The 57671-nt window shown below is 71.9% G+C and carries 51 protein-coding genes (1 of these 51 running past the window's edge); 31 read left to right on the top strand and 20 right to left on the bottom strand.

Annotated elements, in window-relative coordinates; translation table 11 throughout:
- The 3 genes from AB0P41_RS29515 to AB0P41_RS29505 all read left to right on the top strand — a co-directional run.
- Window positions 1-1025 carry the 3' portion of a trypsin-like peptidase domain-containing protein gene (locus tag AB0P41_RS29515; RefSeq protein WP_365935108.1) on the top strand. 802 nt of this gene lie to the left of the window's left edge, so only the last 1025 of its 1827 coding nucleotides appear in the window; the start codon falls outside the window, past its left edge; its stop codon occupies window positions 1023-1025.
- A 118-nt stretch (window positions 1026-1143) separates the two neighbouring features.
- The gene (locus AB0P41_RS29510) at window positions 1144-1602 is read left to right on the top strand and encodes a sec-independent translocase (RefSeq protein ID WP_365935106.1); all 459 of its coding nucleotides are present in this window, start codon (window positions 1144-1146) and stop codon (window positions 1600-1602) included.
- Window positions 1603-1727: 125 nt separating this feature from the next.
- Window positions 1728-2390 (top strand): hypothetical protein, encoded by a 663-nt coding sequence (locus AB0P41_RS29505; protein ID WP_356716114.1) that lies wholly within the window; start codon window positions 1728-1730, stop codon window positions 2388-2390.
- A gap of 52 nt (window positions 2391-2442) precedes the next feature.
- On the opposite strand, the gene AB0P41_RS29500 is transcribed toward AB0P41_RS29505, so the two are convergent.
- The 3 genes from AB0P41_RS29500 to AB0P41_RS29490 are packed head-to-tail and all read right to left on the bottom strand — an operon-like array spanning window position 2443 to window position 5444.
- The gene (locus AB0P41_RS29500) at window positions 2443-3576 is read right to left on the bottom strand and encodes an Mrp/NBP35 family ATP-binding protein (RefSeq protein ID WP_356716116.1); all 1134 of its coding nucleotides are present in this window, start codon (window positions 3574-3576) and stop codon (window positions 2443-2445) included.
- A gap of 25 nt (window positions 3577-3601) precedes the next feature.
- Complete coding sequence (locus tag AB0P41_RS29495; protein ID WP_356716117.1) at window positions 3602-4180, bottom strand: DUF1003 domain-containing protein; 579 nt, start codon at window positions 4178-4180, stop codon at window positions 3602-3604.
- Window positions 4170-5444, bottom strand: coding sequence for a CBS domain-containing protein (locus AB0P41_RS29490; protein WP_356716119.1), 1275 nt, complete (start codon window positions 5442-5444; stop codon window positions 4170-4172). The genes AB0P41_RS29495 and AB0P41_RS29490 overlap by 11 nt, the downstream gene beginning before the upstream one ends.
- Window positions 5445-5617: 173 nt before the next feature.
- Between AB0P41_RS29490 and AB0P41_RS29485 the strand changes: the two genes are divergently transcribed.
- A complete protein-coding gene (locus AB0P41_RS29485; RefSeq protein WP_356716121.1) occupies window positions 5618-6370 on the top strand; it encodes a hypothetical protein in 753 nt (250 codons plus the stop codon).
- Between the two features lie 9 nt (window positions 6371-6379).
- Here the strand turns inward: AB0P41_RS29485 and AB0P41_RS29480 are convergent, their stop codons facing one another.
- Together AB0P41_RS29480 and AB0P41_RS29475 are read right to left on the bottom strand one after the other, a co-directional pair.
- The gene (locus tag AB0P41_RS29480; RefSeq protein WP_365935103.1) at window positions 6380-6898 is read right to left on the bottom strand and encodes a hypothetical protein; all 519 of its coding nucleotides are present in this window, start codon (window positions 6896-6898) and stop codon (window positions 6380-6382) included.
- Window positions 6899-6922: 24 nt separating this feature from the next.
- Window positions 6923-8038 (bottom strand): magnesium and cobalt transport protein CorA, encoded by a 1116-nt coding sequence (locus tag AB0P41_RS29475; RefSeq protein WP_365935101.1) that lies wholly within the window; start codon window positions 8036-8038, stop codon window positions 6923-6925.
- Window positions 8039-8448: 410 nt separating this feature from the next.
- Between AB0P41_RS29475 and AB0P41_RS29470 the strand changes: the two genes are divergently transcribed.
- Entirely contained in the window at window positions 8449-9033 is a 585-nt protein-coding gene (locus AB0P41_RS29470) for a suppressor of fused domain protein (protein ID WP_365935100.1), read from the top strand.
- A gap of 43 nt (window positions 9034-9076) precedes the next feature.
- Here AB0P41_RS29470 and AB0P41_RS29465 read toward each other — a convergent pair whose 3' ends face one another.
- Window positions 9077-10309, bottom strand: a complete 1233-nt coding sequence (locus AB0P41_RS29465; protein WP_356716128.1) for an MFS transporter — start codon at window positions 10307-10309, stop codon at window positions 9077-9079.
- Between the two features lie 157 nt (window positions 10310-10466).
- Between AB0P41_RS29465 and AB0P41_RS29460 the strand changes: the two genes are divergently transcribed.
- From AB0P41_RS29460 to AB0P41_RS29450, 3 genes are all read left to right on the top strand, one after another.
- Window positions 10467-11111, top strand: coding sequence for a DUF6758 family protein (locus tag AB0P41_RS29460; RefSeq protein ID WP_356716129.1), 645 nt, complete (start codon window positions 10467-10469; stop codon window positions 11109-11111).
- Window positions 11112-11199: 88 nt separating this feature from the next.
- Window positions 11200-12066, top strand: a complete 867-nt coding sequence (locus tag AB0P41_RS29455) for a PHP domain-containing protein (RefSeq protein WP_356716131.1) — start codon at window positions 11200-11202, stop codon at window positions 12064-12066.
- Window positions 12067-12191: 125 nt separating this feature from the next.
- Window positions 12192-12797, top strand: coding sequence for a MarC family protein (locus tag AB0P41_RS29450; RefSeq protein WP_356716133.1), 606 nt, complete (start codon window positions 12192-12194; stop codon window positions 12795-12797).
- 114 nt (window positions 12798-12911) lie between these two features.
- Here the strand turns inward: AB0P41_RS29450 and AB0P41_RS29445 are convergent, their stop codons facing one another.
- Window positions 12912-13064, bottom strand: a complete 153-nt coding sequence (locus AB0P41_RS29445; protein WP_307125088.1) for a hypothetical protein — start codon at window positions 13062-13064, stop codon at window positions 12912-12914.
- A 210-nt stretch (window positions 13065-13274) separates the two neighbouring features.
- Between AB0P41_RS29445 and AB0P41_RS29440 the strand changes: the two genes are divergently transcribed.
- Complete coding sequence (locus tag AB0P41_RS29440) at window positions 13275-14186, top strand: NYN domain-containing protein (protein WP_356716134.1); 912 nt, start codon at window positions 13275-13277, stop codon at window positions 14184-14186.
- 43 nt (window positions 14187-14229) lie between these two features.
- Here AB0P41_RS29440 and AB0P41_RS29435 read toward each other — a convergent pair whose 3' ends face one another.
- Entirely contained in the window at window positions 14230-15084 is an 855-nt protein-coding gene (locus tag AB0P41_RS29435; RefSeq protein WP_356716136.1) for an alpha/beta fold hydrolase, read from the bottom strand.
- Between the two features lie 108 nt (window positions 15085-15192).
- A complete protein-coding gene (locus AB0P41_RS29430; protein WP_365935096.1) occupies window positions 15193-17184 on the bottom strand; it encodes a DEAD/DEAH box helicase in 1992 nt (663 codons plus the stop codon).
- Window positions 17185-17656: 472 nt separating this feature from the next.
- Between AB0P41_RS29430 and AB0P41_RS29425 the strand changes: the two genes are divergently transcribed.
- Window positions 17657-18403: a ferritin-like fold-containing protein gene (locus AB0P41_RS29425; RefSeq protein ID WP_356716140.1), complete on the top strand. Its 747-nt coding sequence runs from the start codon at window positions 17657-17659 to the stop codon at window positions 18401-18403.
- A 33-nt stretch (window positions 18404-18436) separates the two neighbouring features.
- Here the strand turns inward: AB0P41_RS29425 and AB0P41_RS29420 are convergent, their stop codons facing one another.
- The 4 genes from AB0P41_RS29420 to AB0P41_RS29405 form a co-directional block, all read right to left on the bottom strand.
- Window positions 18437-18709 carry a hypothetical protein gene (locus tag AB0P41_RS29420; protein ID WP_356716142.1) on the bottom strand — a complete coding sequence of 91 codons (273 nt, stop codon included), beginning with the start codon at window positions 18707-18709 and terminating at the stop codon, window positions 18437-18439.
- 196 nt (window positions 18710-18905) lie between these two features.
- On the bottom strand, window positions 18906-19133 hold the full coding sequence (locus AB0P41_RS29415) for a DUF3107 domain-containing protein (RefSeq protein WP_167526138.1): 228 nt from the start codon (window positions 19131-19133) through the stop codon (window positions 18906-18908).
- 135 nt (window positions 19134-19268) lie between these two features.
- Window positions 19269-19910: a TetR/AcrR family transcriptional regulator gene (locus tag AB0P41_RS29410; RefSeq protein WP_356716144.1), complete on the bottom strand. Its 642-nt coding sequence runs from the start codon at window positions 19908-19910 to the stop codon at window positions 19269-19271.
- 168 nt (window positions 19911-20078) lie between these two features.
- Window positions 20079-20294: a hypothetical protein gene (locus AB0P41_RS29405; protein WP_365935094.1), complete on the bottom strand. Its 216-nt coding sequence runs from the start codon at window positions 20292-20294 to the stop codon at window positions 20079-20081.
- Between the two features lie 113 nt (window positions 20295-20407).
- On the opposite strand from AB0P41_RS29405, the gene AB0P41_RS29400 reads away from it, so the two are divergent.
- From AB0P41_RS29400 to moeZ, 7 genes are all read left to right on the top strand, one after another.
- Window positions 20408-21373 (top strand): alpha/beta hydrolase, encoded by a 966-nt coding sequence (locus tag AB0P41_RS29400; protein WP_365935092.1) that lies wholly within the window; start codon window positions 20408-20410, stop codon window positions 21371-21373.
- A gap of 8 nt (window positions 21374-21381) precedes the next feature.
- On the top strand, window positions 21382-22707 hold the full coding sequence (locus AB0P41_RS29395; protein ID WP_356716150.1) for a DUF3152 domain-containing protein: 1326 nt from the start codon (window positions 21382-21384) through the stop codon (window positions 22705-22707).
- A gap of 335 nt (window positions 22708-23042) precedes the next feature.
- Window positions 23043-24851, top strand: a complete 1809-nt coding sequence (locus AB0P41_RS29390; protein ID WP_365935186.1) for a DUF3492 domain-containing protein — start codon at window positions 23043-23045, stop codon at window positions 24849-24851.
- Window positions 24852-24885: 34 nt separating this feature from the next.
- On the top strand, window positions 24886-26085 hold the full coding sequence (locus AB0P41_RS29385; protein ID WP_365935090.1) for a hypothetical protein: 1200 nt from the start codon (window positions 24886-24888) through the stop codon (window positions 26083-26085).
- A gap of 135 nt (window positions 26086-26220) precedes the next feature.
- The gene (locus AB0P41_RS29380) at window positions 26221-27186 is read left to right on the top strand and encodes an NAD-dependent epimerase/dehydratase family protein (protein ID WP_356716154.1); all 966 of its coding nucleotides are present in this window, start codon (window positions 26221-26223) and stop codon (window positions 27184-27186) included.
- Complete coding sequence (locus tag AB0P41_RS29375) at window positions 27174-28013, top strand: spherulation-specific family 4 protein (protein WP_365935088.1); 840 nt, start codon at window positions 27174-27176, stop codon at window positions 28011-28013. Before AB0P41_RS29380 ends, AB0P41_RS29375 begins: the two co-directional genes overlap by 13 nt.
- An 84-nt stretch (window positions 28014-28097) precedes the next feature.
- Window positions 28098-29276 (top strand): adenylyltransferase/sulfurtransferase MoeZ, encoded by a 1179-nt coding sequence (moeZ, locus tag AB0P41_RS29370; protein WP_356716158.1) that lies wholly within the window; start codon window positions 28098-28100, stop codon window positions 29274-29276.
- A gap of 63 nt (window positions 29277-29339) precedes the next feature.
- On the opposite strand, the gene AB0P41_RS29365 is transcribed toward moeZ, so the two are convergent.
- The 3 genes from AB0P41_RS29365 to AB0P41_RS29355 form a co-directional block, all read right to left on the bottom strand.
- Window positions 29340-30833, bottom strand: a complete 1494-nt coding sequence (locus AB0P41_RS29365) for an alpha/beta hydrolase (protein WP_365935086.1) — start codon at window positions 30831-30833, stop codon at window positions 29340-29342.
- A gap of 170 nt (window positions 30834-31003) precedes the next feature.
- Window positions 31004-32602 carry an alpha/beta hydrolase gene (locus tag AB0P41_RS29360; RefSeq protein WP_356716161.1) on the bottom strand — a complete coding sequence of 533 codons (1599 nt, stop codon included), beginning with the start codon at window positions 32600-32602 and terminating at the stop codon, window positions 31004-31006.
- A 78-nt stretch (window positions 32603-32680) separates the two neighbouring features.
- Complete coding sequence (locus AB0P41_RS29355) at window positions 32681-35443, bottom strand: lysylphosphatidylglycerol synthase domain-containing protein (RefSeq protein WP_356716163.1); 2763 nt, start codon at window positions 35441-35443, stop codon at window positions 32681-32683.
- Between the two features lie 215 nt (window positions 35444-35658).
- Between AB0P41_RS29355 and AB0P41_RS29350 the strand changes: the two genes are divergently transcribed.
- The 5 genes from AB0P41_RS29350 to nudC all read left to right on the top strand — a co-directional run bounded on the left by AB0P41_RS29350 (window position 35659) and on the right by nudC (window position 45716).
- Window positions 35659-36072 carry an MGMT family protein gene (locus AB0P41_RS29350; RefSeq protein WP_356716165.1) on the top strand — a complete coding sequence of 138 codons (414 nt, stop codon included), beginning with the start codon at window positions 35659-35661 and terminating at the stop codon, window positions 36070-36072.
- A 293-nt stretch (window positions 36073-36365) separates the two neighbouring features.
- Window positions 36366-39755 carry an ATP-dependent DNA helicase gene (locus tag AB0P41_RS29345; RefSeq protein ID WP_356716167.1) on the top strand — a complete coding sequence of 1130 codons (3390 nt, stop codon included), beginning with the start codon at window positions 36366-36368 and terminating at the stop codon, window positions 39753-39755.
- A gap of 60 nt (window positions 39756-39815) precedes the next feature.
- On the top strand, window positions 39816-43319 hold the full coding sequence (locus tag AB0P41_RS29340) for an ATP-dependent DNA helicase (RefSeq protein ID WP_365935082.1): 3504 nt from the start codon (window positions 39816-39818) through the stop codon (window positions 43317-43319).
- A 10-nt stretch (window positions 43320-43329) separates the two neighbouring features.
- Window positions 43330-44724 (top strand): dipeptidase, encoded by a 1395-nt coding sequence (locus AB0P41_RS29335; RefSeq protein ID WP_356716170.1) that lies wholly within the window; start codon window positions 43330-43332, stop codon window positions 44722-44724.
- Window positions 44725-44768: 44 nt separating this feature from the next.
- Window positions 44769-45716, top strand: coding sequence for an NAD(+) diphosphatase (gene nudC / locus AB0P41_RS29330; RefSeq protein ID WP_356716172.1), 948 nt, complete (start codon window positions 44769-44771; stop codon window positions 45714-45716).
- Window positions 45717-45773: 57 nt separating this feature from the next.
- Here nudC and AB0P41_RS29325 read toward each other — a convergent pair whose 3' ends face one another.
- A complete protein-coding gene (locus AB0P41_RS29325) occupies window positions 45774-46331 on the bottom strand; it encodes a GNAT family N-acetyltransferase (RefSeq protein ID WP_365935080.1) in 558 nt (185 codons plus the stop codon).
- Window positions 46332-46467: 136 nt separating this feature from the next.
- Window positions 46468-46725: a mycoredoxin gene (locus AB0P41_RS29320; protein WP_365935078.1), complete on the bottom strand. Its 258-nt coding sequence runs from the start codon at window positions 46723-46725 to the stop codon at window positions 46468-46470.
- A gap of 182 nt (window positions 46726-46907) precedes the next feature.
- Between AB0P41_RS29320 and AB0P41_RS29315 the strand changes: the two genes are divergently transcribed.
- The 5 genes from AB0P41_RS29315 to AB0P41_RS29295 all read left to right on the top strand — a co-directional run bounded on the left by AB0P41_RS29315 (window position 46908) and on the right by AB0P41_RS29295 (window position 50879).
- Complete coding sequence (locus tag AB0P41_RS29315; protein WP_356716178.1) at window positions 46908-49130, top strand: ATP-dependent DNA helicase UvrD2; 2223 nt, start codon at window positions 46908-46910, stop codon at window positions 49128-49130.
- A gap of 167 nt (window positions 49131-49297) precedes the next feature.
- The gene (locus AB0P41_RS29310; protein WP_365935076.1) at window positions 49298-49627 is read left to right on the top strand and encodes a hypothetical protein; all 330 of its coding nucleotides are present in this window, start codon (window positions 49298-49300) and stop codon (window positions 49625-49627) included.
- Window positions 49628-49798: 171 nt separating this feature from the next.
- Entirely contained in the window at window positions 49799-50167 is a 369-nt protein-coding gene (locus tag AB0P41_RS29305) for a WhiB family transcriptional regulator (RefSeq protein ID WP_099174590.1), read from the top strand.
- Window positions 50164-50523: a hypothetical protein gene (locus AB0P41_RS29300; RefSeq protein ID WP_356716182.1), complete on the top strand. Its 360-nt coding sequence runs from the start codon at window positions 50164-50166 to the stop codon at window positions 50521-50523. The genes AB0P41_RS29305 and AB0P41_RS29300 overlap by 4 nt, the downstream gene beginning before the upstream one ends.
- A 152-nt stretch (window positions 50524-50675) precedes the next feature.
- Window positions 50676-50879 (top strand): hypothetical protein, encoded by a 204-nt coding sequence (locus tag AB0P41_RS29295; RefSeq protein ID WP_356716184.1) that lies wholly within the window; start codon window positions 50676-50678, stop codon window positions 50877-50879.
- An 11-nt stretch (window positions 50880-50890) separates the two neighbouring features.
- Here the strand turns inward: AB0P41_RS29295 and AB0P41_RS29290 are convergent, their stop codons facing one another.
- Window positions 50891-52306 carry an AarF/ABC1/UbiB kinase family protein gene (locus AB0P41_RS29290; protein WP_365935074.1) on the bottom strand — a complete coding sequence of 472 codons (1416 nt, stop codon included), beginning with the start codon at window positions 52304-52306 and terminating at the stop codon, window positions 50891-50893.
- A 64-nt stretch (window positions 52307-52370) separates the two neighbouring features.
- A complete protein-coding gene (locus AB0P41_RS29285; protein WP_365935072.1) occupies window positions 52371-53516 on the bottom strand; it encodes a ThiF family adenylyltransferase in 1146 nt (381 codons plus the stop codon).
- A gap of 179 nt (window positions 53517-53695) precedes the next feature.
- Between AB0P41_RS29285 and AB0P41_RS29280 the strand changes: the two genes are divergently transcribed.
- The 4 genes from AB0P41_RS29280 (at window position 53696) to AB0P41_RS29265 (ending at window position 57556) form a co-directional block, all read left to right on the top strand.
- Entirely contained in the window at window positions 53696-54319 is a 624-nt protein-coding gene (locus AB0P41_RS29280; protein WP_365935070.1) for a M48 family metallopeptidase, read from the top strand.
- 106 nt (window positions 54320-54425) lie between these two features.
- Window positions 54426-56090: a TerD family protein gene (locus AB0P41_RS29275; protein ID WP_365935068.1), complete on the top strand. Its 1665-nt coding sequence runs from the start codon at window positions 54426-54428 to the stop codon at window positions 56088-56090.
- Window positions 56091-56101: 11 nt separating this feature from the next.
- A complete protein-coding gene (locus AB0P41_RS29270) occupies window positions 56102-56782 on the top strand; it encodes an AIM24 family protein (RefSeq protein WP_356716194.1) in 681 nt (226 codons plus the stop codon).
- Between the two features lie 18 nt (window positions 56783-56800).
- Window positions 56801-57556: an AIM24 family protein gene (locus tag AB0P41_RS29265; protein ID WP_356716196.1), complete on the top strand. Its 756-nt coding sequence runs from the start codon at window positions 56801-56803 to the stop codon at window positions 57554-57556.
- Window positions 57557-57671: the final 115 nt, after the last annotated feature.

The raw sequence follows: 57671 nt of genomic DNA, 5'->3' as shown, positions 1-57671 counted from the left end.
TCGAGCGCAACGGCGGCCTCACCACGGTCGAACTGCCCCAGGCCGGCCGGGCCGGCGGAGGCCGGGCGCCCGACAGCGTCGCCGGGATCGCCTCCAGCGCGCTGCCCAGCGTGGTCACCCTGCACGTCGACGGCTCCGCCGAGTCGGGCACCGGCACCGGCTTCGTCCTCGACGGCAAGGGCCACATCCTGACCAACAACCACGTGGTCGCCCCCGCCGGCTCCACCGGCGACATCACCGTCACGTTCAGCGGCGGGGAGACCGCGCCGGCCGAGCTCGTCGGCAAGGACAGCGGCTACGACCTGGCCGTCGTCAAGGTGACCGGTGTCTCGGGCCTCAAGCCGCTGCCCCTGGGGAACTCCGACAACGTGCAGGTGGGTGATCCCGTCGTGGCCATCGGCGCACCCTTCGACCTGTCCAACACGGTCACCTCCGGCATCATCAGCGCCAAGCAGCGTCCCATCACCGCGGGCGGCGAGAAGGGCGACGGTACGGATGTCAGCTACGTCGACGCGCTGCAGACCGACGCCCCGATCAACCCGGGCAACTCCGGCGGCCCCCTGGTCGACGCCGAGGCCCGGGTCATCGGCATCAACAGCGCCATCCGCGCAGCCGACAGCGGAACAGGTCTCGACGGCGGCCAGTCCGGCTCCATCGGCCTCGGCTTCGCGATACCGATCAACCAGGGCAAGCGCGTCGCCGAGGAACTGATCAACACCGGCAAGGCCACCCATCCCGTGATCGGCGTCACGCTGGACATGGAGTTCACCGGCGACGGAGCCAAGGTCGGCGGCAAGGTGACCGACGGCGGAACGGCGGTGACCGAGGGCGGCCCGGCCGACAAGGCGGGCATCCGCCCGGGCGACATCATCACCGAGGTGGAGGGCCGGCGCGTGCACAGCGGGGAGGAACTGATCGTCAAGATCCGCGCCCACCGGCCGGGTGACCGGCTCGGGCTCGTCCTGACCCGCGGAGGCAAAGACCTGTCCATGACTTTGACGCTGGGTTCGGCGAGCGGCACCTGACGGCCACCGGCAGGTACCGCACGGACAGCTTCGCCGGGTACCGTGGAGCGGTCCGGGCCCCCTGACCTGGCGGCGGAGAACACGCGGAGACCACGCAGAGAACACGAGGAGCAGCAAGGTGTTCAATGACATAGGCGCACTCGAGCTGCTGACGCTCGTGGTTCTCGCCGTGCTCGTATTCGGTCCGGAGAAGCTGCCGAAGGTCATCCAGGACGTCACGCGCACCATCCGCAAGATCCGTGAGTTCTCGGACAGCGCCAAGGAAGACATCCGCTCGGAGCTCGGACCCCAGTTCAAGGACTTCGAGTTCGAGGACCTGAACCCCAAGACGTTCGTCCGCAAGCAGCTCATGGACGGGAACGACGACCTGGGGCTCAAGGAGATCCGCGAGAGCTTCGACCTGCGCAAGGAGATGGCGGAGGTCACCGACGCGGTGAACGGCCGCGAGAGTGCCTCGTCCACCGGCACCGCCGCGGCGGCGTCCGGCGCGGCAGCCGCGGCCACGCCGGACCTCCTCAAGAAGCCCGCGCAGCCTGCCAAGGACGAGCGTCCGCCCTTCGACGCAGACGCCACCTGAGACCGTCAATCCCGACTCGTCCGGACGGTATGGCTATTCTCCATCTGTCCGGTTGCGAGGTTGCCCATGCCCACGGGGGGAGGGCCGCTCCGGATCAGTGGAAGATCGAGGAGGCGGCCGGGCAGATGGAGACGACGAGTCGGGCAGGGGCGGATGGTGCGCCCAGCACAGTCACCGCAGAGGGGGTGCCGGCGACCCGGCGTACTGTCGACGGCTATCTGAAGGCGCCGTTCCCCTGGTACGGGCTGGACGAGGCCTTCACCGGCCCGCGCTGGCTGATGAGTGTCACCGCCGCGGCGGACGACACGGTGCAGCACGGTTCCACCGGACACGGCGAGGAGCCCGTCGTACGGGCCGACGCGGGGGCGGAGAAGGCGCGCTTCGCGGTGGTCGTGACCGTGGGCAGCAGCCCCGTACGGGACAGCGACGACGGTACGGGCGTCCTGGACGCCACCACCGTCTCGTCGGCGGCCTGGCTGGCGGGCTCCGGCCTGCTGGACTGCACCTGGCCCCCGCAGATGGACCACACCCTGCGTGGCGAATGGCTGAACCAGCAGACCGAGACCGCGTTCGAGCTCGCGGACGACCTGGGCCGGGAGCCCTGGTCGACGCTGTCCCTCCCGGTGGACGGCGTGCCGGTGGACTTCCACTACCGCGAGTCGGAGTTCGGCTGGGTGCTCGCCGGCTCGGCCCCCGAGGGGGTGCACATCGGCGCGTACGGCCGCGGCATGAGCGCCTACGGCCTGGGATTCGCGGTGATCGGCGACATCGCCTCGTACGAGAACTGAGCGTGCGGGTGGGGGCGGCCTCCTCAGGAGACCGCCCCCACCCGTACGCCGCTCAGAACTTGTTGCGCGGGGTGAGCCCCAGGGACATGCCCGACAGGCCGCGCTGACGGCCGCTCAGCTTGTCCGCGATGGAGCGCAGGGCGGAGCCCGCGGCGGAGTCCGGGTCGGACAGGACGACGGGCTTGCCCTCGTCGCCGCCCTCACGCAGCCGTACGTCGATCGGGATGGACCCGAGCACCGGGACCTCGGCGCCGACCGTCTTCGTCAGCCCGTCGGCGACCCGCTGTCCGCCGCCCGAACCGAACACGTCGACGATCTCGTCGCAGTGCGGGCACGGCATGCCCGACATGTTCTCGACGACGCCGACGATCTTCTGGTGGGTCTGTACGGCGATGGAGCCGGCCCGCTCGGCCACCTCGGCAGCGGCCTGCTGCGGGGTCGTGACGACCAGGATCTCGGCGTTCGGGACGAGCTGCGCCACGGAGATCGCGATGTCACCGGTGCCCGGCGGCAGGTCGAGCAGCAGGACGTCGAGGTCGCCCCAGTACACATCGGCGAGGAACTGCTGCAGCGCGCGGTGCAGCATGGGGCCGCGCCACACCACCGGGGCGTTGCCCGGGGTGAACATGCCGATGGAGATCACCTTCACGCCGTGCGCGGACGGCGGCATGATCATGTTCTCGACCTGGGTGGGCTTGCCGTCCGCACCGAGCATCCGGGGCACGCTGTGCCCGTAGATGTCCGCGTCGACCACACCGACCTTGAGCCCGTCGGCAGCCATCGCCGCCGCGAGGTTCACCGTGACCGAGGACTTGCCGACGCCGCCCTTGCCGGACGCGACCGCGTAGACGCGGGTCAGTGAGCCGGGCTTGGCGAACGGCACCTCCCGCTCCGCCGTGCCGCCGCGCAGTGACGAGGCGAGCTCCTTGCGCTGTTCGTCGCTCATCACGTCGAGCGTGACCTCGACCCGCGACACGCCATCGACGCGGGCCACCGCGTCGGTGACGTTCTTCGTGATCGTCTCGCGCATGGGGCAGCCGGAAACCGTGAGATACACGGTGACAGCGACTACACCGTCAGGATCGATCTCGACCGACTTCACCATGCCCAGTTCGGTGATCGGTCGGTGGATCTCCGGGTCGTTCACTGTCGCCAGCGCTTCGCGCACCGCGTCTTCCGTAGCCATATGGACGATGTTACGGCTACGGGGGCTACGGGCGGGTAGCCCCTCCGCGGTCGCCTTCGTCACTCTCGGCCCGCGAGAGGATCTGGCGTTCCTCCATGTCCTTCACCATGGCCTCCAGCTCCGAGCGGATCCAGTCGCGCGTGGCGACCTCCCCGAGGCCCATCCGGAGTGCGGCGATCTCCCGGCTGAGGAATTCCGTGTCCGCGATGGAGCGCTCGTTCTGCTTGCGGTCCTGCTCGTGGGTGACCCGGTCGCGGTCGTCCTGGCGGTTCTGCGCGAGGAGGATCAGGGGGGCCGCGTAGGAGGCCTGGAGGGACAGCATCAGGGTCAGGAAGATGAAGGGGTACTCGTCGAAGCGCAGTTCCTGCGGCGCGAAGATGTTCCACACCACCCAAAGGATGATGATCAAGGTCATCCAGACGATGAACCGCCCGGTGCCCAGGAAGCGGGCGATGCGCTCGGAGAACCGGCCGAACGCCTCGGGGTCGTACTCGGGCAGCAGCCGGCGCCGCGGTGCCTTCGGCTGGTCGAGCCGGGGGCGCGGCGGGCGCACGATGCCCGAGGCGCCCGTCGGCACGGCCCTCGCGCGGTCCTCAGCGGCCACCGGTGATCTCCTCCTCGCCCAGGAAATCCGTCTCGCGCCAGTCGTCGGGCAGCAGGTGGTCCAGCACGTCGTCGACGGTCACCGCGCCCAGCAGCGAGCCGCTCTCGTCCACCACCGGCACCGAGACCATGTTGTACGCGGCCAGATAGCTGGTCACGGCGGGCAGCGGGGTGTCCGGCGCCAGGGGGACGAGATCGCTGTCGACGATCGAGCTGACCAGGGTGAACGGCGGATCCCGCAGCAGCCGCTGGAAATGCACGGTGCCCAGGTACTTGCCGGTCGGGGTCTCGTCCGGCGACCGGCAGACGTACACCTGGGCGGCGAGCGCGGGGGAGAGGTCCTGCTGGCGGACCCTGGCCAGCGCGTCCGCGACCGTCGCGTCCGGCCGCAGGATGATCGGCTCGGTCGTCATCAGCCCGCCCGCCGTCCGCTCCTCGTACGCCAGCAGACGCCGTACGTCGGCCGCGTCGTCCGGGCGCATCAGCGCGAGGAGACGTTCCTTGTCCGCCTCCGGCAGCTCCGAGAGCAGGTCGGCCGCGTCGTCCGGGTCCATCGCCTCCAGGACGTCCGCGGCGCGGTCCTCCGCCAGCTTCCCCAAAATCTCCACCTGGTCGTCACCGGGGAGCTCCTCCAGGACGTCCGCGAGCCGCTCGTCGTCCAGGGCGGCGGCGACCTCGGCACGGCGCTTCGGCGTCAGGTGGTGCAGGGCGTTGGCGACATCGGTGGGACGCAGCCGTTCGAAGGTCGCCACCAGGTTCTCGGCGCCCTGCCCGTGCTCCTCCAGCGAGAAGCCGCTGACAGCCGACCACTCGACGGTCAGCGTCTCGCCCTTGCGGCGGAGGGCGCCGCCGCGGCCCTTGCGTACGAAGAACTTGTCGATCTCCCAGTCGCGGCGGGCGGGGAGCTGCTGGATGGCGACGTCGAGGACGGTCACCTCCTCGTCCGTCTCCTTGAGGCGCACCCGCCGGTCAAGGAACTCGCCGAGGACGAGTCGCTCGGTCGGGCGCTGCTCGAAGCGCCTCATGTTGACCACGCCGGTCGTGATGACCTGTCCCGACTCGACGCCCGTCACCCGCGTCATGGGCAGGAAGATGCGCCGCCGGCTCACGACCTCGACGACCATGCCCAGCAGCCGTGGCGGCTTGCCGCCGACCCGCAGCATCGCCACCAGATCCCGGACCCGGCCGACCTGATCACCGTTCGGGTCGAACACCGGTACGCCGGCGAGATGTGAGACGAAGACCCTGGGAGTGACTGCCGCCATCCTGTGCGCCTCCCTCTGTCCCTCACATCCTCCTTCGCCGTGATCAGGCTAGCCCGTACCGGTCCGTCACGCCCTGGCGGGCCGTCCGTACGGCGCTCTGCCGAATGGCGTACGCGGCACGGGTACGCTGCCGTCTGCCACCCCCAGACACACAGATGAGAGGCAGTGCGCCTGTGACCTCTTCCGCCCCGGCCGTCCGGGCCCCCCGCCGGACCGCTCTCGCCGTGGTGCTCTGCGCGGGGCTGACCGTCGCGCTCACGGCCTGCGCGGGAGAGGACCCGGACAAGGGGACCAACGGCGTCGGCAAACTGACGGCCTCGCAGATCGAGAAGAAGGCGCTGGCCGCCGCCGGGACCGCGGACGCGGTGCGGCTGACGGGCAAGCTGGTCAGCAAGGGCGGGACGTACACCCTGAACATGCAGCTCAGCGGCAAGGGCGGCACGGGATCGGTCACCTCGAACCAGAACACGTTCGCGCTGCTGCGCATCGGCGACGAGCTCTTCCTCAAGGCGGACGCCGGCTTCTGGAAGGACGAGAAGGCCGACGACGAGAGCGACCAGGCCGCCGACAAGCTCGGCGGGAAGTACGTGAAGGTGCCTGAGGACGACCCCACCTACCAGCAGCTGCGCGGTTTCACGGAGAAGGAGACGCTGCTCGACGGGGTGCTGTCCCTGCACGGGAAGATCAACAAGGGTGACCGGGACACCGTCGGGGGCGTGCGCACCGTGCAGGTCATGGGTGGAAAGGGCGAGGGCGGCGCACTGGACGTCTCCCTCGAGGGCACTCCGTATCCCCTGCGTGTGGCCCGTGGCGGCGGAGGCGGGACCGTCACCCTCGCCGACTGGGGCAAGTCCTTCACCCTGGAGGCACCGGCCGAGGACGACACCGTCGACTACGGCGGCGAGCTGCCCAGGTCCTCCGGCTGACGGAGCCGGTCAGCGCCTCCCGCGGCGCTTCAGCAGCAGCCGGGGGAGCGCCGCCGGCGCCGTGCGCCGGGTCGTCACCTCGGTGGGCAGCGGCGGTGCGGCCAGCGAGGTGTCCGGCAGGTCCGTGCGGGACTCGCCTGGGACCAGCCTTACGACCCGGCACTCACGCGCCCAGCGCTCCGTCATCTGCTCGGCGTCCGGCGCGTTCAGCCGCTTGCCCCTGAGCTCGCCGACCGCCGCCTCCCACTCCTCGGAGTGCGGCTCCAGCACCGTGACGGCGGCGGTCCAGGCCACGAGCCTGCCGCCCTTGTCCTTGCTGCGCACGGTCACCTCGGCGGCGGAGCCGGCGTCCAGCCCGTCGGGGAGCGGCTGCTCCCCGGGACCGTCCCCGACGAGCACGGCCGCACCGTCGTGCCACACGTGCCACAGCGCCCGGGAGGGGCCGGTGCCCCGCACCCAGATCAGGCCGGACTTCTTGGTGGCCTCCTCGACGAGAGCCCGTGCAAGCAACACGTCAGCAGCAGTCATGCCCGAACTCTATTGGAGACTCCGTCAGAGCCAGCCGTTGCGCTTGAGGGTGCGGTGGATGGAGAAGCAGACGACACCGATGAGCGCCAGCACCATCGGATAGCCGTACGTCCAGCGGAGTTCGGGCATGTGCTTGAAGTTCATGCCGTACACCCCGCAGATCATCGTGGGCACGGCGATGATCGCCGCCCAGGAGGTGATCTTGCGCATGTCCTCGTTCTGCGTGACGGTCGCCTGCGCCAGATTGGCCTGGAGGATCGAGTTGAGCAGTTCGTCGAAGCCGATGACCTCTTCGTGCACGCGCGCCAGGTGGTCGGCGACGTCGCGGAAGTACTTCTGGATGTCGGGGTCGATCAGCCGCATCGGACGCTCGCTCAGCAGCTGCATCGGCCGCAGCAGGGGCGACACCGCGCGCTTGAACTCCAGCACCTCGCGCTTCAGCTGGTAGATCCGGCCCGCGTCCGACCCGCGCGGGGTCCCCTTGGCCGGGGTGGAGAACACGTCGATCTCCACCTCGTCGATGTCGTCCTGCACCGAGGCCGCCACCGCGATGTAGCCGTCGACGACGTGGTCGGCGATGGAGTGCAGCACGGCGGACGGGCCCTTGGAGAGCAGCTCGGTGTCCTCCTGGAGCCGGTGGCGCAGGGCGCGCAGCGAACCCTGCCCGCCGTGCCGGACGGTGATCACGAAGTCCCGCCCGGTGAAGCACATCACCTCGCCGGTCTCGACGACCTCGCTGGTCGCGGTCAGCTCGGCGTGCTCGACGTAGTGGATCGTCTTGAAGACGGTGAACAGCGTGTCGTCGTAACGCTCCAGCTTGGGCCGCTGGTGCGCGTGGACGGCGTCCTCGACGGCGAGCGGGTGGAGTCCGAACTCCCGTGCGATACCGGCGAACTCCTCCTCGGTCGGCTCGTGCAGGCCGATCCAGGCGAACCCGCCCTCCTCCCGCACGCGCAGGATCGCCTCGCGCGGTGTCAGGCAGGAGGCCTCGGTGATCCGGCGCCCGTCCCGGTAGACGGCGCAGTCGACGACGGCGCTGGAGGCGGACGGGTCACGGGTGGCGTCGTAGCTGTTGTACGGGGTGTTGCTCTTGCGCAGGGACGGGCGCACGGCGGCGCGCAGGTCACGGATCATCGACATGGCTGGCTCCTCTTCACGGAGGGCCGTCGGTGGGCACGTGGAACTGCCCGGAATGGGGACGTGCGCTCACGTCCGCAAAGCGGGCGGCACCGCGTGGGCACGATGACGGCGTTCGCTACAGACAGGCAAAAACGCGGGGCTCTTCCGGTGCGCGAACTGCCGTGGTGACGTCCGGGAAGGGCGTCAGATCACAGAAGGAAGGCGTCGTACGGAAGGGCGGTCGGTACTGCACGGTCGACTTGGATCCACCGCAGCCCCACCTCCTCCGGCCGGTCCCCCGTGGGGGATCACGTGTTGTCGGGACTGAGAGCGCGCTCCGCGTGCTGTCCCGACCGACGCCTCAGGCTATCAGCCGGTCGAGGAGCCAATCCCTTTCTGTTCCCATTCCTTACGCGATCTATGCTCGCCGCATGGGAGAAATTCTTGATCTGGTCGAGGCCCGGCTCCGTACGGCGCTGGGGGAGCCGGACGCACGCGCCGATGTGACGTTCCTCGGCACGGACCGCATCGAGGTGCTCCGCTTCATCGACGGCGATGTGGTGCGTTACGCCACCCTCGGCATGTCCGCGCAGCCGATGGCCGACCCGACCGCGCCCCTCGCCGACCCCGTGAAGGGGCCGCGCGCCGAGCTGGTCCTGTCCGTACGGGTGGGGCTCGCCGACACCGACCAGGTGCTTCGGCCCCTCGCCGTACTGGCGGCCTCCCCGCAGGTCGAGGGGCTGATCGTGGCGCCCGGGGCGTCGCTGGACCTCGGGCAGCCGCTGTGGACCGGGGCGCCCTTCAGCTCCGTCCTGGTCGCCGAGCCGGGGGGCCTGGTCGAGGACCTCGAACTCGACGCCCCGATGGACCCGGTGCGCTTCCTGCCGCTGCTGCCGATGACGCACAACGAGGCGGCCTGGAAGCGGGTGAGGGGCGCGCAGGAGCTCCAGGAGCGCTGGCTCACACAGGGGACCGACCTGCGGGACCCGCTCCGCGCCTCCGTACCGCTGGACTGACACCCCGCCGCGCCGCGGTGGCTCTCGTCCGGATCAGGGCAGGTCAGTCGGCGAAGACGGTGACGCCGTCCTCCGTGGCGTGACGGGGCTCCAGCTCCTCCGCCTCGTGGGTCAGCGCCGCGCGCCGTACCCATACGACCCCCGCGCCGACGAGTGCCGCGACGGCGGCGACGACGAACGGCGTGTGGATGTCGCTCCACTCCTCGATCTTCGGGGCGAGGTACGGGGCCGCCGCCGCGGCGAACCAGCGGACGAAGTTGTATCCGGCGCTCGCCACCGGCCGCGGCGCGTCGGAGACGCCGAGGGCCAGTTCGGTGTAGACGGTGTTGTTCATGCCGATGAAGGCGCCCGAGACGATGGTGCAGACGACGGCCGTCGTGTGGTTGCCGTACCCGAGGATCACCAGGTCCGCGGCGAGCAGCACGAGGGATCCGCCGACCACCTTCAGCGAGCCGAAGCGCCGCTGCAGACGCGGTGCGACGAGCACCGAGAAGACGGCGAGCAGCAGGCCCCAGGCGAAGAACACCGCACCCGACCTGTACGGCGACATGTTCAGTACGAAGGGGGTGAAGGCCAGGATCGTGAAGAACGCGTAGTTGTAGAAGAACGCCGAAGTGGCCACCGAGGCCAGTCCGCCGTGGCCGAGTGCCCTCACCGGATCGAGCAGCGAGGTCTTCCGGGCCGGCTTGGGCTGTTCCTTGAGGAACGCGGTGATGCAGAGGAACCCGATCGCCATCAGGGCCGCGGTGCCGAAGAACGGGTAGCGCCAGCTGGCGTCGCCGAGCAGGGCTCCGACCAGCGGCCCGCACGCCATGCCGAGGCCGAGCGCCGACTCGTACAGGAGGATCGCCGCCGCACTGCCGCCGGCGGCGGCACCGACGATCACCGCGAGGGCGGTGGAGACGAACAGGGCGTTGCCCAGGCCCCAGCCCGCCCGGAAACCGACCAGTTCGGCGACCGACGAGGACGTTCCGGAGAGTGCGGCGAAGACGACGACCAGCGCCAGCCCGGCCAGCAGCGTCTTGCGTCCGCCGATGCGGCTGGAGACGAAGCCGGTCACGAGCATCGCGACGGCGGTGATCAGGAAGTACGAGGTGAACAGCAGGGACACCTGGCTGGGTGTCGCCTCCAGTCCCTCGGCGATGGACGGCAGGATCGGGTCCACCAGACCGATCCCCATGAAGGCGACGACCGAGGCGCCCGCCGTGGCCCAAACGGCCTTCGGCTGACGCAGGATGCTGGTCGCCCCTTCGTCGAACGGATCCTCTGCCGGCATGGGTTCTCTCCCTCTCCACCAGTCCGTCGGGTCATCCACAGAATAAGTTAGACAAGCTAATAAGTGCAACCCACATCTATTTCTCCCGGCCGGAGCCGCGCTGCGGACGGGTGATCGTCCTTGACGCGGCGACGACCGGGGAGGACCGTTGGGCGGTATGAGGGGCGAACCCAGTTGCCCGAAGTGCGGTGGCCGGGTCAGGGCGCCCGGCCTTTTCGCCGATGCCTGGCAGTGCTCTTCGCACGGCCAGGTGCACCCGATGCAGCCGGTGGTCCCGCCCAGCGTCGAGGCGCTGGGCGTGGTGGTCCACCGGGCCCAGGTGCCGGTGTGGATGCCCTGGCCGCTCCCGGTGGGCTGGCTGTTCACGGGCGCGGCGTACGCGGGCGACGACCGCAGCGGCGGCCGGGCCACCGCCGTCGTCTGCTCGGGCCCCGGCCCGCTCGGAGGCATGGGGGAGCTGCTGCTCGTCGCCGAGGAGCTCGGCGTCGGGCTCGGCGCGCGTTACGCGGGCATCGACGGCCCCGACCCCGGCTCCGGACTGGCAGTCGAGGCCGCCCCCGACGCCAAGGTGCTCGCGGCGGGACGCCCCACCCCGCTCTGGCACGTCAGGAACGCCCCCGCCGACCGTGCGGTCTTCGCGGGCGAGGCGCGTGGCCTGTGGCTCTGGGCGATCGTCTGGCCCGAACAGTCCGGGCTCCTGATGTACGACGAACTGGTGCTGACCGACCTGCGTGACGCCGGAGGGGAAGTGGACCTCCTGCCGTGCGGGGCCCTCACCCCCCGGCTGCTCACACGGCCCTGACCCGGCGGTGGCGGGGGGCCGGACGGGTGACGCCCGGCGGTTATCCTTGAGCGTCCCCTGTCCGCCCGCCAGCTCCGGAGTACGCGTCGTGCGCATCGATCTGCACACCCACTCCACCGCTTCGGACGGCACGGACACCCCCGCCGAGCTGGTGGCCAACGCGGCGGCGGCCGGTCTCGACGTCGTCGCACTGACCGACCACGACACGGTGGGAGGCCACGCGGAGGCGCTGGCCGCCCTCCCCGAAGGGCTCACGCTCGTCACCGGCGCCGAGCTCTCCTGCCGCTTCGACGGCATCGGCGTGCACATGCTGGCCTATCTCTTCGACCCGTCCGAGCCCGAGTTCTCCCGTGAGCGCGAGCTCGTCCGGGACGACCGGGTCCCGCGGGCGCAGGCCATGGTGCGCAGGCTCCAGGAGCTGGGTGTCCCGGTCACCTGGGAACAGGTCGCGCGGATCGCGGGGAACGGCTCGGTCGGCCGCCCGCACGTCGCGACCGCCCTGGTGGAGCTCGGCGTCGTCGACACCGTCTCCGACGCCTTCACCTCGGCCTGGCTGGGCAACGGCGGGCGGGCGTACGCCGACAAGCACGAACTCGACCCGTTCGACGCGATCCGGCTGGTCAAGGCCGCGGGCGGCGTCACCGTCTTCGCCCACCCGCTCGCCGTCAAGCGCGGCGAGGTGGTCCCGGAAGCCGTGATCGCACGGCTGGCCGACGCCGGGCTCGACGGCATCGAGGTCGACCACATGGACCACGACGAGCCCACCCGGGCCCGGCTGCGGGGGCTCGCCGCCGAGCTGGGACTGCTGCCCACCGGGTCCAGCGACTATCACGGCTCGCGCAAGACCGTCCGGCTCGGGGAGTACACCACCGACCCCGAGATCTACGGCGAGATCACCCGGCGCGCCACGGGAGCGTTCCCCGTGCCGGGCGCCGGCGGACCGGCTCCCGCGTAACGGGTCCCGCGTAACGGGTCCCTTCCCCCTCTTCCTCCTGTCGCATCCCCGTGCTCCCGGGCGCCCTCAAGGCGTGCGGGCACGCGTCCTCCTGTTCGGCCCGCTCTTCTCTCGCAAGGCTCACCGTGTTCGACATCGCTGTCTTCGGATCCCTCTTTCTCACCCTTTTTGTGATTATGGATCCCCCCGGAATCACCCCGATCTTCCTGGCCCTCACCGCGGGCCGCCCCGCCAAGGTGCAGCGCAGGATGGCTCTGCAGGCCGTCGCCGTCGCCTTCGGTGTGATCGCCGTCTTCGGCCTGCTCGGCCAGCAGATCCTCGACTACCTGCATGTCTCCGTGCCGGCGCTGATGATCGCGGGCGGGCTGCTCCTGCTGCTCATCGCACTGGACCTGCTCACCGGCAAGACGGACGAGCCGACGCAGACCAAGGACGTCAACGTCGCCCTCGTACCGCTGGGCATGCCGCTGCTCGCCGGGCCCGGTGCGATCGTCTCCGTGATCCTCGCGGTGCAGAACGCCGACGGGACGGCCGGTCAGATCTCCGTCTGGTCGGCGATCGTCGCGATGCACGTCGTGCTCTGGGTGACCATGCGGTACTCGCTGCTGATCATCCGTGTGATCAAGGACGGCGGTGTGGTCCTGGTCACCCGGCTCGCCGGGATGATGCTCTCGGCCATCGCCGTGCAGCAGATCATCAACGGCGTCACCCAGGTCATCCAGAACTCCTGAGGCCCGTACGGCCCGGACACCACAGCGCCCCCGCACGGGCCTTCCGTGCGGGGGCGCTTCGTCTTCAGCTCATGTCATCCGCTCGAAACCAGCGACGCCGAGCAATGCAAGGTGTTACGAAGCCGACGTGTCGGCCGGCCGGATGTAGATGCGCTGGCCGATTGACGCGGCCTGCTGCACGATCCGGTTGACGGAGGCGGCGTCCACGACGGTGCTGTCCACGGCGGTACCGTCGACGTCGTCGAGTCGCATGATCTCGAAGCGCATATGGCTTCCCTTCGTCTGATCCTCCTGCTGGAGAACTACTGGGAGGACGGGCTTGCCGTCCGCAAGGATGGGGAGCGCAAGGTGTCTGCGTCTCGCGCTCCTCAGGGGGTACAACGACTTGCCTACTGCAAACATTCCCTACGCTAAGGAAATTTTTTGGATGTCTAAGTACCCGTCGGTAATCAGCCGTGCGCAGACAATGAGGCCCGTATGAGCCACCCGGACACGTGGACGGACGAGGGGCCGGGCATCCGCGAACACCTGGACCGCACCAACGAACTGCTCCAGCGCGTCCTCGCCGAGGTGTCGAAGACCCCCTCCACCCACGCGATCTTCGTCGACGCGGGGTACGTCTACGCGGCGGCCGGGCTCCTCGTCACCGGCACCGAGGACCGCCGGTCCTTCGACCTGGACGCGGAAGGGCTGATCGAGGCATTCATCGACAAGGCCCGCACGATCTTCGCGGACAGCAGGCTCCTGCGCGTGTACTGGTACGACGGGGCCAGGCGCCGGATCCACACCGTCGAGCAGCAGTCCATCGCCGAACTCCCCGACGTCAAGGTCAGGCTGGGCAATCTCAACGCCAACAACCAGCAGAAGGGCGTCGACTCACTCATCCGCACCGACCTCGAGTCGCTCGCCAGGCACCGCGCCATCAGCGACGCGGCCCTCGTCGGCGGCGACGAGGACCTCGTCTCGGCCGTCGAAGCCGCCCAGGGCTACGGTGCCCGAGTCCACCTCTGGGGCATCGAGGCGGGCGAAGGCCGCAACCAGGCCGAGCCGTTGCTCTGGGAGGTCGACAGCCAGCGCACCTTCGACCTCGACTTCTGCCGCCCGTACGTGACCCGGCGCTCCGTCACGATGTACGAGGACGACAGCCCGGCGCCCGCGCGCGAGGACGTCCGCTTCGTCGGCGCGCAGATCGCCGCGGGCTGGCTCTCCTCGCGCGGCCGAGAGGCCCTCGCCGACCTGCTGCCGGGGCACCCCTACCTGCCGGGCTCCGTCGACCAGGATCTGCTCGTCGAGGCCGAACGGCTCCTCCAGCACTCGCTGCGCGGCCATGCCCACCTGCGCAGGGCGCTGCGTGACGGCTTCTGGCAGCACCTCCAGGCGCAGTACTGACACCGGCCGCCGGGGCCCCCGGGGAGGAGGCTCCCGGGGGAGCTCAGACGCTCTTCCAGAACGAGACGAGGGCCGCGGCGGTCTCCTGGGGCCGGGCCGTGTTGGGGGAGTGCTCGGCGCCCTCGATCACGGTGCGACGGGCACCGAGCCGTTCCGCCATCCGGTCGAGCAGCGGCACCGGCCAGACGTCGTCGCGCTCGCCCGAGATCACGTGCACGGGAAGGGGGAGCGCGGCGAGCTCGTCCACCCGGTCGGGTTCGGACGACAGCTGCGCGCCGGTGGCGATCAGCTGGGCCGGGTCGTGAAGCAGCCAGCGGCGGCGCAGATCCTCACCGTCGCCCGTGTCCGCGTCCTCGGGCGGGTCCATGGCACGCATCATCTGCCAGACCTCGGCCATGCTCCAGCGGCTCAGCGCGTCACCGAGCAGCCGCGCCTTCTGCTGCTGCGCGGGGTCGATCTCGGCGGGGCCCGACGACATCAGGGTCAGCGACCGGAAGGGCGTGGCGTCGAGCAGGACCGCCGCCCGGGCGATCTGGCCGCCGAGGGAGTGCCCGAGCAGATGGAGGGCACCGGGCAGCGCGGTGTCGTCGGCGGCGGCCGCCTGAGCCAGTACGTCACGCGCCAACTCGGCTTGTGCATAAGCGTTCTGACGGTCCGTCCGCTCGGTTTCGTACTGCCCCCGCCCGTCGACGGACAGCACGCGGAACCCGGCGTCGGCGAGGGGTTCGAGCAGTGCGATGAAGTCCTCCTTGCTGCCGGTGTACCCGGGCAGCAGAAGGGCGGTGGAGTGCGCGCCCGCCGGCGGCGCGGCGTCCAGCACGGCGAAGTCCCCGCGCTCGGTACGCAGTACGCGGGAACGGGCACAGGGGGGCGGGGTGAAGGTGGGCGGCCGGCTCATGGGGCCGAGGGTATCGCCGGGGGCCCGGCCACGCCCGGGCAGACGTACGGCCCCGGGCCCCGCAGAGCGGGAACCGGGGCCGTACGCGGATGAAACGGTGGCCGGAGATCAGCCCTCGGCCGTCTCGGCGGCTGCTGCCGCGCGGGACCGGCGCCTGCGAGGCTTCGCGGGCGCCTCGCCGTCCGTCACGGCCTCGGTGACCGCGGCGGTCTCCGCCTTCTCCGCGGCGGCGGCGCGCGGCCGACGACGGGGCGGCTTGGTCTCCGCCGCGTCCTCGGCGGTCGCCGTGGCGACCGCGGCCTCGGCCTTCGGCTTGGCGGCGGCACGCGGACGGCGGCGCGACCTGGTCTCGGTCACCGGCTCGGAGGCCGGGGCGATCTGGAAGTCGACCTCGTCGGCCGGCTTCACGACCCGGGCGCGACGGCGCGGCTTGGTGGCGACGGGCTCCGCCGCGGGCGCGGCGACGGCCACGGTCTGGAAGTCGACCACGGGCTCGGCGGCCGGGGCCGGCGCGAGGGCCGGCTCGGTGGCGACGGCCGCGGTCGTGGCACGCGCACGGCGACGGCGCGGCTTCGCCTCCGGGGCCGCCTCGCCCTCGGTGACGGGCGTCGAATCGGCCTCGGTGGCGGGCGCGGGCTCGACGACGGGGGTCTCGGCCACGGCCACGGCCACCGCGGCCTCGGTCACGGCCTCGGGAGCGGCCGCACGGGTACGGCGTCGACGGCGCGGGGTGCGCGGCTCGGACGTGGCCTCGTCGGTCGCCTCGGCGGCGGGGGCGGGCACGGTGACGGCGGCGGCCTCGTCGGTGACGCTGCCGCCCCTCGTACGACGACGCTGCCGCGGCGTGCGGGGCGGACGCTCCTCGCGGGGCGCGGGGGCGGAGGCGGCGGACTTGCGGCCGCGGCCGCCGGTCTCGCCGAGATCCTCGATCTCCTCCGCGCGCAGACCCGCACGGGTCCGCTCGGTGCGCGGCAGGACACCCTTGGTGCCGGCCGGGATGCTGAGGTCCTCGTACAGGTGCGGGGACGTGGAGTACGTCTCCGGCGGGTCCGGGAACTTCAGGTCCAGCGCCTTGTTGATCAGCTGCCAGCGCGGGATGTCGTCCCAGTCGACCAGCGTGACCGCGATGCCCTTGGCGCCCGCGCGGCCCGTGCGGCCGATGCGGTGGAGGTAGGTCTTCTCGTCCTCGGGCGACTGGTAGTTGATGACATGGGTCACACCCTCGACGTCGATGCCGCGCGCGGCGACATCGGTGCAGACGAGAACGTCCACCTTGCCGTTGCGGAAGGCGCGCAGCGCCTGCTCACGGGCGCCCTGGCCGAGGTCGCCGTGGACCGCGCCGGACGCGAAACCGCGCTTCTCCAGCTGCTCCGCGATGTCGGCGGCCGTCCGCTTCGTACGGCAGAAGATCATCGCCAGCCCGCGGCCGTCGGCCTGCAGGATGCGGGAGACCATCTCGGGCTTGTCCATGTTGTGCGCGCGGTAGACGTGCTGCACGGTGTTCTTGACGGTCGTGCCCTCGTCGTCGGGCGACGTGGCGTTGATGTGCGTCGGCTGCGACATGTAGCGGCGCGCGAGGCTGATGACCGCACCGGGCATGGTGGCCGAGAACAGCATCGTCTGGCGCTTCGGCGGCAGCATGGTGATGATGCGCTCGACGTCGGGCAGGAAGCCCAGGTCGAGCATCTCGTCGGCCTCGTCGAGGACCAGGACGCGGATGTGCGACAGGTCGAGCTTGCGCTGGCCCGCCAGGTCGAGCAGCCGCCCCGGGGTGCCGACGATGACGTCGACGCCCTTCTTGAGGGCCTCGACCTGGGGCTCGTACGCCCGGCCGCCGTAGATCGCGAGAACGCGGACGTTACGTGCCTTGCCGGCGGTCAGGAGGTCGTTGGTGACCTGCTGGCACAGCTCGCGGGTGGGGACGACGATCAGGGCCTGCGGCGCGTCCGTCAGCTTCTCGGGCGCGGCGCGGCCGGCCTCGACGTCGGCGGGGACGGTCACACGCTCCAGGAGCGGAAGACCGAAGCCGAGCGTCTTGCCGGTGCCGGTCTTGGCCTGGCCGATGACGTCGGAGCCGGAGAGCGCTACGGGGAGCGTCATCTCCTGGATGGGGAAGGGGGACGTGATGCCGACCGCCTCGAGGGCTTCGGCCGTCTCGGTAAGGATTCCGAGGTCGCGGAACGTAGTCAGGGTGCTGCCTCTTCTGTGAGACGCGGCCCGAGGCGAACGCTGGGGGTCGTACCGTGCCGGGGTTGGTCATCCGGCCGTGGATGGGCCGGGTGGCGCGGGACCACTGCCGTCGCTCGAGCGTCGTGCCGCTGAGGGGGCCCCTCATCTGCGGTCGTACGTGGTGTACGCCCCGCGTGGAGGGCTGTCGGGTCGGAGCCGATCGGGCCACCGACCGGGCATCCTCATTCAAGGTCGCGCTTCTGGCACAGCAAATGCTCAGTAAGCGCAATACCACTGTACCCCGGATTCGCGCATGCGTGTTGGGCGAATTCATCGGATCGGTGTGATGTCTCCCGCTGAGCGGGCCCTTCGGTCCCCGGCGGGGCGGGCTATTCTGCGCTCCATGGAGACGCCTGACAACGCCACTGCAGCATCCGACGAAGCACCCGCACCGACCGGTATCGCCGCCCAGGACTGGGCCACAGCGTCCGAGGACCCGCAGTACCGCGCCGCGGTCGTGGATCTCCTCGGCGCTCTCGCCTACGGGGAACTCGCGGCCTTCGAGCGGCTCGCCGAGGACGCGAAACTCGCTCCGACACTCGGCGACAAGGCGGCACTGGCGAAGATGGCGTCCGCCGAATTCCACCATTTCGAGCAGCTGACCGACCGGCTCACGGCCGTCGACGAGTCGCCTGCCTCCGCCATGGAGCCGTTCGCCAAGGCACTCGACGAATTCCACCGGCAGACGGCCCCGTCGGACTGGCTCGAAGGCCTGGTCAAGGCGTACGTCGGCGACTCGATCGCCAGCGACTTCTACCGGGAGATCGCCGCCCGCCTCGACGCGGACACCCGCTCCCTCGTCCTCTCCGTACTCGACGACACGGGCCACGGGAACTTCGCGGTCGAGAAGGTGCGGGCCGCGATCGAGGCCGAGCCCCGCCTCGGCGGCAGGCTCGCCCTGTGGGCGCGCAGGCTGATGGGCGAGGCTCTCTCGCAGGCGCAGCGGGTGGTCGCGGACCGCGACGCCCTGTCCACGATGCTCGTGGGCGGCGTGGCGGACGGCTTCGACCTGGCCGAGGTCGGCAGGATGTTCTCCCGGATCACCGAGGCGCACACCAAGCGGATGGCCGCGCTCGGCCTCGCGGCCTGACGCGGCCTCGCGGCCCGGTCCGGAGGCCAGACCCTACTGGGCCGCCGCCGACCGCACCGGCCGGCTGGAGCGCGGGCGGATCAGCAGGGACAGCGTCACCGCCCCGACCAGCACGGCACCGGCGGGTGTGGCCAGGACATGGCCGGAGCCCAGAGTCGAATGCGTCAGATACGCGCCGAAGAGGGCACCCAGTCCGCCCGTGACGAACACCACGCGGGAGGACGGGAGCCGGCCGGGCAGGGAGCGGAGCACGACCCAGGACAGGGCGACTCCGAGCACGACGGCGCTGATGGATTCCCAGAGCACAGGGGTCACCTCGCTGCTGTTTTCGCGACGGTCGGTCGGTCGTAGGCCGTCCTACCCGTGGCTCGCGCGATACAACCCTCGGCGGCCGTTGTGAACCCCACCGAGGGAAGAACCCCGAACCGGTCCCGAGGAGAAAAGGTGGAGGCCCGGCGGACGATTCCGCCGGGCCTCCACCTCTGCTGCCGTGTCGCGCGGGCTACAGCGCGCCGAATCCCACCCGTCGGGTGCTGGGCTCGCCGATCTCCACGTAGGCGATCCGGTCGGCCGGCACCAGGACCTTGCGGCCCTTGTCGTCCGTGAGGCTGAGCAGCTGCGCCTTGCCGTTGAGCGCCTCGCCGACCGCGCTCTCGACCTCTTCGGCGGAAAGTCCGCTCTCCAGAACGATCTCGCGGGGCGTGTGCTGCACCCCGATCTTGACCTCCACGGCTATGTCCCTCCGACGGTCCGTCTCTGCGCGGTGAACCGCGCCGTACGCAGCACACATTAGCCCGGTGAAGGGACGGACCACGGGTCGACCGGCAACGCCCGCAGCGAACACCGGCCGCGGTTCACACCGTGTTCAGTGCTGATCGGCACCGTGCAGCGGGAATCCGGCGATGCCCCGCCAGGCCAGCGACGTCAGCAGCTGCACGGCGGATTCGCGCGGAATGCCGGACGGGCTGGAGAGCCAGTAGCGCGCCACGACCTGGGAGACGCCGCCGAGGCCGACCGCGAGCAGCATCGATTCGTCCTTGGACAGGCCCGTGTCACCCGCGATGACGTCGGAGATGGCCTCCGCGCACTGCAGCGAGACCCGGTCGACCCTCTCGCGGACCGCCGGCTCGTTGGTCAGGTCGGACTCGAAGACCAGACGGAAGGCGCCGCCCTCGTCCTCCACGTACGCGAAGTAGGCGTCCATCGTCGCCTCGACGCGCAGCTTGTTGTCCGTGGTCGAGGCCAGCGCCGTACGGACCGCCTGGAGCAGTGACTCGCAGTGCTGGTCGAGCAGGGCGAGGTAGAGCTCCAGCTTTCCGGGGAAGTGCTGGTAGAGCACCGGCTTGCTGACGCCTGCCCGCTCGGCGATGTCGTCCATCGCCGCCGCGTGGTAGCCCTGGGCGACGAAGACCTCCTGGGCGGCGCCCAGCAGCTGATTGCGTCGGGCACGGCGGGGCAGCCGGGTGCCCCGCGGGCGCGCCGCCTCTGTCTGCTCGATGGCTGTCACGCCGCCTCCCAAATTCGTGATCGAACACAGCCGTACCGTGAACGCTGCGCCGTGGGGCCATCGTACTTTTGAGTAACCCGGGTGTGCGCGGCGCGGACGCAGAATTTCACGGACCGGACGGCTGCGGTAGCCGCAGAAATGTCGGCCCATGCCGCAAAGCGGTGCGTTCTACCGGTAATCGTCCTCATCTTGTGTGACAACGCGGGCCTGCTCCGCCGCATCCGCCTCGTTGGCGGTGGAGCGGTCGATTCCGGTGAGCGGTTCGTCGCGCTCCGGCCGGACGGCGGCCTGCTGTTCGGCGGCGTCCGCTTCGGGGGCTTCAGGGTCCGGTTCGTCCTGCTGCGGATCCTCGAACGTCTCGGGGTCGCTCGGGTCGACCGTCATGATGGCTCCCTTCCTTCTTCCCTTGCAGCCTAGGAGCAAGCCTCCGGGGGCGCGATGCGGCCTGTGACCGCGAACACATGAACCACCGCGTGATCGTCTCGTAACATTGCCCCATGTCTTCGACCGAGCTGCCCGGTATCAACGCTGCCGCCGCCGCGGTGGCACCCACGGTCAGTGCCGTCCGGGTCGCGGAGGGCGAAGAGCTGCGCTCCGTCGCGCTGCCCGGCCTCACCCTGACCGTCCGTTCCCGCCCGCCGGAGACCGGCGGGGCGGCTCCCGCCCTCTTCGTGCACGGGCTGGGCGGCTCCTCCCAGAACTGGTCGGCCCTGATGCCGCTGCTGGCGGACACGCTCGACAGCGAGGCGGTCGATCTGCCCGGCTTCGGGGACTCCCCGCCGCCGGACGACGGCAACTACTCCATCAACGGACACGCCCGGGCGGTGGTCCGGCTGCTGGACGCCGGCGGGCGTGGTCCCGTTCACCTTTTCGGTAATTCTCTGGGTGGCGCCGTTGCCACCCGGGTCGCGGCCGTCCGGCCCGATCTGGTGCGCACCCTGACGCTGGTCTCCCCGGCCCTGCCCGAGATCCGGGTCCAGCGGCCCGCCGTGCCGACCGCCCTGCTCGCACTCCCGGGCGTCGCATCCCTGTTCGTCCGGCTCACCCGGAACTGGACCGCGGAGCAGCGCACCCGTGGCGCCATGGCACTCTGTTACGGCGATCCGGCACGTATCTCCGACGAAGCCTTCCGTCACGCGGTGGCCGAGATGGAGCGCCGGCTTGAACTGCCGTACTTCTGGGACGCCATGACGCGTTCGGCGCGGGGCATCGTCGATGCCTACACGCTGGGCGGACAGCACGGGCTGTGGCGCCAGGCCGAGCGGGTGCTCGCACCGACCCTGCTGGTGTACGGCGGACGGGACCAGCTGGTCTCGTACCGGATGGCACGCAGGGCGTCCGCGGCCTTCCGTGAGTCGCGCCTGCTGACACTGCCCGAGGCGGGGCACGTGGCGATGATGGAGTACCCGGAGGCGGTCGCCCAGGCGTTCCGGGAACTGCTCGACGAACGTGGCAGGAGCTGATCCGGGGCGTGGGACGACACAGCCGAAAGGGCCCCGAGGCCACCCGGCCCGACACCGGGACCGCGACAGGTACCGGCGCGGAGCGCGGCACCGGCCGGCGCGGGCGGGACCCCGTCACACCGCCTCCGCGCGACGGGCACAGCCCGTACGCCGAAACCCCGCGGGCGCGCGGCGGCCACCCCGAACAGCGTGAGCCGGGCGGCGGCTGGGGGACCGGCCCGCAGCCGGGATACGACGGCCGGAGGGACCCCGAGGGTCCCGGCGCCCAGGAGCTCTTCCGGGCCAGACAGGACGCCGTGGCGCGGCAGCGGGCGGCGCAGCAGGCGGCCGGGCGGCGTACGGCCGGGCCGCAGACCGGCAGCGCCGCGCTGATACCGGGCCCGCGCAGGGAGTTCCTGGAGGCCTTCGACACCGCCTCCTCGCATCCCGCACCCCCGGCCCCGCCCGAGGGCCCGGCCCGGACCTCCATGGAGCCCGGCGGGCCCGACGAGGCACCGGAGGACGAGGACGCCGCGCCGGCCAAGGGAGGCAGGGGCCGCACGTTCACGGGGATCGCTGCCGCCGCCGTGACCACGGTGCTCGCGGTCGTGGTCGCCGGGCAGGTGGCACAGGACTCGGGGGGCGCGGGGGACGGCCCGCAGAGCACGGGCGTCGACCGGCAGGACTCCGAGGACGCCTCCCGTTCGGTCGACCGGGCGACCCCCGAGGTGAAGCGGCAGGAGGTCAAGCCCCTGTCGTACGCGCAGAAGATGGCCACTGCCTTTCCGCTGGCACCGGACCTCAAGGCGTCCGGGAAGTTCGAGGCGGTACCGGGGCTGGCGAAGGCTCCGGGACGGGGGGACAAGCACCGGTACCGGATCGACGTCGAACAGGGGATGGGCCTCGACGCGGGGCTGTTCGCCGAAGCGGTGCAGAAGACGCTGAACGACGACCGCAGCTGGGCGCACAACGGTGCCATGACCTTCGAGCGGATCTCCTCCGGCGAACCCGATTTCGTCATCACCCTCGCGAGCCCGGGGACCACGGGTGTCTGGTGTGCGAAGTCCGGCCTTGACACCACCGAGGACAACGTCTCCTGCGACTCCGCCGCCACCGACCGCGTGATGATCAACGCTTACCGCTGGGCGCAGGGTGCCTCGACCTTCGGTCCGGACAAGCTCCTGGCCTACCGTCAGATGCTGATCAACCACGAGGTCGGCCACCGGCTGGGGCACAACCACGTGAGCTGCCGCACCCCCGGCGCCCTGGCGCCCGTGATGCAGCAGCAGACCAAGACCCTGGATCTGGACGGCATCAAGTGCCGCCCCAACCCCTGGGTGTATCCGGGCAGCTGAACCGTCGGCAAGGCAGGGATTGCGGGACAGCCCTTCGGGCCGCACTCCGCCGGACCCGAGTTCACCGCCCACGACCGGCCGTCGTGCGGCGGGCCGGCGGCCGGGCGCCGGCTGACGGGTCGGGGCCGGAGCTGGCCGCAGCCTGACCGTGCGTCACCGCGTGCCCGTGTATCGCAACAGAACGCGACCGGGGCGGGAAAGTTACGCCGGTTCACCCCTTTCGGTGGTGCGACGGACAACCGTCCGTCGCACCACCTGTGTATCCGCATACGGTCGTCCCGCTGCGAGTCGCCGGGCAACGGCGGCTGCCCACAAGGGAGATCGGGGGTGTGCTCGTGCGGATCGGACTGCTCACGGACGGTGGTTATCCGTATGCGACCGGTGAGTCCAGACTCTGGTGCGACCGTCTCGTGCGCGGCCTGCCCCAGCACGAGTTCGACCTCTTCGCCCTCAGCCGTTCCGCGGACCAGGAACGGCAGGGCTGGGTCAGACTCCCCGACCGGGTCGGCCGGGTGCGGACGGCACCGATGTGGACGCACGAGGAGGACCCCCGGCACACCGACCGCCCCAGGGGCCTGGCGGGCAGGATCGCCACCGGCCTGGGGCGCTCGTACGTACGACGGGACCGGCGGCGCTTCACGGCGCACATGACGGCGCTCGTCGGCGCGGTCTGCGCCGGCGCGGAGGCGGGGCCGGAAACGGAGGGCGCGGCCGCCGGGGCGACCGCCGGCCTCTTCACGGAAGGTCTCTACGGCCTCGCCGAACTGGCGCGGGAGCGCGGGGGACTGCACCACGCCCTGCGCTCCGAGACGGCCGTACGCATCGTGGAGGCGGCCTGCCGCGCTCCGGGCACCGGGCGGACCGTCCAGGACGCCACCGTCCCCGACTACCTCGCCTTCGTCACCGAGCTGGAGCGCACCCTGCGCCCCCTCTCCCTCGACTGGTACGACGAGGACGGTCTCGGCGCGGTCGACCTCTGCCATGCGGCCTCCGGCGGCGCGGCCGCTCTGCCGGGGCTGCTGGCCAAACGCTTCTTCGGTGTGCCGCTGCTGGTGACGGAGCACGGTGTGCCGCTACGGGCCCACTACCTCGCGGCGCCCGAAGCGCCCCTCGGTGCGCCGGTGCGCGCCCTGCTGGCCAACTTCCACGGGCTGCTCGCCGCCGAGATCTACCGGCAGGCCGCGCTGATCACGCCCGGTAACACCCATGTCCGCCGCTGGCAGGAGCGGTTCGGTGCCGACCGCGGCAAGCTGCGCACGGTCTACCCGGGCATGGAGGCGGACCGGTTCCGGGCCGTGGGGGAGGGCGACGACGACGGCGGCCCCGGCACCCTGGTGTGGATCGGACGGATCGAACCCGCCAAGGACCTGATCGCCCTGCTCCACGCCTTCGCAGCCGTGCGCAGGGCCGAACCCGACGCACGGCTGCGCATCTTCGGCGCACCCGTCCAGGGCGGCGAGGGTGACAGCTACCTGGCCCACTGCCGGGCGCTGGCCGCCCAGCTCTTCCCCGACGAGGCCACGGACGCGCACACCGTCGGCGACAACCCGGTCACCTTCGAGGAGATCGGCGGCCCCGAGGTGCCCGACCTCGCGGAGGCCTACGCCGCGGGCGGCGTCGTCGTGCTCTCCAGCGTCGTCGAGGGGTTTCCCATCAGCCTGGTCGAAGCGATGTTCTGCGGCCGGGCCACCGTCTCGACGGACGTGGGCGCCGTCGTCGAGGTCGTCGGAGGTACGGGCCTGGTGGTGCCCCCGCGCAATCCGCGGGCGCTCGCCGACGCCTGCGTCGCGCTCCTGCGCGACCCGGAGCGCCGCGCGCGCCTGGGTGCGGCGGCGCGCGCCAGGGCGCTCGAACTCTTCACCGTCGAGCAGAACCTCACGGCATTTCGCGGCATTTACCTCGACCTGGCGGGCCACGCCCCGGCCCGTTGGGCGACGCCGCAGGACCCGCAGGACCAGGCCGGCCCGCCGCGCCCCTTCGCCACGCCGCCGGAGGCCCATGTGCTGGGCGCTCTGCCGGCCGGCCGGATGCCGGTGGCGCTGCCCGCCGGGGTCGCCGCGGGCGCCTCCCGGGTGCCGAGCTGGGCGCTCGGCGAGGAAGGCGTGTGCGCGGGCGCACGCGGGGCGGGTGAGGGCGATGCGTGACGGCACGAGCGGACGCGACCACGGAGGAGCCCCGATGGGCGGACCGAACGACACCCCGGACCAAGACGCCGGGGGCGAGCAGGCGGACGAGAGGCCGGGTGCGGTCCGTGCCGCCGTCCGGGCCCCCGAGATCGCCTACCACCCCGACCGCAGGCCGGTGGTCAGGCGCGGGCCCGCGGACCCCGTGAAGGCGCTCATGCACCGGCACCGGGACCTCTGCGAGCGCGCCGTCGACCCGCTGGAGATCGCCGCAGGTCTGGAGGCGCACGGACTCACCGACCGGACCGCCGCGCGCTACCGGCACCGTGACGTCTTCTCGCTCGCGGAGGAGCTCTACGCCCGCGTCCCCGGCACGGGCAGACCCGCCACCCGCGCCCCCGGGCCGCAGCCGGACCCCGCCGACGAGGCGCGGGCCGGATGGACGCTCCCGGCGCTGCTCCCCGGCGCCGCCTGCCTCGCGACCGCCGGGGCGCTCAGGGCCACCGAGGGGGTGCTCGGCGGCGGGGCCCGGCTCGCGGTGACCGCGGCCGGGGCCGTGCTCGTCCTCCTCGGGCTCCGGCTGGCCCTGCGCGGCGGCCCGCTGCGCGTCCCGGACAGCACCGGTGGCGTCACGCTGTACGTCTGCTGGCTCCTCGGTTACGTCGTGTACGGCGACGACCTGCTCGCCCAGGTCATCAGCGGCGGACCCGACGGCCACTGGACCGCCGCACCCGCCCCCCTGCTCGGGCTCGCACTCGCCCTGGCCCCCGCGGCCTGGTGCGCCCACCTGTTCGCGGTGCACGCGCGCCGCCGGCTCGCCGGATCCCACGGCCTGTCGGACTTCGGCGCCGGCGCGCGCCCCCTGCTCTTCGGCGTCCTCACGCTCTTCCTCTGCGCGCTGACCGGGCTGCTGCTCCTCGCCGATCTCGGCCACCCCGGCGCGGGAGGCTCCCTCGCGGGCCCTGCCGCCCTCGGCGCGCTGCTCTTCCTGGCCCGGCTGCTGGCCGTCCACGGCTTCCCCGAACCCGCCGCCACCGCACTCGCCGCCGCCTGCGCCGTCGAAGTGGCCGCCCCCTTCCTGGTCCTGGCCGGGCGGCTGCCCGGCCTCGGCCTCCTCGCCCGGCCGGTCGACGCGGTCGTCGTCGCGGCCGGACCCGGCGGCGTACCCGTACTCGCCTGCGGCATCGCCGCGTTCGGGCTGCTGGTCCACGCCTCGGTCACCCTCACCCGGGCATCCGCCCACGCCACGGCCTGACCGGGGCCCGCCCCACCCCGCGGAGCCGACGCCGCGGGTCTCCCGTACCGCACACACCTTCCTCAAGGAGACACCGGACATGACCCCCCAATCCCCCGCACCGGCAGCTCGCCGTCGGCACCGAGGGGGCGCGCGATGAGGGTTCTGCTGCTCGGAGCGAACGGGTTCCTCGGGCGCTTCGTCGCCGACCGGCTGCTCGCCGACCCGGCCGTGCACCTCACGGCGCTCGGCCGCGGCGACGACGCCGACGTGCGCTTCGACCTCGCGGGCGGCAGCCCCGGAGCGCTCACCCGCTTCCTGGACGCCGTCCACCCCGGGGTCGTCGTCAACTGCGCGGGCGCCACCCGCGGCGGGGCCCGGGACCTGACCCGCCACAACACCGTCGCCGTGGCCACCGTCTGCGAGGCCATGCGCCGCAGCGGGTGCAGCGCACGGCTCGTCCAGGTCGGCTGCGCGTCCGAGTACGGGCCCTCGCAGCCCGGCTCGTCCACCGCCGAGGACGCCGTGCCCCGTCCGGGCGGTCCGTACGGCGTCAGCAAGCTCGCCGCCACCGAACTGGTTCTCGGCTCCGGCCTCGACGCGGTCGTCCTGCGGGTCTTCTCGCCGGTGGGCCCCGGCACCCCGGCCGGCTCCCCGCTCGGCCGGCTGGCCGAGACCATGCGCCGTGCCATGCAGACCGGCGACCCCGAGCTCAAGCTCAGCGGCCTCGGGGTGCAGCGCGACTTCGTCGACGTACGCGACGTGGCGCGTGCCGTTCACGCCGCCTCGCTCTCCGCCGCCCAGGGCGTCGTCAACATCGGCACCGGCCGGGCCGTGCGGCTGCGTGACGCTGCGGCGGTCCTCGCCAGGGTCGCCGGTTACGCCGGTGCGCTCCACGAGCTCGACACGCCCCCCGGCAGGCTCCCCATCGGCGCTCCCCGCACCTCCTCGGAGTCGGTCGTGGAGCACCTCGCCGCGACCCCGTCCCCCTACCCCGACGGCTGCGGCGCCTGGCAGCAGGCCGATGTGCGCACCGCGCGGGACCGGCTCGGCTGGCGGCCCCGCATCAATCTGGAGGAGTCCCTCGCGGACATCTGGATGGAGGCGGCGTGCCGTATCTGACCAGCACCGGCTCCACCCTGCGGACCGGCGGGGCGGAACAGCTCGGCGTCGGGGTGCCCGGATACGCGCACCCGCTGCTCGCGCCCGCCGAGTGGGCCGGGCTCAACCGGCCGGGCACGCCGCTGCACTGGGCCGTCCTCAACATCGACGACGGGCCGGGCGCACGGCCCGACCCGCACTGTCTGGAGGCAGCCGGACGGCTGCGCAACGCCCGCGAGCGCGCTCTGCACCGAGAGGCGCCGGAGGACACCGTCCGGGCCTCGGGAGGCAGGCTGCTGGGCCACCTCGACCTGGCCTTCGGCGTCCGCCCGTTCGGCGAGCTGGTCGCCGACGCCCAGTCCTACCTCGACTGGTACCGCGTCGGCGGCTTCTATCTGGACCGCTGCCCGGACGGACGCGACGGGCTCCAGGGGGTCCGCCGGCTGACCAGTACCCTCTCCGCGCTGCTGGCCGACAGCGACAGCGACAGCGACAGCGCGGACGGGGAGGGCGGGCGGCTGGTCCTGGGCCACGGCACCCACCCGCACCCCGGCTACGCCGAGGCCGCCGACCAGCTGGTCACCTTCCGGGGGCCCTGGACCGACTACCGCTGGTCCCAGGTGGCCGAGTGGACCGCCGCGTACGAACCGGGCCGCTTCGCGCACCTCGTCCACGGTGTCCCGCGCACCCACCTGGAGGAGGCCATGCGCATCGCACGCTGGCAGGGCGCGGGCACGATCTTCTTCACGGACCGGGACGGCGCGAAGGGACAGACCGACCCATTTGCGGCACTGCCCAGCTACTGGGACGAATTCGTCTCGCGGATCGGACCTGGTATCTCGGAATGAGGAGCGGCGTGGCAGTGTTACGGGAGAACAACCGTACGTAGATGAAGTACGTAGAAACCGACCACCTGCATTGTTGAGGTTCCTGTGTCGCTGCCACCCCTGGTCGAGCCAGCTGCTGAGCTCACCGTCGACGAGGTCCGCAGGTACTCCCGCCACCTGATCATCCCGGATGTCGGGATGGACGGACAGAAGCGGCTGAAGAACGCGAAGGTGCTCTGTGTGGGCGCCGGCGGTCTCGGCTCGCCCGCTCTGATGTACATGGCCGCGGCCGGTGTCGGAACGCTCGGCATCGTCGAGTTCGACGAGGTCGACGAGTCGAACCTGCAGCGTCAGGTCATCCACAGCCAGGCCGACATCGGCAAGTCCAAGGCCCAGTCGGCCAAGGAGACCGTGCAGGGGATCAACCCCCTGGTGAACGTGGTCCTTCACGAAGAGCGGCTCGAAGCCGAGAACGTGATGGACATCTTCGCGCAGTACGACCTGATCGTGGACGGCACGGACAACTTCGCCACCCGCTATCTCGTCAACGACGCCGCGGTACTGCTGAACAAGCCGTACGTCTGGGGCTCGATCTACCGCTTCGACGGCCAGGCGTCCGTGTTCTGGTCCGAGCACGGTCCCTGCTACCGCTGCCTCTACCCGGAGCCGCCGCCCCCCGGCATGGTTCCCTCCTGCGCCGAGGGCGGTGTCCTGGGTGTGCTCTGCGCGTCCATCGGCTCCATCCAGGTCAACGAGGCCATCAAGCTGCTCGCCGGCATCGGTGACCCGCTGGTCGGCCGTCTGATGATCTACGACGCGCTGGAGATGCAGTACCGCCAGGTCAAGGTGCGCAAGGACCCCGACTGCGCGGTCTGCGGCGAGAACCCCACCGTCACCGAGCTCATCGACTACGAGGCCTTCTGCGGCGTCGTGTCCGAGGAGGCCCAGGAGGCGGCGGCCGGTTCCACGATCACCCCCAAGCAGCTCAAGGAGTGGATCGACGGCGACGAGAAGATCGAGATCATCGACGTCCGCGAGCCGAACGAGTACGAGATCGTCTCGATCCCGGGGTCCCGGCTGGTCCCGAAGAACGAGTTCCTGATGGGCACCGCCCTCCAGGACCTCCCGCAGGACAGGCGCATCGTCCTGAACTGCAAGACCGGCGTCCGCAGCGCCGAGGTCCTCGCGGTCCTCAAGTCGGCGGGCTTCGCAGACGCGGTGCACGTCGGCGGCGGGGTCATCGGCTGGGTCAACCAGATCGAGCCCGCGAAGCCGGTCTACTAGACCTGCGACGTGACGTACGAGGGGCCGGCTCCCGTGGAGCCGGCCCCTTCGCGCGTCCGGGTCTCAGGAGCAGGTGCGTCCGTCCGCCGGGACCTTCCCGTCGAGGAGGTAGGAGTCGACGAGCGAGGTCACGCAGGTGCTCCCGCCGTAGGAGCCGTGTCCCTCGCCCTTGTTGGTCAGCATGACGCCGACCCCCTCGCCCAGTTCGTCCGCCATCCGCCGCGCTCCCTCGTACGGGGTCGCCGGGTCGCCGGTCGTGCCGATGACCAGGATCGGGGCGGCGCCCGGGGCGCTCACCTCCGGGGTGTCGTGCTCCCCCTCGACCGGCCACCCCGCGCACCAGCCGGCCGTGTCCCAGGCCAGGAACGGGCCGAAGACCGGTGAGAGCTCCCGGAATTCGGGGAGCAGCGCCCGGGCCTCGGCAGCCGTGGGCCTCGCCCTGGCGTCGGCGCAGGAGATCGCCCGCTGGGAGTGGCTCTGGGTGTCGTAGTGCCCCTGCGCGTCGCGCCCGTTGTACGAGTCGGCCAGCTGGAGGAGTCCGTCGCCCGTGCCTCTGTTCTCCGCCTCGTCGAGTGCGGCCGTCAGGGTGGGCCAGCTGCTCTTCGAGTAGAGGGGGGCCACGATGCCGAGGACGGCGAGCGATCCGTTGAGCTCGCGCCCGGAGGAGGTCGGCAGCGGGTCCTTGTCGATCCGCTCCAGCAGCCGCGCTGTCCGCCGGGTGCCGGCCGCCGGGTCCTGGCCCCGATCCTTCAGGTAGTTCTCCAGGGCCCGCTGGAATCCCGTCGCCTGATTGCGGGCGTGTCCCACGGAGTCGGCCGTGGGGTCGACGACGGCGTCCAGCACGAGCCTTCCCACGTACTCCGGGAAGAGGTGCGCGTAGGTCCCGCCGAGCTCCGTGCCGTACGAGACGCCGAAGTACGAGAGCTTCTCGTCGCCGAGTGCCCGGCGGATCGCGTCCATGTCCCGGGCGGCGTTCACCGTGCCGACGTGGGGGAGCACCTCGGGGGAGAGACGCTCGCAGCCGGCGCCGAAGTCCCTGCCGTCCTCGACGAACGCGGCCTCCTCCGCAGGGGTGTCCGGGGTCATGTCGATCTCCCGGTGGGCCGTCTCCTGCTCCTTGTCGCCGCGGCAGCGGACCCCCGCGCTGGCCGCGACCCCGCGCGGGTCGAAGCCCACCAGGTCGTAGCGGGTGTTGAGCTCCCTGTACGAATCGGCGGCGCGCGGCAGGATGCCGACTCCCGAGCCGCCGGGGCCGCCGAAGTTGAAGAGCAGCGATCCGATGCGCTCGCTCTTCTCCGTGGCCGCCTTGCGGATCAGCGCGATGCCGATCGTCTCTCCGTCCGGCTCGGCGTGGTCCAGGGGAACGGCAAGGGTGGCGCACCGCCAGGCGGGGCCCGGCTCGATGCCGCCCTCGGGGGCGTCGCAGCGCTTCCAGTCCAGGGGCCGGGACGCGCCGGACGCCGGACCGCTGTCGCACCCCGTGAGGACCGCCGCCGTCAGCAGCAGGGCCGCCCCGGCGAGCGCGGAGCCTCCACGCGCCCGCCCACGTACGCGCATGCGCGCTTCCTCCCCGTGCCCGAAGGCCCTGTGCCCGAAGGCCCTGTGCCCGAATTACCTGTGCCCGAAAGGCCCTGTGCCCGAAAGGCCCTGTGCCCGAAGGCTCCATGGCTCCGATGCTGCCCGGCGGCGACCGGACCGTCACCGGTGTCCGGCCGTACAACGAGCGGTCACTCGCAGACCGTTCCCGACTTCGGGACCTCACCTTCGAGCAGATAGGCGTCCACGGCCCGCTGCACGCAGGTGCTGCCGCCGTTGTACGCCCCGTGGCCCTCGCCCTTGTACGTCAGCTCGACCCCGACCCCCTTGCCGAGTTCGGCGGCCATCGCCTTCGCTCCGGCGTACGGCGTCGCCGGGTCCCCGGTGTTGCCGATGACCAGGATCGGGGCCGAACCGGGCGCGCTGACGTCCGGGGTGTCCCAGGCGCCCGCGACGGGCCAGCCGGTGCAGGACATCAGCCCCCAGCCGAGGTAGTCGCCGAACACGGGGGAGGCCTCGCGGAACGCGGGGAGCGCCTTCCTGGTCTGCTCCAGGGTGAACCGCTGCTCGGAGTCCGCGCAGTTGATGGCTGTGTTGGCGGCGTTCGAGTTGTCGTAGTGCCCGTCCTCGGAGCGGCCGTTCAGCGAGTCGGCGAGCGCGAGCAGCAGTCCGCCGTTCCCGCCGTCCGCCTCGTCGAGGCCCTGTTCGAGCAACGGCCAGGTCTCCTTGGAGTAGAGGGCGGACGCGATGCCGGTGGTGGCCTGGGTCTCGGTCAGCTTCCGCTCGCCGAGCCCCGGGACGGGCTTCTTCTCCAGCTCGGCGAGGAGAGCGGCGATCCAGTCCTGGACCTCCTCGGAGGTGGCACCCGGCAGCCTGCAGTCGTCGCGCTCGGCGCAGTCGGCGGTGAAGTTGTCCAGGGCGAGCTGGAAGCCCTCCGCCTGGCCGAGCGAGGACTTCAGGGAGTCCTCCGTCGGGTCGACCACCGCGTCCAGGACGGCCCGGCCGACCCGCTTCGGATACAGATGGGCGTAGACGCCGCCCAGTTCGGTGCCGTACGAGATCCCGAAGTAGTACAACTTGTCGTCACCGAGCACCTGACGCAGCAGATCCATGTCCCGGGCCGCGTTCGTCGTGCCGACGTAGGGCAGCTCGTCCCCGGAGTTCTCCTCGCAGTCCGCGATGTAGGACTTCTGGTCCTCGACGAACGCCTTTTCCTCCTCGGCGTCGTCCGGGGTCCCGTCCTGCTCGTACCGCTTGTCCAGTGTGCTGTCGTCCGAGCACTCGACGCCCTCGCTGCGGCCGACCCCTCGCGGGTCGAAGCTCACCAGGTCGTAGCGGGTGCGGAGCGCGTCGTAGGCGGTCCCGAACGACGGCAGCGTGGCGACACCGGAGCCCCCGGGGCCGCCGAAGTTGAAGATCAGCGAACCGATCCGCCGGTCCTTGTCCCGGGCGGCGGCACGGATCAGCGCCAGTTCGACGGTCCGGCCCTCCGGGTCCGCGTAGTCGAGGGGGACGTCCATGAAGGAGCACTCCCACGACGTCCCGCCCGGCAGCGGCGAGGGGGACGGGCCGCTGCCCTGGGCCTGGTTGGGGGCCGGGCACGGCTTCCAGTCGAGCTTCTGGGAGGACAGCTCCTCCGCCGTCGCAGTGGGGGAGGCCGTCGACGCGGCCGACGGCCTCCCGTTCCCCGTACCTCCGTCGTCCCCGTCGTCCGAGCACGCCGCCAGTGGCAGCAGCACGGTGGCGGTGGCGGCGAGGGCGGCGGCACGCAGAGCGGGGGAGGTCCTCATGACCCCATCGTGCGGCGGGGCGCCGTGGACCGCGCGGGGCGTCGTCCATGCGAGTGGCGCACCCCTCGCGCGTGTGTTCTACAGCTCTTCCTTGCGGGTCAGCTGGTTGAAGCAGATCCAGCCGGGAAGGACGGGCAGCCACAAGGTCATCACGCGGTACAGCAGCACAGCCGGCGCCGCGACCTCCTTCGGCAGGCCCACCGCGATCAGACCCAGGGTCAGCGCGCCCTCGACGGCCCCCATACCGCCCGGGGTGGGCGCCGCGGAGCCGATGGCGTTGCCCGCGAGGAAGACCACGGCGATGCTGGCGTAACTGAGCTGGGGGACGTCGGGACCGCTGAACGCGCGGATCGACGCGTCGAGGCACATGACGAACAGCCCGGTCAGCAGCAGCATCCCGCCGATGCCGGTGATCAGCTTCTGCGGCCGCTGCACCACGTCGAGCATGCGGGGGACGACGCCGGCGAACAGCGACCGCACCCGGGTGACGACGAACTTCCGCAGGAACGGGATCGCGGTCACCACCAGCACGAGCACGGCGACCGTGAGCAGACCCGCGATGACCGTCCTCGACGGGGTGAGCGAGTCCGGCGTCTTCTCCGTGCCGGTGAGATACCCGAACAGGGCGAGCAGCAGGATGTGGCAGCCGAGACCGAACAACTGGGAGGCGCCCACGCTCGCGACGGCGAGCCCCGGGCGCACCCCGGCGCGTTGCAGGAATCGCGTGTTCAGCGCCACACCGCCGACCGCCGCCGGCGCCACGATCTTCACGAACGATCCGGCCACCTGCGCCAGCACGGTCTTCCCGAAGGACACCCGCTCGGGCACGAAGCCCAGCAGGCTCATGGCTGCGGCGACATAGCTCAGGGCGGAGAAGCCCAGCGCGGCAGCCACCCAGCCCCACTCCGCCTGCTCCACGACCGTGCCGAAGTCGGCCTCGGTGACCTGGGAGATCAGGAAATAGGCGGCGATCGCACCCGCGATGAAGCTGAACAGGGTGCGCGGCTTGATGCGCTCCAGCCGGACCGGCTCGACCGGCGCCTGCGGCCTGATCAGCAGCACCTGGCGGCGGATCTGGGCCAGCATGTCCTCCTCGCGGGCCTCTTCCAGGGCATCGTCCATCGCCCGCTTCTCGGCCTGCTTCTCCGTGCGCAGCGACTTGCGGACGGCCTTGCGGTCGCTGGTCTCCGAGCCGTGTTCCTGCGCCTTGCCCTGTTTCGCCGCCTGCGAGGCATCCAGCACCGCCTCACGCTCGCGCTGCGAACGCTCCCGGGCGATCCTGCGCAGCGTCGCCCGGGTGGAGCGGCTCAGGGCGATCGGCTGGAGCAGCGGCAGGCAGTCCGCGACGGCGTCGGGCCCGAGCACGGCTAGCGCCCCCTCGACGGCCCGTTCGGCGCCCACGCGCAGTCCGGTGGTGGTGAGCAGCTGGGCGACGTCCATCCGCAGGACCAGGTCACCGGCGGCGATCTCGCCGCCCCGCAGGTCGGTGACGAACACCGTGCCGGAACCGTCCACCAGAATGGCGTCCCCGGTCAGCCTGCGGTGCGCGATCCGGCGCGACTGGAGCGCCTGCACCTGCCGCCAGGCGCCCCGCACCAGGTCGTCGGTGATCTCGTCGTCCTCCATCGCGTCCAGCGAACGCCCGCCGATGTGCTCGTACACGAGCATCACGGCGTCGGGGCCGAGCTCGGACGTGGCGATCAGCTTCGGCGCGTTGGCCCCGGCGGCGATCGCCGCGTACGCGAGGAGCGCCTCCTGCTCCAGGGCCTGGCGCAGGGACAGGATGGAGCGGCGCTGGGTGATGCTGCGCAGGGTGAGCCTGCGCCACACCCGGTAGAAGAACCCCTGGGCCTGCTGTTCACGGTCGACGACCGTGACGTCCAGCGGTGGCCCGTCCTCCAGGGTCACCAGATAGCGGCGGCCCCGGTCGCTCTGGTCGACGTTGTCGGGGACGTCCTCCGTGCGCATCGCGGCGACCGGACGGAAACCGACGTGGCGCAGACCGGCCATCAGGTGCTGGCCGGTCGGGCGGACGTTCGGCGAGCCGACCGTGTACAGGGTGCCGTACGCCACGGTCCAGCCGATCAGCACGGTCAGGACGATCGAGAACGGGGTGGTGTAACCGCCGACCAGCATCGCGAAGGCGTCCAGGAGGAGCACCACCCACAGGACGACCCGCCAGCGCGGCCTGCGGGCCATCCCCACCGCCGTCATATAGGCGATGACAGGAGCGAGATAACCGTGCACGGGGTCGGTGAGCGCGTCACCGGGCTGGGGCTGGGTCAGCGCGTCCCGGATCGTCCCGGACGCCGACCTGGCGACCCACAGGTCGGTGGCCAGGGTCACCCCGTGCGCCAGTACGGCGGCGAGCACCCCGTCCGCGATCCGCAGCCCGTCGCGTTTCACCAGACGCTCGATCGCGAAGGCGACCGGCACGAGGAGCACGGCGATGCTGGACACCAGGCCCGCGAGTTTGATCAGCAGATCGGGGGCCTGGTCGGTGCCCTTGGAGATGTCGTCCTCGAGGCCGGTGGTGGTCCCCTGGGCGAACGCGGCGATGGAGAACAGCAGGGCGATCGCGAGGACCCCGACGAGGAGCCTCAGCAGATCGGAGGGGCGGTGGACCCGGGCGGGCAGCAGGGGCTCGTCGCCGGAGACGCGGTCCGTCAGTCCCGTGCCGGCCGACGCGAGTGTCGAGCCGGCGAGGTGCTCCCCGGGCGCCTCTTGCGGCGTCTTCGGGGTCGCTTCGGACGACTTGGGGGTATTCCCCGCACCGGGGGCGCCGGGCGCGTCCGGGCGCGGCTCGGCGTCAGAGGCGCCCGCCGCCTTCGGTGGCTGCACGCCCTGCTCCTTAGCCTCTGACGAATCTTCGTGTTCTCGTATCACCGGTCACCGCCCGCATGATGGTGGCACGGTCTGCAGACAGAGGGGGGCATCAGGGTGCATTGCGCGGACGCGAAGCGCAACATACGCGGCCCCGACGCCGCGCGCGCGGTGTGTGACCGGAACCACGCGGCAGGGCCCGGTTGTCGGTGGCGTAAGGCAGGATGGGGCGGATGAGCGAAGACCGGACGAGAGGCAGCGGCCGGACCGGGGACGTGCCGCCCCGCCCCGTGACCGCCGAGCTGCCCGTCTACGCCGAGCGGGTCCTGGACGTGGCGGACCTGATCCCGCCCGGCCGGGTCATGACGTACGGAGATGTCGCGGAGTGGCTCGGTGACGGCGGGCCGAGACAGGTCGGCCGGGTGATGGCTCTGTACGGCTCCGCGGTGCCCTGGTGGCGTGTCGTGCGCGCCGACGGGCTGCTGCTGCCGGGCCATGAACTGCGCGCGCTCGGCCACTACCGCGAGGAGGGCACGCCGCTGAAGGTGGCCCCGCGCGCCGCGGAAGGGCATGTCCCGCGCCTCGACATGAAGCGCGCCAGATGGGACGGCGTGACCGGTGGCCCGGGCGACGAAGCTCACATCTGACAGCTTCCGCCATCGTGCCCCGCCGGGACAGGCGCCCGGCCGGTGAGCGGGGCACGCCGACGGTCCCGCGTGTGACGGGCGACGCGCCCCACCGCCCGCTGTCGGCCTCGCCGCTGGCGTAGCGTCGTCCACACGCGGCACGCTCCGCTCCCTCATCCGTCCGTCCGTTCCCGTCCCGACCCGACCGCCCCCCACCGGGACCCGTCGGACACCAGCAGCCGTCACACCCGGGCCGCGCCCCACGGGCCGGCCACCGCGCAGACCCCGTACACCCACCAGGACCGGCGAACCACGTGAGCTCCTCCTTCACCACCCGGAACAGCCCGCACCGTCAGGCACGGCGGCGGGCCCCGGGCGCGTACCGGCTGGTGCGCACGCCGCCGGGATCCGTGGACCCCCCTCTCCTGGACGCACCGCAGCGGGCCGTGGTTGACCACCGGGACGGCCCGCTGCTGGTCCTCGCCGGACCCGGCACGGGCAAGACCACGACGCTGGTCGAGACGGTGGCCCGGCGGGTGGCCCGTGGGACGGACCCCGCGCGCATCCTCGTCCTCACCTTCAGCCGCAAGGCGGCGGTCGAACTCCGCGACCGGATGGCCGCCCGCCTCGGCGGCACCCGGGGTCCGCAGGCCACCACCTTCCACTCGTACTGCTACGCCCTCGTCCGTGCCCACCAGGACGCCGACCTGTTCGCCGATCCGCTGCGCCTGCTCTCCGGGCCCGAGCAGGACGTCACCGTCCGTGAGCTTCTCGCCGGACAGCTCGGCCTGGAGCGGGCGGGGCTCGCCCATGTCCGCTGGCCGGACGAGCTGCGCGCGTGCCTGACCACCCGGGGCTTCGCCGACGAGGTGCGCGCGGTGCTGGCCCGCAGCCGTGAGCTGGGCCTGGGACCGGACGCGCTGGCCGCCTTCGCCCGCCGCACGGGCCGTCCCGACTGGAGCGCCGCGGCCCAGTTCCTCGCCGAGTACCTGGACGTCCTGGACGCCCAGGGTGTCCTCGACTACGCGGAACTGGTCCACCGGGCGGTCCTGCTCGCCGAACGGCCCGAGGTGGCGGCGGAGCTGGCCCGGAGCTACGACGTGGTCCTCGTCGACGAGTACCAGGACACGGACCCCGCCCAGGTGCGGCTGCTGCACGCGCTGGCCGGGAACCGGGGCGGCGCCGCGCCGGGCACCGGCGGCGGCCGGACGCTGATCGCCTTCGGCGACCCCGACCAGTCGATCTACGCCTTCCGGGGCGCCGATGTGAACGGCATCCTCGACTTCCCGGACACCTTCCGCCGTGCCGACGGGGCGCCCGCGCCCGTCGGGGTGCTCACCACCTCCCGCCGCTCCGGCGCGAAGCTGCTGGAGGCCACCCGGCTGCTCACCCGCCGGATGCCGCTCACCCGTCTGCCCTCGGCCAAGGTCCGCGCCCACCGTGAGCTGTCCGCCGTGCGCGGAGGCGGCCGTGTCGAGACGTACACCTATCCGACGCCCTCCACCGAGCTGGAGAACATCGCCGACCTGCTCCGGCGCGCGCACCTGGAGGAGGGCGTGCCATGGAGGGACATGGCGGTCCTCGTACGCGCCGGCGGACGCTCGATCCCAGCCGTGCGCCGGGCGCTCACCTCCGCCGGAGTCCCTCTGGAGGTGGACGGCGACGATCTCCCGCTGCGCCACGAGCCGGCGGTCGCCCCGCTCCTGACCGCCCTGCGCACCGTCGCCACGGCGGCCATGCACCCCGCCGCCCCCGAGGACCCGGACGACGCGGCCGGGGCCGGGGAGGCGCGCGGCACGCATCGGGACGACGGGGGCGGGGAGGCGCGCGGCACGCTGGACACCGAGACCGCCCTCGCCCTCCTCACCTCGCCCCTCGGCTCCATGGACGCCGCCGATCTGCGCCGTCTCGGCCGGGCCCTGCGAGACGAGGAGCGGGCCGCCGGGAACCGCGTACCGCCGCCGTCCGGGGAATTGCTGGCCCGGGCGCTCGCCGAGCCCGAGCGCCTGGCCACCCACGATCCGGCGTACGCCCGCGGAGCGCAGCGGCTGGGCGCGCTCCTGCACAGGGCCCGGGAACTCCTGGAGAGCGGCGGTACCGCCGAGGAGGCCCTGTGGACCCTGTGGAACGGCACGCCCTGGCCCGGCCGTCTCGAGCGGGCGGCGCTGCGCGGCGGTGCGGGCGGCCGCAACGCCGACCGGGACCTCGACGCCGTGTGCGCCCTCTTCGACACCGCGGCACGCGCCGAGGAGCGCACCGGCGGACGCGGCGCGCTCAACTTCCTGGAGGAGGTCGACGCCCAGGACATCGCCGCCGACACCCTGTCCCGGCGGTCCGTACGGCCCGACGCCGTACGGCTGATGACCGCGCACCGCTCCAAGGGCCTGGAGTGGCGCCTGGTGGTCGTCGCCGGCGTCCAGGAGGGGCTCTGGCCCGACCTGCGCCGCCGGGGGTCGCTCCTGGAGGCGGACCGCATCGGGCGCGACGGTCTGGCCGAACCGCTCACTCCGGGGGCGCTCCTGGCCGAGGAGCGCCGCCTGTTCTACGTGGCCGCGACCCGGGCCCGGGAACGCCTGATCGTCACCGCCGTCAAGGCGCCCGCCGACGACGGCGACCAGCCGTCCCGTTTCCTCACCGAACTCGGAGTCGAGCCCCGGGACGTGACCGGACGCCCCCGCCGCCCGCTCGCGGTCGCCTCGCTCGTCGCCGAGCTCCGGGCGACGACCGTCGACCCCGCCGCCTCGGAAGCCCTGCGCGACGCAGCCGCACAACGGCTCGCCCGGCTCGCGGCGCTCACCGACGACGAGGGCCAGCCGCTCGTGCCCGCGGCCCACCCGTACCGCTGGTGGGGGCTGGACGAGCCGACGCGCTCCGAGGTCCCGCTGCGCGACCGGGACCGCCCCGTCGCGCTCTCCGGGAGCGCGCTCGACCAGCTGGCCAACACCTGTGCCCTCCAGTGGTTCCTGGGCCGGGAGGTCAAGGCCGACGCCCCGGCGACGGCGGCCCAGGGCTTCGGCAACGTGGTCCACGTCCTCGCGGACGAGGTGGCCTCCGGACGTACGGGCGCCGATCTGGACGTACTGATGGAGCGCCTGGACTCCGTGTGGGACGGCCTGGTCTTCGACGCGCCCTGGAAGTCGCAGCAGGAGAAGGACCAGGCGCGCGACGCCCTGGAACGCTTCCTGCGCTGGCACGTCATGGACCGCGGGGGCCGCACCCCCACGGCGAGCGAACACGACTTCGACGTCACCCTGGAAGCGGGCGAGTACGCCGTACGCATCCGGGGCTCCATGGACCGGGTCGAACAGGACACCGAGGGCCGGGCGTACGTCGTCGACTTCAAGACCGGCAAGGGGGCGCCGACCAAGGACGAGGTGGCGTCCCACCCCCAGCTCGCCGTGTACCAGCTGGCGGTCAGGGAAGGCGCGGTCGACGAGGTCTTCGACGGCCGGCGTCCCGACGCCGGCGGCGCCGAGCTCGTCCAGCTGCGCCAGCCCGCCCCCAAGAAGGAGGGCGGCGACGCCCTTCCCAAGGTGCAGGCGCAGGAACCCCTCTCCGGGGAATGGGTCTCCGGCCTGCTGGCCACGGCGGCCGGGCGGGTCCTGGACGAACGGTTCACCCCCACGACCGGGCAGCACTGCACCCACTGCGCCTTCAAGGCGTCGTGCAGCGCACAGCCCGAGGGCCGGCAGATCATCGAATGATCTTCCCGGTGGAATCCGGGCGGGACCACGTTGTCGGTGCGGCCGGTTAGCCTCTCTGGAGTGTCCTCCCGTATCACCGATCCCGAGCAGCTCAAGGAGCTCCTGGGGATTCCCTTCACCCCGGAGCAGACGGCCTGCATCACCGCGCCGCCCGCCCCGCAGGTGATCGTGGCCGGAGCCGGCTCGGGGAAGACCACCGTGATGGCTGCCCGGGTCGTGTGGCTGGTCGGGACCGGGCAGGTCGCCCCGGAGCAGGTGCTCGGCCTGACCTTCACCAACAAGGCAGCCGGTGAGCTCGCCGAGCGGGTCCGCCGGGCCCTCGTCGCCGCCGGGGTCACCGACCCGGACGTCATCGACCCGGACAACCCCCCGGGCGAACCCAGCATCTCGACCTACCACGCGTTCGCCGGACGGCTCCTCACCGACCACGGCCTGCGGATAGGGCTCGAACCCACCACCCGGCTCCTCGCCGACGCCACCCGCTACCAGCTCGCCGCCCGGGTGCTGCGCGAGGCCCCCGGCCCGTACCCGGCTCTCACCCGGTCCTTTCCCACCCTCGTCAGCGACCTGCTGGCCCTGGACGCCGAGCTCGCCGAACACCTCGTACGGCCCGAACAGCTCGCCGAGTACGACACGGAGCTGCTGCACACCCTGGAGACGGCTAGGCTCACCAACGCCGAGCTGCGCAAGCTCCCCGAGACCGCCGAGGCCCGCCGCGAACTCCTCCAGCTGACCCGGCGCTACCGGGAGGCCAAGCGCAGCAGGGACCTCCTCGACTTCGGCGACCAGATCGCCCTCTCCGCCGAGCTGGCACTCACCCGGCCCGAGGTCGGCGCCATCCTCCGCGACGAGTTCCGGGTGGTCCTGCTCGACGAGTACCAGGACACCTCCGTGGCCCAGCGGCTGCTGCTCTCCGCCCTGTTCGGCAGCGGGCCCTCGGGCCGTACGGGCCACGCCGTCACCGCCGTCGGTGACCCCTGCCAGGCGATCTACGGCTGGCGCGGCGCCTCCGTGGCCAACCTCGACGACTTCCCGCACCACTTCCCGCACGCCGACGGCACCCCGGCCACCCGTTACTCCCTCAGCGAGAACCGCCGCAGCGGCGGCCGTCTCCTCCATCTCGCCAACGGCCTCGCCGAACCCCTGCGCGCCATGCACGAGGGCGTGGAGGCGCTGCGCCCCGCACCCGGAGCCGAGAGGGACGGCATGGTCCGGTGCGCCCTCCTGCGCACCCACGCCGAGGAGATCGACTGGCTCGGCGACTCGCTCGCCCACCTCGTGCGGACGGGGACGGCGCCCGGGGAGATCGCCGTCCTGTGCCGGACCGCGGGAGACTTCCCCCGCATCCAGGCCGCCCTCGTCGCCCGGGACATCCCGGTCGAGGTCGTCGGCCTGTCCGGGCTGCTGCACCTCCCCGAGGTCGCCGACCTCGTCGCCGTCTGCGAGGTCCTCCAGGACCCCGGCGCCAACGCCTCCCTGGTCCGGCTGCTCACCGGGCCGCGCTGGCGCATCGGGCCCCGGGACCTCGCCCTTCTGGGGCGCCGTGCCCGCCTCCTCGTCCACCGCTCCACCGCCGGTGACGACGCCGACCCGGACCGGCGCCTGGCCGAGGCCGTCGAGGGCATCGACCCCGCCGAGGTGATCTCGCTCGCCGACGCCCTCGACACCTTCCTGGAGTCCGGTGGGTCCGAGGACGACCAGCTGCCCTTCTCCGCCGAGGCACGCGTCCGCTTCGCCCGCCTCGCCACGGAGCTCCGCGATCTCCGCCGTTCGCTGGCCGACCCCCTCATGGACGTACTGCACCGCGTCCTCGCGACCACCGGCCTCGAGGTGGAGCTCTCCGCGTCGCCGCACGCCCTGGCCGCACGCCGCCGCGAGACCCTCGCCAACTTCCTGGACGTCGCGGCCGGCTTCGCCGCGGTCGACGGGGGCGCGACCCTGCTCGCCTTCCTCGGCTTCCTGCGGACCGCCGCGCAGTACGAGAAGGGCCTGGACAACGCCCTGCCCGGCGGCGAGAACACCGTGAAGGTCCTCACCGCCCACAAGTCCAAGGGGCTGGAATGGGACGTCGTCGCCGTCCCCGGCCTCGTCGGCGGGCAGTTCCCCAGCACGCAGTCCCGGGACGCGTGGACCTCGCAGTCCCACGTCCTCCCGCACGCCCTGCGCGGAGACGCGGCCACGCTCCCCGCCCTCCGCTCCTTCGACGCCAAGGGCCTCAAGGCGTTCAAGGAAGAGCTGAAGGGACACCAGCACACCGAGGAGCTCCGCCTCGGCTACGTCACCTTCACCCGCCCCCGCAGCCTGCTGCTCGGCTCCGGCCACTGGTGGGGCCCGTCCCAGAAGAAGCCCCGCGGCCCGTCCGTGTTCCTGGACGCGCTGTACGAGCACTGCGCGGCCGGCCACGGCGAGATCGAGACCTGGGCGGACGAGCCCGGGGAGGGCGAGGAGAACCCGGCGCTCCAGGAGAAGGACGCCGACCAGGCCTGGCCGCTCCCGCTCGACAGCACCGCCATGGCCCGCCGCCGCGCCGCGCGGGACACGGTGCTGGCACACCTGGAGGCACTGGCGGCCGTGCCCGTACCGGATGTGTACGAGGCACAGGACCCGCCCCACGCTCCCTTTGAGGAGGAGCCGCCGTACGAGGAGGAGCCCCCGTACGAGGACGAGCCCCTGTACGAGGACGAGGAGCCGCCGTACGACGAGGCGGACGCCCCGTACGACGACCCGTTCCCGGACGGCGAGCCCGCCGCGGGGGCCCTGCCGCCGGACGGCGGCCAGAGCCCGGACGGCGCCGGGGCGGCTCCGCACGGCGCCGCTCCCACCCCGCTCGTACCGGCCGCCCGCGCCCCGGCGGACGAGGCCCTCACCCCGGAGGAGTCCCGTACCCTCGCCTCCTGGGACCGGGACCTCGACGCCCTCGCCGGTGAGCTGCGCCGCGCCCGCGCGGCCGTGCGCGACGTCGTCGTACCGGCCACGCTCTCCGCCACCCAGCTCCTGCACCTCGCCGACGACCCCGACGGCTTCGCGCGGGAGCTCGCCCGCCCCATGCCCCGCCCCCCTCAGCCCGCCGCCCGCCGGGGGACCCGCTTCCACGCCTGGGTGGAGTCCCGGTACGAGGAGCTGCCCCTGCCCATGCTGGGTCCCGACGAACTCCCCGGGGGCGACGAAAGTGACACGGAGATCGCCGACGAGCGTGACCTCGCCGAGCTCAAGGAGGCCTTCGAGCGCACCGCGTACGCCCGGCGCACTCCGTACCGCGTCGAGACACCGTTCCAGATCACGCTCGGAGGCCGGGTGATCCGCGGCCGGATCGACGCGGTCTACCGCACGGGAGACACGTACGAGATCGTCGACTGGAAGACCGGCCGGCACCGCACGGCCGACCCGCTCCAGCTCGCCGTGTACCGCCTGGCGTGGGCCGAACTGCACGGGCTGCCGCTGGAAGCGGTCGAGGCGACCTTCCTGTACGTGCGCACCGGCGAGACGTCCCGCCCGGCCGGGCTGCCGGGCCGGGAGGAGCTGGAGAAGCTCCTGCTGGACGAGCCACCTCCCCGGGGCCGATAGGCTCATAAGCATGAGCGACACCCCGGACAGCGCCGTCCGTACGTACACCGAGCAGCACCGCGCGGCCTTCCTCGACGACCTCGCCGAGTGGCTGCGCATCCCGTCCGTCTCCGCCCAGCCGGAGCACGACGGGGACGTACGGCGCAGCGCCGAGTGGCTGTCCGCCAAGCTCGCGGAGACCGGGTTCCCCGTCACCGAGATCTGGGAGACGCCCGGTGCTCCGGCGGTCTTCGCCGAGTGGCCCTCGGAGGACCCGGACGCACCCGTCGTCCTCGTCTACGGCCACCACGACGTGCAGCCCGCCGCCCGCGAGGACGGCTGGAGCAGCGACCCGTTCGACCCGGTGATCCGCGACGGCAGGATGTACGGACGCGGTGCCGCCGACGACAAGGGCCAGGTGTTCTTCCACACACTCGGTGTCCGCGCCCACCTCGCCGCGACCGGCCGCACGACCCCCGCCGTGCACCTCAAGCTCCTGGTCGAGGGCGAGGAGGAGTCGGGCTCGCCGCACTTCCGCGCGCTGGCCGAGGAGCGCTCCGCCCGCCTCGCGGCCGACGCGGTGATCGTCTCCGACACCGGAATGTGGGACGAGAACACCCCCACCGTCTGCACCGGCATGCGCGGCCTCGCGGAGTGCGAGATCGAGCTGCACGGCCCGGACCAGGACATCCACTCCGGGTCCTTCGGCGGCGCGGTGCCCAACCCCGCGACCGCACTCGCCCGCCTCGTCGCCGGCCTCCACGACACGGAGGGCAGGGTCGCGGTGCCCGGCTTCTACGACGGCGTCGCCGAGCTCACCGAGACCGAACGTGACCTCTTCGCCGAGCTGCCCTTCGACGAGGACGTATGGCTGCGCACAGCCGCCTCCCACGCCGCCGCGGGCGAGGCCGGCTACTCCACCCTGGAACGCGTCTGGGCCCGCCCCACCGCCGAGGTCAACGGCATCGGCGGCGGTTACCAGGGGGCGGGCAGCAAGACCGTCATCCCCTCGTCCGCCCTGGCGAAGCTGAGCTTCCGGCTGGTCGCGGGCCAGGACCCGGAACGGATCCAGGAAGCGGTCCGCACCTGGGCCGAATCCCGCATCCCCGCCGGGGTCCGCCACCGGATCACCTTCGCGCCCGCCACCCGCCCCTGTCTGACGCCCCTGGACCACCCCGCCCTCCAGGCGGTGGCCCGCGCCATGGGGCGGGCCTTCGGGACGAAGATCCTCTTCACCCGCGAGGGAGGCTCGGGCCCCGCCGCCGACCTGCAGGACGTGCTCGGCGCGCCGGTCCTGTTCCTGGGCATCTCCGTACCGTCCGACGGCTGGCACGGCCCCGACGAGAAGGTCGAACTCGACCTCCTCCTCAAAGGCGTGGAGACCACCGCCCACCTGTGGGGCGAGCTGGCCGACGCACTCCGCTGAATCTCTGTACGCCCGATCCACCCCCGGGGGAGTAGGAAGCACCTGTGAGCACCTTCGACAACGCCACCGCAGACCGCCCGATCGGTCTCACCGCGCCCAGCGGCATCGACCGCGCGGCGCACCACCGGCTCGACGAGGCCTGGCTCGCCGCGGCCTGGAGCCACCCGACGACCAGAGTCTTCGTCGTCTCCGGGGGGCAGGCGCTCATCGACGACACCCCCGACGGCGGTACCGAACTCGTCATGACACCCGCCTTCGAGGCGCCCGTCACCGAGACCCACCGCTACTTCCTGGGCACCGACGAGGACGGCGTACGCTACTTCGCGCTCCAGAAGGACTCCCTCCCGGGCCGCATGGACCAGTCGGCCCGTCCCGCCGGTCTCCGCGAGGCCGGAATGCTCCTCGGCCCGCGTGACGCCGGACTGATGGTGCACGCGGTGGCGCTGGAGAACTGGCAGCGGCTGCACCGCTTCTGCTCACGCTGCGGCGAGCGCACCGTCATCGCGGCGGCCGGGCACATCCGCCGCTGCCAGGCCTGCGGGGCGGAGCACTACCCGCGTACCGATCCCGCCGTGATCATGCTGGTCACGGACGACCAGGACCGTGCCCTGCTGGGACGCCAGGTGCACTGGCCCGAAGGCCGCTTCTCGACCCTCGCCGGCTTCGTCGAGCCGGGGGAGTCGATCGAGCAGTCCGTGGCCCGCGAGGTGTTCGAGGAGGCCGGGATCGTCATCGGCGAGGTCGAGTACATCGCCAGCCAGCCCTGGCCGTTCCCCTCCAGCCTGATGCTCGGTTTCATGGCGCGTGCCACCTCCTTCGAGATCGACGTGGACGGCGAGGAGATCGAGGAGGCCCGCTGGTTCTCCCGCGAGGAGCTGACCGCCGCGTTCGACTCGGGCGAGGTGCTGCCCCCGTTCGGTGTCTCGATCGCGGCGCGGCTGATCGAGCTCTGGTACGGCAAGCCGCTCCCGAGGCCGGGCACCCTCGGCTGACGGTGCGGGCGGGCACGGTGACGATCACTGGAACGCAAGGCCCCGCCCGGGGCCGCTTCAGCGCAGAGTCAGCAGCATCACGTCGTGGAGATCCGCGCTCGCCCCCCACGGCCGGGCCTCGCCGACCTTGCGGTATCCCCACGCCCGGTAGGCGGCCGACGCCGCCTCGCTGCGCGGGTGGACGTTCAGCAGCACCCGCTCGGCACCCAGGCCGTCCAGCAGCGCCCCATGGAGACGACGCGCGACGCCCCGCCCACGCCACGGCCCCCGCACGGCGAGCTCCATGAGCCCGAAGGTCCGGTGCCCGTCCTCGCGCCGCATGTCCTCGGGCACGGGCTCCGTCAGTTCGTCCCACCAGCCCGCACCGGGGCCGAGCATGAAGCCGTACGCCATGCCGACGGGCTCGCCGTCCTCGGAGCGGGCCAGGGCGGCGCGGAACGTGCGGTCGCGGGCCTGGACGGGGAAGCGGCGGAAGGCGGCGGCGACACCGTCCTCGCCCTCGTCGTGAGGAGGCTCGGCGAACGCCTCGGCGTAGACAGTCCTGAACGCCTCCTCGGCCCGCACCGCGGCGGATCCGTCCATCTGCTGTACCCCGACGGCCCCTTGCCGTGTCATCCGATCCCCTCCCTCGGGCGGCCTCGCTGCGCGCCCGCCCCGAACCCGGCCCGCTGGAAATCCTGGGCAGGTCCGGGGTACACGAAACCCCCGATCAGCTCCGGGCCGATCAGGGGTTGTGCGTGCGTCGCGCCGGTCAGACGCCGAGCGCCTGCTTCACCTGAGCGAGGCTCGGATTCGTCATGACGACCTCGGAGCCTCCCTGCTCGGGAACCACCAGAACCGTCGGAACCGTCTGATTCCCGCCATTCGCCTTCTCGACGAACGCCGCCGAGTCCGGGTCCTGCTCGATGTTGACCTCGGTGTACGCGATGCCTTCGCGGTCCATCTGCCCCTTGAGCCGGCGGCAGTAGCCGCACCACGTGGTGCTGTACATCGTCACAGTGCCCGGCATGTCGTCGGCGCTCCTTCGTCTTGTCCGTCCGGATGCGGGACCGCCCGTACGCGCACGTTCCCGCATGGAGGGAACGCGCGGGACCTGACCACCATTCCCGGCGGTCCCCGGCCGGTATGACGAACGGCACCCCCTGTGGACAACCGCCGCGGCGGCCCCTCGCGACCTGGCAGCATGGCAGGGTGACAGCAGCAACGCATTCCACCCTCTTCCCACAGGTCCCCGACTCCGCGGACGCCGTGCTGGACGGGCTCGACCCCGAGCAGCGCGAGGTCGCGCTCGCCCTCGGCGGACCCGTGTGCGTGCTGGCCGGAGCCGGGACGGGCAAGACGCGGGCGATCACGCACCGCATCGCGTACGGGGTGCGGGCCGGGATCCTCCAGCCGACCACCGTGCTCGCCGTCACCTTCACCAACCGGGCGGCCGGAGAGATGCGGGGCCGGCTCCGCCAGCTCGGAGCCACGGGCGTCCAGGCCCGTACGTTCCACTCCGCGGCCCTGCGCCAGCTCCAGTACTTCTGGCCGAAAGCAGTCGGTGGCGATCTTCCACGTCTGGTGGAGCGCAAGGTCCAGCTCGTCGCCGAGGCCGCGGCCCGCTGCGGCGTCCGGCTCGACCGCAACGAACTGCGGGACACGACCAGTGAGATCGAGTGGGCCAAGGTCACCCAGACCGTCCCCGCCGACTATCCGGCGGCGGTGGCCAAGACACAGCGGGACGCCCCGCGCGACCCGGCCGAGCTCTCCCAGATCTACGCGATGTACGAGCAGCTGAAGCGCGACAGGTCGGTGATCGACTTCGAGGACGTACTGCTGCTCACCGTCGGCATCCTCCAGGACCGTCACGACATCGCCGAACACGTGCGCCGTCAGTACCAGCACTTCGTCGTCGACGAGTACCAGGACGTCAGCCCGCTCCAGCAGCGGCTGCTCGATCTCTGGCTCGGCGACCGGGACGATCTCTGCGTCGTCGGCGACGCCGGCCAGACGATCTACTCCTTCACCGGCGCCACCCCCGACCACCTGCTGAATTTCCGCACCCGTCATCCGGACGCGACGGTGGTCAAACTGGTGCGCGACTACCGCTCCACACCCCAGGTCGTCCACCTGGCCAACGGCCTGCTGAGTCAGGCCAGGGGCCGGGCGGCCGAACACCGGCTGGAGCTGGTCTCCCAGCGGGCCAAGGGCCCCGAACCCGTCTACACGGAATACGCGGACGAGCCCGCCGAGGCCGAGGGCACCGCACGCCGGATCCGTGATCTGATCGCCGCCGGTGTCCCGGCCGGCGAGATCGCCGTGCTGTACCGGGTCAATTCCCAGTCCGAGGTCTACGAGCAGGCACTCGCGGACGCGGGCGTGCCCTACCAGCTGCGCGGCGCCGAGCGCTTCTTCGACCGGCCCGAGGTGCGGGAGGCGGGCGTCGCCCTGCGCGGTGCCGCCCGCGCGGGAGGCAACGACGCGCTGCTCGACGGCGCCGACGACCTGCCCTCCGAAGTGCGGGCAGTGCTCTCCACGAAAGGATGGACCTCCAAGCCTCCGGCCGGCTCAGGAGCCGTGCGGGACCGCTGGGAGTCCCTCGCCGCCCTGGTGCGTCTCGCCGAGGACTTCGAACAGGCCAAGCCGGGAGCCACGCTCTCCGATCTCGTCGCCGAGCTCGACGAGCGGGCCGCCGCCCAGCACGCGCCCACGGTCCAGGGCGTCACCCTGGCGTCGCTGCACTCGGCGAAGGGCCTGGAGTGGGATGCCGCGTTCCTCGTCGGGCTGACCGAGGGCATGATGCCCATCGCCTACGCCAAGACGGACGAACAGGTCGAGGAGGAACGCCGCCTGCTGTACGTCGGTGTCACCCGGGCCCGCTTCCACCTCTCGCTGTCCTGGGCGCTGTCCCGGTCGCCGGGCGGCCGGGGGAACCGCCGGGCGACGCGCTTCCTGAACGGGCTGCGGCCCGGCTCGGCCGCGCTCGGCCCCCGGGGCGGCGCCGGGGGAGGAGGCGGCATCGACCGCGGCTCCCGCGCGGGAGCGGGCGGCGCCGGCACGGAGAAGCCGGTCAGGGCCGGCCGGAGGGGCCCGGCCCGGTGCCGGGTCTGCGGCAAGACGCTCACCGAGGCCGGCGAGATGAAACTGATGCGCTGCGAGGACTGTCCCTCGGACATGGACGAGGGGCTGTACGAGCGGCTGCGCGAGTGGCGCGCGGACCGGGCGAAGGAGATCAGCCAGCCCGCCTACTGCGTCTTCACCGACAAGACACTGATGGCGATCGCCGAGGCCGCGCCGGTCAGCGAGGGGGAGCTCGTCGTCATCGCCGGCGTGGGCAACCGGAAGCTGACCCGGTTCGGGGGTGACGTCCTGGACATCTGCGCAGGTCGGACGGTGGGTCAGGAGCTCGACGAGAATGACGGCGACGTGTGAGGAAAACTCGTCGTAAAAATAGTTTGCGCGCACAGCAGTCATCACCATAGGTTCTTAACCACGGGAACAGCGACTTCTCTGAAGCCCTGACTCCGTGCTGTACTTATCCGAATACCGCAGGATCGGCCCCGGCCGGTCCCTTGAGACGCCGAGAGGAGGCGATTGTCGTGATCAGCATCATCAACACCATCAAAATGACCGATCCGTCGGTCGTCTCCACCTGCTCGCTCGGCCTCACCCGCTCTTCGCAGCTCTCGCTTCGTGGCACCGGTGTGTCCGGCGTCTCCGTGGTCAGCCCGCTGTCCCTGGCGAGCCTGCCCGTGCGGGAGCGCAATGAGCGACCGACCGAGGCGCCGGAAGCAGCAGTAGCGAAGGGACATGCCTCGGCCTATGCCTTTGCGGCAGCCGCAGCCGGTGCCGGAGCCAAGCGGACGACGCAGCAGCACCACACGATGTGGGCCTTCCGTGGGCCTGAACCCTGGAGTGATCCAGCCTGACGGCAAGTCAGGCCGGCGCCTTCAGGGCCGCGGAACCCCACTCGGGATCCGCGGCCCTTTTGTTTTGTCCGAACGGATGAGACGAGACGAAGGAGCCTCGGGACAGCAGGACCTGGTACCAGCCGCCAACCGGCCAACAGGCCGGCACGACCAGACGAGGACAACGCCACCGTGCAACTCGAGACGCACGCCCCGTCCGTACCGCCTTCCGACACGATCTCCCCGCCCGGCCTCACGGAGGACTCCACCTTGATCCCCCTCACCGCGCTCACCGCGCTCGACGACGCCATCGAGAACCTCGGCGTACCCGTCCCCTGCCGTTCCTACGACCCGGAGGTCTTCTTCGCCGAGTCCCCGGCCGACGTCGAGTACGCCAAGTCCCTCTGCCGGACCTGTCCGCTGATCGAGGCCTGCCTCGCCGGCGCCAAGGAGCGGCGTGAGCCGTGGGGCGTCTGGGGCGGCGAGCTCTTCGTCCAGGGCGTCGTCGTCGCCCGCAAGCGGCCGCGTGGCCGTCCGCGTAAGAACCCGGTCGCGGCGTGACTCCCGGCCTGGGGGTCATGTCCCCCACACGAACGAAGCGCATCGGAACCATCGACCGTCCCCAGACCCATGACCCCCGGAATCAGGCACCAATGACCACCACGACGAAGGAGCCCGTCGGCTCCGCCACCCCGGACGTCACCATCATCGGCGCGAACGACTCGCGTCAGAACAGGACCCGCGAGATGCAACTCATCCCAGAAGCCCTGGCTCGTGCGCATATGCACGACCGCCTGAGGGAAGCCGAGGAGGGACGTCAGGCAGTGCGCCTGGTGGCCGCCCGGCGGATGCAGCGCCGTGCGGAGCGCGCCTCGATGCGCGCCCGCCGTGCGCTCGCCATGGCCGTCATGCACTGACAGCCGCACCAGCAGTACGGCGCACCACGGCTGCCCGGCCACCGCTCGGCCATCGAGGCAGCCACCCTCCCCATCAGCGGGGCCGGCCGGACAGGCCGGCCCCGCAGTGCGTTGCGGAGCGCGCCCCGGGCCCGCGGCGTTATCGTCGCGAGGTGGACGAGGAGACCCATCACCCCGCGTACCCGGCCGACGGCCACGTGGCGTGTGCCCGCTGCGGCACCGTCGCCGACTCGGACCCCCCGCCTCCGACATGGCTCTGTTCCGTGGAGAACGGCCGACGCCGGTACTTCTGCGAGGACTGTGCCCGCACCCACATCAGGGCCGTCGAGAGCAGGCTCGACTCCGCCTGGTGGTGACGGCGCTCGCGCTACACCTCGACCGTCTCCTCCTGCTCCTCGGCGCTGTCCTCCTCCGGCTCGTACTCCAGGAGGAACCCCGGCAGCCAGGACTCCAGTTCGTCGCGGAGACGGACCGTCGCCCCCAGCTGGCAGAGCACCCCGATCGTGCTCAGCGTCACCCGGTGTATCAGGAGGTACGAGGGCGGAAGGTTCAGCTGCTTCCCCAACTGGTGTGCCGGTGAGCGCGGATCGGCGATCCGGGCGGCCTGGCTGCGCAGCCAGGAGCGGGTGAAGGTGAACTCGTCCGCCTGTGCGGGCTCGATGATGGGAATCAGGTAGTCGAGCACGGCGTCCGGTTCGAGATCGATCGACTCCTTCACGAACCCGGCCTCACGCAACATGGCGTAGACGCCGTCGGCGTCCCCGTCCAGCGTCATCCGCAGGGCGTCGCCGATGGTCCCCGGCAGACCGCCCGGAAGCCGGTCCACCGTGCCGAAGTCCAGCACCCCCAGACGCCACAGGCCGGCGTCCCCGTCGAGCCCCGCCGCGTCCCCGGCGGCCGCCTCCGGCGGGGGCAGCAGCCGGAAGTTGCCCGGATGCGGGTCCGCGTGGAGCAGACCGGTGCGTGCCGGCCCGGAGAAGAGGAACCGCGCCAGCAACTGGCCCGCCCGGTCCCGCTGTTCCGTCGTGCCGTCAGCGATCACCTCCGACAGGGGAATTCCGTCGATCCACTCCGTGACCAGCACCTGCTCGGACCGGTGGACCACGCCCGGGATCACCACATCCGGATCGTCCTCGAACTCGGTGGCGTGTTCCTGCTGGGCCCGGGCCTCGAGCTCGTAGTCGAGTTCCTCGGACACCCGGTCGCGGAGCTCCGTGATGAGCGGCTTGATGTCCATTCCGGGGACGAGCGGACCGAGCAGCCGTGCGAAGCGGCTGAGTTGGGTGAGGTCCGACAGCAACGCCTCACCGGCGCCCGGGTACTGCACCTTCACGGCGACGTCCCGGCCGTCGTGCCACACGGCGCGGTGGACCTGGCCGATCGAGGCAGCGGCAGAGGGCAGGTCCTCGAACTCGGTGAACAGCTCCCGCCAGTCCTCGCCGAGGCGCTCCGCCAGGACCCCGTGGACCGTGCGGGTCGGCATGGGCGGTGCGGCCTCCTGCAGCTTGGTGAGCGCGGCCCGGTAGGGCCCCGCCACATCTTCGGGCAGCGCGGATTCGAAGACGGACAGCGCCTGGCCGAGCTTCATCGCACCGCCCTTCAGCTCGCCGAGGACCTTGAAGAGCTGGTCCGCCGTGCGCTGCTGGACCTCGCGGGCCACCATCTCGGCGGACTTGCCGCCGATCCGCTTGCCCAGGCCCCATGTGGCACGGCCGGCGAAGCCGAGCGGCAGGGCGGCCAGCTTCGCGGTACGGGTGACCGCCTTCCGGGGAAGATCAGACATGTGCCCCTCCATTTCCCAGACTGCCGTGCGGCGTGCGTATCCGGCTCCGCTCCGGCGGCGGCGGTCACCCGGCCATTGTGTCCTGCGTGGCGCCGGCCGCGGGGGTGAGCTCCACCTCAGTGTGCCCGGCGGCACCGCAGTCACAGTCGCGGTGGGGGCCCAGCCGCTCCGACCGCCAGTCCAGCATGGGCATGGCGGCCTCCCACCGCGCCCCCGTGCTGGCCGGCAGTTCCCCGTCCAGGAAGGAGAGCGCATGAGCCGCGGCGAGGCCGGCCACCGCGGTCGCCAGACCGAGATCGCAGGCCTGCACGCATGTGCGCCGCCCGGACCTCCACTGCGCGAGCATCCGCGGCCACTGGGGATCCGCCTCCGCGCGGCTCAGCGCCAGACAGCCCGCGCAGCCGGTGCCCCCGGGCAGCACCAGCGGCCCGACGACTCCGGTGGCTTCGATCACGCCCGCATAGAGGTGCGGCGTACCCGAAGCGATCCATGGCGCGGCGGTCTCCGGATCGGGGGCGTACACGGAGAGGCCGTCCCTGGGCGCCACCACGATCAGGGACAGAGCGGGCTCGCCCCGCGCCGGAGTTTCGGACGCCCCTCCCGATCGCGGAGGTCCGCCGACCGCGGACCTGCGCACCAGCTGCCGTGCCGCCGTGTCACGGCGCTCGCCGACCGACGACGCCGGGAGGCCGCCCGGCGCCACGTCCCAGGGCTCGGCGCGGCCCCCGTCGAGCACCTCGACGTGACCCACCCCTGACCCGGACAGCACCGCGGCGACCGTCGCGCCGACCCTGCCGGCTCCACGCACCTGCACCCGCATCGCGCGCCGGGCGGCGAGCGTGCGCAATCCGCCGCCGGGCGTCGGATGGACCACCGAGAGCGCCGCGGCGTCGGGGCGCTGCCGCTCGAGGGTTTCGGCCCGTCGGCGTAAGGCGTCGGCCTCGGGGCCGCCCGCGTCCGGATCGTCCAGCAGACCGGCCTCCGTGAGGCGCGACACGAGAATGTCCACGTGACGGTCCGACAGATCCAGAGCCCTGGCCTCTTCGCGGAGGAGAGGAAGTCCACGTGTTCCGTCGAGGAGTTCCAGAAAGCTTCCGGTGGCAATATCCATCGGCCCCAGCGTTACCGCGTGTGCGGGTGTCACGCCGAATTGCACGGTGTTCCGTCCTCGCCAGGCGCGGCGGAGTGCGGGCTTCAGCATCGGGTGCATGACTTCTCCCAGCTCGGTGTCGGATCCGTTGCCAGAATGCAACATGACGGCGAAACGGGCCGAAAGTTATCCACAGGCTGGGGCATTAGTCGTTCAAATGGTGCAAGCCGAGAAGTGGATCAACGTCGGGCCGCCGGGGAGGCGGGACTTCCCGCACCGGCAGCGGGTAACGTCGAGTCGTGCCAGCCGACCCCTCTTCCGGTCGCGCCGGGGAGACCCCTGCGCGCCGCGCCGGACGCCAGCAGCGCAGCGCAGCCACCCAGCAGCCCCGCGCGTCGGTGACGAGCGCGGTCGAGGTCCGCAGAAGCACCCGGCGCAGCAGAACGGTCTCGGCGTACCGCGAGGGCGACCGCACCATCGTGCTCATCCCCGCCCGCATGTCGGAGGCCGAGGAGCAGCGCTGGGTCGGCGTGATGCTCGACAAGCTCGCCGCGCAGGAGAGCAGACGCGTCATCGGGGACAGTGAGCTCACCGGCCGGGCCGAGCGGCTCTCCGGTCAGTACCTCGACGGCCGGGCGCGGCCGGCCTCCGTGCGGTGGGTGACCAACCAGAACACCCGCTGGGGCTCCTGCACCCCGGCCGAGGGCAGCATCCGCCTCTCACACCGCCTGCAGGGGATGCCGGAGTACGTCCTCGACTACGTGCTCCTCCACGAGCTGGCCCATCTGCTGGTTCCGGGCCACGGGCCGCGTTTCTGGCGGCTCCTGGAGACCTACCCGCGGACCGAGCGAGCGCGGGGCTATCTCGAAGGCGTCGTGGCGGCCGACCGGCTTCCGCAGCTGCCGGCCGCCCGCGAAGAGTGACGTCGCCGATTCTGTACCGGGTCTGTACCGGCTTGGCTCGATGTCGTGGTTTGCGGTTAGCCTGACGCGACGCATTCACCTTCGGGATGGGGGACGGTCGTTACGCATGGCCAGGGAATTTCAGCGCGGCCACAAGGCCAAGATCAGTGATCTCACGTCTGGGACGGATCTGTACGTAGGTGTGCAGATCGCGGGCCCCGGCCTGACGTTCGACATCAGCTGCTTCGGCCTCGACGCCAATGAGCAGCTCTCCGACGACCGGTATTTCATCTTCTTCAACCAGCCGAAATCACCGGAGGAGTCCATTCAGCTTCTCGGTGCCCAGGCCGGTGACACCGAATCGTTCCGCGTCACCCTCGACCGCATTCCGGCGAACATCCACAAGCTGTCCTTCACCGCGACGCTCGACGGAGCCGGGCAGATGTCGCAGGTCGGCCCCGGATACATCCGGATCGTCGCGGGGGGCGAGGAAGTGGTGAAGTACGCCTTCACCGGCTCGGAGTTCACCACCGAGCGCGCGGTCATGCTCGGCGACTTCTACCTCAAGGACGTCTGGCGGTTCGCCGCTGTCGGCCAGGGCTTCGACGGCGGACTCGACGCGCTGCTCAAGAACTTCGGAGGGGAGGTTGCCGAGGAGGCCCCCGCCGCGCCACCCCAGGCGGCCGCCCCTTCGTTCGCGCCGCCCGCCCAGGCCTCCGCGCCCCCTGCCTTCGGCGCTCCGGCCGCACCCCAGGCGCCGCAGCCCGCACCGGCGTTCGGCGCTCCTGCTGCATCGGCTCCCGCACCGCAGCAGCAGCCGATGCACGCCGCGCCGACCATAGCGGCCCCTATGGCACCGGCACCGCAGGCGCCCACACCGCAGGCGCCCGCGCCGTACGGGCAGCAGCCGCCCCAACAGCCGCAGTTCGGGCAGGTCCCCGGGCAGGGCGCTCCGCCCGCCGCGCCGCCGTACGGACAGCAGCCCCCGCCCGCCGCGCCGCCGTACGGACAGCAGCCCCCGCCCGCCGCACCGCAGTTCGGCCAGCAGCCTCCGGGGCCGTTCGGCCAGCAGCCCCCGGGCATGCAGCCCGGAATGCCGCAAGGCGTACCCCAGGGCGTCCCCGCCGGTGGTGCGGGCCTGCAGGCCGCACTGCAGCCCTACAAGGAAGCGGCCACCGGGCAGCGCTGGACCTCGCAGAACCAGCAGCTCATGCGCGTCGACCTCACGATGGGCGGCACACCGGTGCTGGCCCGTCAGGGCAGCATGGTGATGTACCAGGGCAAGGTCGACTTCGGCTACAAGGGCGCCGGCTTCGCGGGCCGCATGGTCGGCAACGCGACGGGCCAGGAAATGCAGCTGATGCGCTGCAGCGGCCGCGGCCAGGTCTTCCTCGCCGAGGAAGGATCGCATCTGCATCCCATCGAGCTGCAGGGCGACGGCATCTGTGTCTCCGCCGAGAGCGTGCTCGCCTTCGACGAGTCCCTGCAGTACGAGGTCCGCAGGATCGAGGGACACGGGATTCCCGGCGGTGCCCTGTTCACCATGCAGTTCCAGGGCACCGGCACCGTCGTCGTCAAGACCCACGGTGTGCCGGTCGTCCTGCCCGTCACCCCGACCACCTTCGCCGACTGCAACGCCGTGGTGGCATGGTCGTCGGCGTCCCAGGTGATCATCTCCAGCCAGGTCCGGCTGCGCCGCAACGCGTACCCGGGGCACAGCGGAGAGACCGTGAACCTCCAGTTCCGGGGAGCACCCGGCAACTTCATCGTCGTCCAGCCCTACGAGGTCTGAGGGAGCCCGTCATGAATCAGCAGCTCGCGGGCTTCGCCCCGACCCCCGTCACGGCCCGTATGGAGAACCACGGCCGTACGATGCTCAAGGTCGCCATGGCCACCGGCCAGGACCTCTACGCACGCACCGGCTCGATGGTGGCCTACGAGGGCTTCATCCAGTACGAACCCAACCCGCCGGCCGTCCGTCAGATCGCCTCCCAGTGGATCACCGGCGAGGGCGCACCCCTGATGAAGTGCGCCGGCGACGGACTGCTCTACCTCGCCGACTACGGCGCCGACGTGGTCGTCATCAATCTCGACAACGACTCGCTCTCGGTCAACGGCACCAACCTCCTGGCCTTCGACGGCCACCTCACCTGGGGAGTGGAGCGGGTCAAGGGACTGGCCAAGTTCGCCGGTCAGGGCCTGTGGAACGTAGGGATCCAGGGCACGGGGTGGGTGGCCATCACGTCGCGCGGCACACCGATCGTGGTCGACTGCGGGCGCGGCGAGGACGAGACGTTCGTCGACCCCGACGCCCTCGTCGCGTGGTCCCCGAACCTCAAGGTGAAGGGCAAGCGCAGCTTCAAGGCGAGCTCGCTCATCGGGCGCGGCAGCGGAGAGGCGTACCAGATGGCCTTCTCCGGCCAGGGCATCGTCGTCGTCCAGCCGAGCGAGGACAGCACCGACCGCCTGCGGATCCGGAACTGAGCGGGGGAGAAACACATCATGCAGAGTCCGCTTTTCAGCTACACGGAACAGCAGTCGCAGGACCGCTACACGGTCCAGAACCCGCAGCTCCTGCGGGTCGCGCTGGGCGGCCACGACGACGTCCTCGCCCGCAAGGGCGCCATGGTCGCCTACCAGGGGCTCATGGAGTTCGACGGTGAGTACCAGTCGAGCAGCCAGCGCCGCGCCCGCAGGAACACGGGCGAGGGCCTCGACCTCATGCGGTGCTCCGGTCAGGGCACGGTCTACCTGGCCAACCTCGCGCAGTACATCCATGTGGTCGACGTCGACCACGAGGGCATGACGGTCGACAGCGCCTACGTCCTGGCGCTGGACTCCTCGCTGCACACCGAGGTCATCGCGGTGGACAGCCAGTACGGGATCTCCGGCACCGGCAAGTACCAGCTCAACATCTCCGGGAGCGGCAAGGTCGCCCTGATGACCTCCGGCCAGCCGCTGATGATGCAGGTCACCCCCGACAAGTACGTCAACGCCGACGCCGACGCGATCGTCGCCTGGTCGAGCGGGCTGCGGGTGCAGATGCAGGCCCAGACGCATTCCTCCGGCGTCTTCCGGCGCCGCGGCAACACGGGGGAGGGCTGGGAGCTGAGCTTCCTGGGCCAGGGTTTCGCTCTGGTCCAGCCCAGCGAGGTGCTGCCGCCGCAGAACGCCCAGATCGGCCAGGGGGCCGCGGCGCAGTTCGGCATGGGACAGCAGGGATCGCACGGACAGAACCAGAACAACTCCTGGAACTGAGCCGGGACGGCAGGTCCTGGCGCAAGGGTGAGGACGGGCGACGGCTGCGGCGAGCCTGCTGACGGCGTTGGCCCGGTTGACCTTGGAGCCGTGGCCGGCCTTGCCCTCGGCGGTC

It is taken from the genome of Streptomyces sp. NPDC079167, assembly GCF_040686735.1.
Taxonomy (GTDB): domain Bacteria; phylum Actinomycetota; class Actinomycetes; order Streptomycetales; family Streptomycetaceae; genus Streptomyces.
This window is presented reverse-complemented; position numbering and strand designations above follow the sequence as displayed.

Excerpts from the sequence above, each read along its gene's own strand:
- AB0P41_RS29505 (WP_356716114.1), top strand. The coding sequence starts at position 1,728 with ATGGAGACGACGAGTCGGGCAGGGGCGGATGGTGCGCCCAGCACAGTC.
- AB0P41_RS29500 (WP_356716116.1), bottom strand. The coding sequence starts at position 3,576 with ATGGCTACGGAAGACGCGGTGCGCGAAGCGCTGGCGACAGTGAACGAC.
- AB0P41_RS29490 (WP_356716119.1), bottom strand. The coding sequence starts at position 5,444 with ATGGCGGCAGTCACTCCCAGGGTCTTCGTCTCACATCTCGCCGGCGTA.
- AB0P41_RS29480 (WP_365935103.1), bottom strand. The coding sequence starts at position 6,898 with ATGACTGCTGCTGACGTGTTGCTTGCACGGGCTCTCGTCGAGGAGGCC.
- AB0P41_RS29475 (WP_365935101.1), bottom strand. The coding sequence starts at position 8,038 with ATGTCGATGATCCGTGACCTGCGCGCCGCCGTGCGCCCGTCCCTGCGC.
- AB0P41_RS29470 (WP_365935100.1), top strand. The coding sequence starts at position 8,449 with ATGGGAGAAATTCTTGATCTGGTCGAGGCCCGGCTCCGTACGGCGCTG.
- AB0P41_RS29465 (WP_356716128.1), bottom strand. The coding sequence starts at position 10,309 with ATGCCGGCAGAGGATCCGTTCGACGAAGGGGCGACCAGCATCCTGCGT.
- AB0P41_RS29460 (WP_356716129.1), top strand. The coding sequence starts at position 10,467 with ATGAGGGGCGAACCCAGTTGCCCGAAGTGCGGTGGCCGGGTCAGGGCG.
- AB0P41_RS29445 (WP_307125088.1), bottom strand. The coding sequence starts at position 13,064 with ATGCGCTTCGAGATCATGCGACTCGACGACGTCGACGGTACCGCCGTG.
- AB0P41_RS29440 (WP_356716134.1), top strand. The coding sequence starts at position 13,275 with ATGAGCCACCCGGACACGTGGACGGACGAGGGGCCGGGCATCCGCGAA.
- AB0P41_RS29435 (WP_356716136.1), bottom strand. The coding sequence starts at position 15,084 with ATGAGCCGGCCGCCCACCTTCACCCCGCCCCCCTGTGCCCGTTCCCGC.
- AB0P41_RS29430 (WP_365935096.1), bottom strand. The coding sequence starts at position 17,184 with ATGACGCTCCCCGTAGCGCTCTCCGGCTCCGACGTCATCGGCCAGGCC.
- AB0P41_RS29425 (WP_356716140.1), top strand. The coding sequence starts at position 17,657 with ATGGAGACGCCTGACAACGCCACTGCAGCATCCGACGAAGCACCCGCA.
- AB0P41_RS29405 (WP_365935094.1), bottom strand. The coding sequence starts at position 20,294 with ATGACGGTCGACCCGAGCGACCCCGAGACGTTCGAGGATCCGCAGCAG.
- AB0P41_RS29400 (WP_365935092.1), top strand. The coding sequence starts at position 20,408 with ATGTCTTCGACCGAGCTGCCCGGTATCAACGCTGCCGCCGCCGCGGTG.
- AB0P41_RS29385 (WP_365935090.1), top strand. The coding sequence starts at position 24,886 with ATGGGCGGACCGAACGACACCCCGGACCAAGACGCCGGGGGCGAGCAG.
- AB0P41_RS29380 (WP_356716154.1), top strand. The coding sequence starts at position 26,221 with ATGAGGGTTCTGCTGCTCGGAGCGAACGGGTTCCTCGGGCGCTTCGTC.
- AB0P41_RS29365 (WP_365935086.1), bottom strand. The coding sequence starts at position 30,833 with ATGCGCGTACGTGGGCGGGCGCGTGGAGGCTCCGCGCTCGCCGGGGCG.
- AB0P41_RS29360 (WP_356716161.1), bottom strand. The coding sequence starts at position 32,602 with ATGAGGACCTCCCCCGCTCTGCGTGCCGCCGCCCTCGCCGCCACCGCC.
- AB0P41_RS29350 (WP_356716165.1), top strand. The coding sequence starts at position 35,659 with ATGAGCGAAGACCGGACGAGAGGCAGCGGCCGGACCGGGGACGTGCCG.
- AB0P41_RS29335 (WP_356716170.1), top strand. The coding sequence starts at position 43,330 with ATGAGCGACACCCCGGACAGCGCCGTCCGTACGTACACCGAGCAGCAC.
- AB0P41_RS29325 (WP_365935080.1), bottom strand. The coding sequence starts at position 46,331 with ATGACACGGCAAGGGGCCGTCGGGGTACAGCAGATGGACGGATCCGCC.
- AB0P41_RS29320 (WP_365935078.1), bottom strand. The coding sequence starts at position 46,725 with ATGCCGGGCACTGTGACGATGTACAGCACCACGTGGTGCGGCTACTGC.
- AB0P41_RS29290 (WP_365935074.1), bottom strand. The coding sequence starts at position 52,306 with ATGTCTGATCTTCCCCGGAAGGCGGTCACCCGTACCGCGAAGCTGGCC.
- AB0P41_RS29285 (WP_365935072.1), bottom strand. The coding sequence starts at position 53,516 with ATGCACCCGATGCTGAAGCCCGCACTCCGCCGCGCCTGGCGAGGACGG.
- AB0P41_RS29275 (WP_365935068.1), top strand. The coding sequence starts at position 54,426 with ATGGCCAGGGAATTTCAGCGCGGCCACAAGGCCAAGATCAGTGATCTC.
- AB0P41_RS29270 (WP_356716194.1), top strand. The coding sequence starts at position 56,102 with ATGAATCAGCAGCTCGCGGGCTTCGCCCCGACCCCCGTCACGGCCCGT.
- AB0P41_RS29265 (WP_356716196.1), top strand. The coding sequence starts at position 56,801 with ATGCAGAGTCCGCTTTTCAGCTACACGGAACAGCAGTCGCAGGACCGC.